Raw genomic sequence first — 55,673 nt, 5'->3', positions numbered from 1 at the left:
CCGGATCGGACCATCGACCGGGTCGCGGACGCCTCCGCGGGCGGACGAGGTGCGGCGGGATGCCGGGCGGCCGGCCGATCGCCGCGGCGTGCCGGACACCCGCTCGGGGCCGAGATCCGGTCCGGGCCGGACCTGGGCTGAACGTCGTCGCTCGCCTGGCGATGTCATCGGACGCCGGTAGAGTGACATCTTTCGATCGCCCAGTCAGGAGGCAACAGGTGGACGTCAAATCGGCCGTGCGCGGCTTCAATTCGGTGGTACTCACGCTCACGGAGGCGCCGGTTCTCGGCCCGCTGATGCGGAAGGGGTTCGTCGAGATCAGCTATGTCGGGCGAAAGTCGGGTAAGACGTTCAGCACACCGGTGAACTATCGGCGTTCCGGCGATTCCATCCTCATCGGCGTCGCTATGCCCGATCGCAAGAGCTGGTGGCGCAACTTCACCGGTGAGGGCGGCCCCATCACGCTGCATCTGGACGGTGGCGACCGGCGCGGCCACGCCGTGGCGACGCGTGACGAGAAGGGCCGGGTGCGGGTACAGGTGCAGCTGGACGACGACACCGCCGCGGGCTCGGACTGATCCGGACACTCTGCGGCGCAGAGGTTTTCGAGGGGAGTTGGTGCCCGCGCGGGCGGGCACCGGAGACGTGCGGGAGCCGCTAGGCCGGTATTCGAGCCGTGAGACTGCTTGCGCGAGTGTCGTATTCGGCACCGTCGAGTGCCGGTGCGGTGAATCTGTGCAGATCGAATTCGTGGGTCCGCACACCGTGGTGGAAGGCGTCGAGCTCGGCTCGATCGAAGACGAGCTCCACATCCGTTGCGCGACGGCCGGTTTCGGTGCGCAGCACATAGCGTCCGTCGGGGCGCCGCAACTGCGTGATCGGTAATCGCTCGGTGCGCCCGGCGCGGATACCCGCCTGGTATTTGTCGAACTGTTCGTCGGTGACCAGCAGCATCTCGGTGCTGCCCACGGCCGTGGCGGCGGTGGTGGCGGCAGTAGCGCACTTGTCGTCCCAGACGGCGGTCCATCCGTGTTTGCGTGCGACGCGCACGCAGTTCTGGTGCGGGGAACTGGCTGAGGCTTTTCGGAATTCACCTACGGTGAAGGTCGGTGGCCGCGTCATCGGATGCCCTTTCTACGGAGTAAAGCTGCCGGCGCACCGATGCGCGGACCGCCGCGCCGACCGTGCCGGCTAAGGCTTGTAGCCGACGGCCGCGAAATTACACGGCCGTGCCGGATCCGCTATGTCCACCGGTGCAGAGGGCCGCCAATCGGGGGCGTGCACGATCCCGGGATTCAGGAGTTCGAGGCCGTCGTAGAAGGCGGCGAAATCGTCACGGCGGCGCAGGGTCAACGGATCCGAGGTCTGCTTGTAGAGCTCTGCCGCCGCGGCCATTCCGCGTTGGACATCCTCGGACGCGTCGTCGAGACCGGCATGGCTCATCGCCACACAGCTGCCGCGCGGGAGCCGATCTCGCAGCTGGGCCATCAGCCGGTACGGGCGGTCGCTGTCCGGCACGAACGGCCAGACGCCGACGATGAGCAATCCGAGCGGCTGATCCGGATCGATGAGGCGCCGGGTCTCGGGATGGTCGAAAATATCGTCGGGACACCGCAGATCGGCATCGATGACCGCGGTGGTGGCGAGAGTGTCGGTACGGTGCAGCAGATCGTGCCAGCGCGCCACCGCCTCGGTGTTGTTGTCCACGTACACGACCCGGGTCCGCGACTCGTGGGCCCGCGCGATCTCGTGGGTGTTGCCCGCCGTCGGCAGGCCGGCGCCGATGTCGAGGAACTGCCGGATGCCGAGTGTGGCCATGAAATCGACTGCGCGGCACAGGAATTCGCGATTGTGCCGCGCCCAGGCATCGGCGTGGGGGAACAGCGCGAACACGCGCTCACCGAAGACCTTGTCGATGTCGAACAGCGCCTGTCCCGACAGATAGTAGTGGTACATGCGCGCCGCCGAGGGCCGGCTCGTGTCGATGTCGCGTGAGGGAAAGTCGTTGTCGCTCATAGCTGCCCGGCACTCCTTAGGCTTTGCAGATTACGGTCGGTGGGTCACGTCCCGGTGACGCTCTCGCGTCGGAACGAACGCGCGATCCGGTCGATGAACGCTCGCGACCGATCGGGATCCGCTGCGGCCGCGGATAATCGGTCCCAGACGGTCTCCCGGGCGCGTACCGCGGGCTTGTCGTCGATATAGCGAATGTCGCCCTGGCTCTCCACGATCGCCATGTCCAGGTCGCCCGCCGCGCCGGGGGAGGGGACCCGCACCAGCGTGAAGCGGTCCTCCATCCCCGCGCCGCGGGTGGGGACGGTGAACGGCAGCACCTGCAGGATGATGTTGGGCCGATGCGACAGTTCGAGCAGGTATTCCAGTTGTTCGGCCATCACCGCGCGGCCGCCGTATTCGCGGCGCAGGCACGATTCCGAGAGCACGGCGTGGAAACGCGGCGCGGCGGGACCGGTGAGGACGTCCTGGCGGGCCAGTCGCGCGCGTACGGAATCCTCCACGGTGACCGCACAGGGATCGGCGGACGCGGTCTGCGCGTCGTGCGGGGGTTCGTGCAGGGCCCGGATATAGGGCTCGCATTGGATCAGTCCGGGCACGATCTCGGCCTCGGTGACCCGCAGCAGACTGGCGTGGGCCTCGAGGTCCACCAGCAGACGCAATTCCTCGAGGTAGGCGCGGCGGTGACCGGTATTCCAGAAACCGCGTTTGTGGTTGTCCCGGCGTAACGCCTCGAGGCTGTCGAGATACCCGGGGTCGGTGAAACCCAATGCGACCGCGAGGCGTTCGAGATCGCCGACGGTGATCGAGCTGGCGCCGTTGATCAACATCGCGATCCGGCTCTGGCTGGTATCGATGATCCGTGCGGCCTCCGCCTGATTCACCCCCGCGGTGCTGATCATATGTTCGATCTCGCGGCCCAGCAGCAATTTTCGCGCGGTACGTAATCGGGCTCCCATGGGTGCCAGCGTATCGGCGCGGCGCGCGGCCCGGGAGGTCGACGAAACGAGGCACTGCTGCGTGATGATCATACGCCCGACGAAATCTCTTCCGCCCCAATCGCTTTCCTTCGCGTGATAATCACGCTAGCATGTATCACGTTCAGGCTATCACGGTTTCGGCGACAGCCGAGTGCGGCCGGAGTCGCGAATATCCGCGGATCTCCCGGAATCAGCCGACGGTTCTCGTATGCCGGACTGGGCCGTCCGAATTGCGGACGGATGACCCGAATTCGGGCGACGATTGGGAGATCTCACAACCGCGGACCCCTGTGGTTCGGATGTTTGGGCCAACCCGCGCCGACTGCTCGTAATCACCGCGCGTCACCGTTACCTTCGTCAGTGCGATGGGGATCGGGCGCACGGAAGGAGCGCGATGCCGGCCTACGACTCCTGGGATGCGGAATCCGCGGAGGGCGATGGATTCGATTCCGGAAATGCCAGGAGTGCAACGCATTCCGATCCCGCGATAGTCATGCGGATGGGATTCGAACTGGCGCTCATCCTGCTCGGCGATGCGCCCACCGGGGCGGCGCGGGCGCTGCGGCGACTCGAACACGCGGCGGCGGTGTGGGCGCGCGACGGCGTACCGATCGATATGGTGCAGCACGCGATTCACGACGGAGTGAAACTGACCCTTGATCGCATCGATCCGGCCGGTGGTAAAGGAACCACCGATCCGGTGGCCGATCGCAGCTTCCTGGTCGACATGCTGGATCTGCTGACCTGCACCGTCTCCCGCGCCTACGTCGCCGAAATACGCAGACACCCTGCCCACTGACCGCCGCTGCGGTGCGGCGACCGATGCCTCTTCCGGTAGGGCCTCATGCGGTGGTGTAGGTGCGGGCGACGAGTGCGGAGCGGAGGTACCAGAGTCCGCTGGCTTGGGTGGGGTCGAAGCCGGTGAGTTGGGCGATGCGTTTGAGGCGGTAGTCGACGGTGTTGGTGTGGACGTGGAGGAGTCGGGCGGTGCGTTGGCGGTTGAGGTTGTTGGCGATGTGGGTTTGGAGGGTGGTGAGGAGTTCGGGGTGGTGGTCGAGGGGGTTGAGGAGGGTGCCGAGGTGGTCGCGGCCGGGGCCGGGGCGGGTGAGTTGGTATTCGAGGGCGAGGTCGTCGAAGCGGTAGAGGCCGGGGATTGATCCGAGGCGGGTGACCATGTCGAGGAGTTGGTGGGTTTGGTCGGTGGCGGTGGGGATGTCGGTGGTGGGTGTGGTTGTGGTGGTGGCGGTGATGGGGACGCGGGCGGCGTGGGAGAGGTGGGTGATGAGGGTGTCGAGGTCGGTGGGTGTGGTGGTGGGGATGAGGAGGGTGCCGCCGTCGGTGGAGAGGAGGGAGAGGGTGGTGGTGTGGGTGGTGGTGGCGAGGGCGGCTTGGATGCGGCGGAGTTTGCGGCGGGCGATGATGGTGGGGTCGAGGTGGGGGTTGGCTTGGTCGGGGTGTGGGGGGATGTGGAGGGCGAGGATGTGGTAGTTGTCGGCGATTTCGATGCCGCATTCGCGGGCCATGGTGCTGGTGGGGTGGCCGCCGAGGAGGGCTGAGGTGAGGGTGTGGACGGCGTTGTGGTGTTCGGAGACGACGGCGCGGAGTTCGCGGACGTAGGCGTGGGAGACGGCGGTGGTCATGGTGTCGAGGATTTCGACGAGGAGTTTGGCGCCTTGGAGGAGGTTGGTGTAGTCGGTGTGGGTGAGGGTGAGTGTGGGTTCACCGTCACCGCCGTTGCTGCTGCCGGCACTGTTACTGCCACTGTTGCCGCCGCTGCCGTTGCTGTTGCTGGTGGTGGTGGGGCGGGTTTTGGTGGTGGCGTTGGTGACGACGAGGTCGAAGCCGATTTTGAAGCCTTCGTGGATGGCGTGGTGGATGGTGTCGATGGGGACGCCTTCGCGGGCCCAGGCGGCGGCGGCGTCTTTGAGGCGTTCGGTTTTTTCGGGGATGTCGCGGCCGTCGAGGAGGCTGATGGCGAGTTCGAGGCAGGTGCGGGTGATGGTGGTGATGTCGCCGTGGATGGCGTCGCCGGGCAGGGTGCCGCAGGGGGCGACGTTTTCGACGAAGTGGCCGACCATGTGCCGCGACAGCGACCACACATCCTTCAACGGCGACGACAGCAATTGACCGGACATGGTCAAACTGGGGCGCGTCGAGCCGGCGGTGGCCTCGCCGGAAGCGCCCGGTGCGGCGACGGGCCCCCGGGACGCGGTAGACCCTGGCGAGGCGGCAGAACCCGGCGTGGCAACAGACATTGGCGAAAACTTCCTTCCCCGCCCGTTTACTGCGCTGCCTTTATAACGTAACCGTAACGAGACCCCGATGGATGTATTTCGCTCATCCTCGTGACAAATGAGGATGTCACCCGGGTGCGCCCTGGTGAACGGTCACAACTCGGCCGCCGGTTGGAACGGACCGGTCAGGTCGGCGCTCCCGCCGATCAGCAGCCGCTTGAGCACCTTGCCGGTCTCACCGCGCGGCAGTGCCGACAGGAAGGTGACATCGCGCGGCACCGAGAACCTGCTCAGCCGGTTGCGGACGTAGGTGCGGATCATGTCCGGGTCCAGGCCCGAACCCTCGCGCTTGACGATGAACGCGGCCAGCCGCTGCCCGAATTCATGGTCCGGCACCCCGACCACGGCCACATCGGCGATCTGCGGCAGATGTGACAGCGCCTCCTCCACCGGCCGCGGGAAGACGTTCTCACCGCCCGAGATGATCATCTCGTCGTCGCGGCCGGCGATGAACAGCCGTCCGTCGGCATCCAGATACCCCAGGTCGCCGGTGTCGAGCATGCCGTCGGTCTCGTCCGGCGGCGCCGAATTGACGTATCCGTCGAACAGCATGTGATTGCCCACGTAGATGCGTCCGGTCGCGCCGACCGGCACGGGCGTGCGATCCGGGCCCAGCACAGCGATTTTGGTGCCGAGCGGTGGCAGCCCGGCGGTGGTCGGCGCGGCCCGCAGATCCTCGGGCGTGGCGATGGTCGCCCACGACACCTCGGTGGAGCCGTAGATGTTGTAGAGCACATCGCCGTAGTTGTCGGCGAACCGCAGCACGGTGGCACCGGCCAGCGGCGCCCCGCAACTCGCCGCGATCCGCAGGCTGGAGGTGTCGTAGCGGGCCCGCACATGGGTCGGCAGGTCCAGGATCCGCTGCACCATGGTCGGCACCAGAATCACCGTGCCGACCCGGTTTTCGGCTATCCTGCGCAGGGTGTCGCGGGCATCGAACTGCTCCGGCAGCACGACGGTGGCGCGCAGCGCCGTACTCAATTGCAGGGCGGCCAGCCCCCAGGTGTGGAACAGCGGTGCCGGGATGAGCATGGTGTCGTTCATGCGCAGCGGAATGCGCGACAGCAGCGCCGCCACCGTGGCGAAGCCCTTGGCGTGCGGGCGGCGCGCACCCTTCGGGGTGCCGCTGGTCCCGGAGGTCAGCACGATCAACCGGCCCGGCCGTGCGGGTTTGTCGAAACCGTTGTCGCCCTCGGTGATCAGATCCTCGATGGTGGTGCGCCCGGGTGTGCCGTCGTCGGTGGCGATGCGCACGATGTCGGAATGCAGGTAGTGGATCAGTTCTTCCAGCTCGGCGTCGACGAAGACGTGCGCCAGCCGGTGCCGCTGCACGATTTCCTCGATCCGCCGGGCCGACAGGCCCGCGTTGAGCAGGATCGTGTCCACGCCGAGTTTGCCTGCCGCGACCATGGTTTCGACCATGCCGGCGTGATTGCGAGCCAGCAGGCCGATCGCGTCGCCGGTGCGCAGGCCCAGGCCGGCCATGCCGCCCGCCAGTGCGGTGCTGCGCCGGTCGATGTCGGCGAAGGTGCGACTGCGCCGATCGTCGATGACGGCGATGCGGTGGGGGGAATGCGCGGCCGCGGCCGCGTAGCCGCCGGCGAGATTGAAACCCCACCGGGCGAGTCCGCGCAGCTGCCCGACACTGCGATCCGGCCGCGCCGTGTGCACCACGCCCGTTCCGAGGATGTGGCGAGCCACGTCCGCGCGCCGCCGCAGCGGAGAGTTCTCGCGGTTGATCACGACCGAAGTCGGTGCGGCCGTGACCAGTTGGCGCAGCCGCCGCAGTCCGGCGTCGAGCCAGGCCAGCGCGCCGGCGGTCGAGGCGCGCGCGGCGACCGGATGTATCCGGCCGGCGGCGAAACAGGTGATCACGGCCCGGGTGCCGCCCTCGATATCGCGCAGCCGCACGGAGGCGAAACTTCCGGTCGCCGCGCAGTACAACTCGAAGGCCTCCCCGCGCGGGCCCACCCGCACCGTCAGCGACAGCGTCCGGATCTCGGTGTCGGCGGTTCCGATGCGCAGCTGCCACAGCGGCGCGCCGGCGACGGCCTCGAGCCGTTCACAGGCGCCGATCCCGGTGAAGATGCGCGGATACAGCTGCGGGTCGATGAGCAGCTCCCAGACGGCGCTGCGCTCGACCGGCAGCTCGACGGCGGTGTCGAAAACCTCGGTAGCCAACTTCTTACACTTCTCGCGGGCCGGTTCTTCGAGCACACCGGCGGGAACTCCTTTGTAACCGGGATTGATTTCGCGCAGAAGATGCCTTGTGACAATTCCCGGAGCGCCCGGGGGCACGGTTGTGAGTTGGCCGCCGATCGTCCGATGCGTGATGTGCGTCGCAGTCCGGAACGGAACGTCGTCCACCGCCCCGATCGTTGAGCCAGCGGCTGTCCCGCGTCACAACGGTGCCGGACCCCGCCGGAAAAGGATGTGTGAGCTGGATGAGCAGGCGATTCGGGTCACGGTACCGGCGCCCGGCGGTGCTGTGCCTGGCGCTGGCGGCCGTGGTGGCGCTGTCGAGCGGCGTCGCCGCGGCGACCGACGGATCGGCGTCTGCGGACGGATCCCGGATCGACCGGATCATCGATATCGACGCCCGCCACGCCACGCTCGTCGTGTACTCGGCGGCCATGGACCGCACGATCAGCATGCGGGTACTGCGCCCGGTCGACACCTCGCGGCCGGCTCCGGTGCTGTATCTGCTCGACGGCGCGGAGGACGGCATCGGGACCGGCGGCATCGAAACCTCGTGGGAAACCCGCACCGACATCGACGCTTTCACCGCCGACAAGGACGTCACCGTGGTGAACATCCTCGACGGCCGCTACACGTACTACACCGATTGGCTCGCCGACGATCCGGTGCTGGGCCGCAACGAATGGACGACCTTCCTGACGCGGGAACTGCCGCCGCTCGTCGACGCCGCGCTGCGCACCTCGGGCCGCAATGCGATTGCGGGGGTGTCGATGTCGGCGACCTCGGTCCTCGCGCTGGCGCAGGCTGCTCCCGGACTGTACGCCGCGGTGGGGTCGTTCAGCGGATGCGCCCAGACCGGAACCGATCCGGGCCGGCGCTTCGTGCAGGCGGTGGTGGCCTCCGGCGGCGGAAATCCGTGGAACATGTGGGGCCCGGACGGTTCGCCCGGCTGGAACGACGCCGATCCCAGCACCGCGGCGAATCTGGAAAAGCTCCGGGGGACAGAGCTTTTCGTGACCGCGGGGGTGCCGCGCCCCGGCGGTGCGACGAACGGCCCGGCTGTCGCCGATCCCGCCGGAGGCGGTGCGCTGGAATCGGTGGTCGCGCAGTGCACCCGGCGGCTGCAGGACGCGACCGAGGCTCTCGGAATTCCCGCCACCTACCGCTACACGCCGGGCGGGCTGCACGACTGGCCGTACTGGGAGCGGTCCCTGCACGAGGCGTGGCCGATGATCGCACGGGCGCTCGCCGATTAGCAGCCCGGATCAGGGCTTGCGGGCCACACCCGCATAGCCGTCGAGGGGCCGGACCTCCGGCAGGGGCTCGTCCGGATCCGGTCGCCACCGGGCCAGATATTCCAGGCCGGGTTCGACCAGGACCAGATCGCCGAGCAGTTCCATGATCTCGGCGCGGGTGCGCAGCCGATCGCCCCGGCCGGTGACGCGTTCGGTCACCGCGAGCATGCGGTCCATCTGCTCGGGCGGTCCCTCGCTGGTCAGATGCGACAGCGCCAGATAACTTCCGGAGGCGATGGTGTCGCGCAGTCGTTCGAATACCGTCGCGGCCAGCGCGTCGTCGGCGACGAAATGCAGCATCGATACGAGCAGGACGGCGACCGGCCGGTCGAAATCCAGCAGCTCCCGGACCTGCGGATGCTCCAGTACCCCATCGATATCGGTGAAATCGCCGTGCACCGCGGTGGCGTTCGGATTGTCGGCCAGCAGCTTGCGGCTCATGGTCACCGCGACCGGATCGATATCGACATAGACCACTCGCGCGCCCGGCACGACGCGCTGCGCGATCTCGTGCACGTTGCCCGCGGTCGGAATTCCGGAGCCCAGATCGAGGAATTGGTCGATACCCGCCTCGGCGAGAAAACCCACCGCACGCTGCAAAAACGCGCGGTTGGCGCGGGCCGTGCGCGGGACTTCGGGAATGACCTCGATCATTTGCGCGGCGACCGCCCGATCCACCTCGAAATTGGCGAATCCTCCGAGCAGATAGTCGTAAACTCGCGCCGGGCTGGGAATCCTGGGGTCGATGTCGTCGGCCGCCCAGTCGGGTAACAGAGGTTGCACGCAGCTCATCCTAGGCCGCGCACCCGGGCGGCGACATCGGTCGCATGAAGGACCCAGCGGTTGCGTCCGCTGGCCTTCGCGCGATAGAGTCCGGCGTCGGCGGCATCGAGCAGCCGCTCGGCGTCGGTGCCGGTGACGGGGGTGACGATCGCGCCGATACAGGCCGAGATCATCAGGTCGTGGTTGTCGACGGGGATGGGGTCGGCCAGCGCGTCGAGCAGGCGCTGCGCGACCGTGGCGATGTGCTCGGTATCGCAGGTCGGCCGCACCAGCCCGACGAATTCGTCGCCGCCCACCCGGGCCAGCAGGATCGCCGGGACGGCCGCCGAGAGCCGGTCCGCGACGGCGACCAGCAGGCGATCGCCCACCCCGTGGCCGTAGGTGTCGTTGACCGATTTGAATCCGTCGAGGTCGATGAAACACAAGCCGATGCAGTCCTCGGTCTCGGCGTCGGTGATGATGGCCGAGAGCACTTCCACCAGTTGCCGCCGATTGGGCAGGCCGGTGAGCGGATCCAGGCGGGCCTGGCGATGTAATTCGGCCTGCAATTCCCGCCGCTGTGTGGTGTCTTCGCCGACCACCAGCAGATAGGCCGCGCGCCCGCCGGTCGCCGGCACCAGGGTGATCGCCCAGGTGGCCCACCCGTCGACACCTTCGGGCCGGGGATAGCGCAATTCCATCCGGACCGTGCCCGAGCCGGCGTGCAAAAGTTCGCCCAGCACGCGGCGCCGCAATTCCACTCGATCGTCCGGATGGATCAGATCGGTGACCCCGCGTTCGAGCAGATACTCGCGGCTCACGCCCAGCATCGCGGCCATGGCCGGATTCACGTCGACCACCCGGCCTTCGGCGTCACCGATGCCGATGGCGATGGCGGCATTGTCGAATACCACCCGGAATCGCGCCTCGGCGGCATTGCGGGCATCGGCCATCGCCGAGTGCAACATTTCCTGATGCCGTGCCCGGGTGGCGAGTAACTCCTCGGTATATCCGCGGGCCATCTCACCCAGTACGGCGAGCACCCGATCGCCCGGGGGGAAGGCGGTGGTGGCCAGCGGCGTCAGCGCGCGGGCGGAGCGCGGCATGACCTGCGGATCGGTGAGGTTGGCGCGCACCAGCGCGGCGCCGATCGCGGCCGCGGGCGCCGCGTCGAACGGTTCCGCCCGCACGATGGTGACGAGCTGCTGGAGCAACCCCAGCAGCAGGTGCTCGAGCTCGCGCATGGACATGGGAACGAAACCGGTGTCGGCGATCGCGATACGCCATCGCCGAGCCAGTTCACCGACCCCGGTTTCCCCTGTCATGCACACCAACCCCGCCTCGGAACTACTCCCAGCGACTTGTGAGTACGGCGCGGCGCCGAACCAGAGAACCAGATTACCGCGCCGAGCGGGCCCGCAAGATCACGGCTGTGGCGTGATGCTGCGGGCCCGCTCGGTATGTACGGTGTGCGATCTCGGTGGAAAGATCGGATGCCGGCTACTTGCTCGCTTTGTGATAGGCGGCGACAACCTCGGAGGAAATGCGGCCGCGCGCGGAGACGTTATAGCCGTGTTTCTTGGCCCATTCCCGGATCGCCACCGTCTGCTCGCGGTCGGCCGCGGACTTCGTGCGGGTGCCGCCGCCGGACTTCAAGCGGCCGACCTTGCGGGCCTTTTCCGTCCAGGGTTCGAGTGCCCCGCGCAGCTTCCCGGCATTCAATGTCGACAGGTCGATTTCATACGCCACACCGTCGATCGAGAACTGCACGGTCTCATCCGCTTTGGACTTCCCGTCGTAATCATCGATGAGTGTGACGGTGACTTTCTTGGCCATGATCGAGCCCTTTCGCACTGACACGGAGCAACTGGGATTGTGTATACCGTACCGTAGTGCGACCGGCCGTAGTGAATCCGGTGCTATTCGGGCGTTTTCGATCGTGAATGTTCCCGGAATGCGAAAAGAATCGGCGGGACGCATTTAGTGCGGGCGCGGCAAAAGTTATCGGAATGCTCGCGGTCTTCGGACACTACTCGGGAGTTCGGATCGCGCGGTTCGGATAAAGGATGCGGTGCGCGGGTACCCGGCTGCCGGGCCTCGGGGCGCGGAGCAGGGGATATTGCACACATAGCGATGTATGCATATGATGACGAGCGAAGCGACGGAGAGGAGTTTCGGGCATGGGCGCCGGACATACACACGGCTCGGGCCACGGGCATGCGCACAGTCATGCGCACGCCACTCCCGACAGCGATCGGCGCTGGCTCGCCGGGGCGCTCGCGGTCATCGTGGTCTTCCTCCTCGGCGAGGTGGTCGTCGGTGTGGTGGCCGGATCACTGGCCCTGCTGTCGGATGCCGCGCACATGCTCACCGACGCCGCTTCGATCGCGTTGGCGCTGTGGGCAATTCGTCTCGCGGCGCGACCACCGGCCGGGCGGATGACCTTCGGCTGGAAGCGGGTCGAAATCCTGTCCGCGCAAGCCAACGGCCTGACGCTGCTGGTGTTGTCGGCCTGGCTGTTCTACGAGGCGATCCGCCGCCTGATCCAGCCGCCGTCGGTCACCGGGGAGCTCGTCCTCGCCACAGCGCTCGTGGGTGTGGTCGTGAATCTCGCCGCCACCTGGATGATTTCCCGGGCCAATCGCAGCAGCCTGAATGTCGAGGGCGCGTTCCAGCACATCCTCACCGATCTCTACGCCTTCCTCGCGACCGCGGTGGCCGGAGTGATCATCATGGTCACCGGATTCGAACGCGCCGACGCGATAGCGACGCTGGTGGTGGTCGCGCTGATGGTCAAGGCGGGCGTCGGCCTGGTCCGCGCGTCGAGCCGGATATTCCTCGAGGCCGCCCCGGCCGATATCGACCCGGCTGCGGTGGGTGTGGGCATGGCCGCCCGTGACGGGGTGGTCGAGGTGCACGACCTGCACATCTGGGAAATCACCTCGGGGTCTCCGGCGCTCTCGGCGCACGTGCTGGTCGAGCCCGGCCGCGACTGTCATGCGGTGCGTCAGGATCTGGCGCAGTGGCTGGCCGCCGACCATCACATCGAGCACGCCACGCTGCAGGTGGATCACGCACAGCCCGAACTGATCGAACTCGGGGCCGGTTCGAGTGGCCACTGTGCTGAGTCGCACGGCCCCGCGCACCGGCCGCAGGGTGTCGCGCACGCCCACGAATCCGGTAATCGGAACTAACCGGACACCCCGCCGGACCGGCGCAAACGCCCCGGGACGCCGGGTGGATACTGGCTGCCGTGGGATGGATAGACACGCCGCTGACCGTGCAGTCCGTCATCGAGGAATGGCGCTGGGACACCTCGACCATCGTGGTGACCGCGGCGTTGGGGCTCGGCTACGGCCTGGCTCGCCGGCGCGCCGATCGGCGCGGTAGCACGGAGTCGGCGGGACGCAGCTGGGCGTTCGGCGCGGTCGGCCTCGGAGTGTGGTTGCTGACCGGCATCAGCGTGATCGGCGTGTATTCCGGGACCCTCTTCTGGATGCGGGCACTGCAGATCCTGCTGCTGCTCTACGTGGTTCCGTTCGGCCTGGCGACCGGGCGGCCGCTGACCGTGGTGCGGGATTCGCTGGGCGCGGCCGGACGAGCGAGGATGGAACGCGTGCTGGCCTCGGCGCCGGCGCGGGTGGTGACCTATCCGCTGGTCTCCTCGATCGCCATCCTGGCCACTCCCTGGCTGCTGATCCTGACCCCGTGGTACGAAGCCGTCCTGCGGCACGGCGTGGTCGATGCGCTCACCCGAATGCTGCTGGTGGCCGTCGGCTTCCTGTACTTCTATTCGCGGCTGCAGACCGATCCGGTGCCGCACCGCTATTCGCAGGCTCTCTCGTTGTTGATCACGGTTTTCGAGTCGCTGGCAGACGGGGTGCTGGGGTTGGTGCTGTGGTTCGGGCCGCTGGTCGCGGTGGACTACTACACCGAGGTGGGCCGGACGTGGGGCCCCGATCTACGCATGGATCAGATCATCGGCGCGGGCATCATCTGGGTGCTCGGCGACGTGCTCGGCCTGCCCTACCTGCTGACGCTGATGCGATCGTGGGCGGCCGACGAACGACGCAACGCCGCGAAAATGGACGCCGAACTCGATGCGGCCGAAGAGCTTTCGGCGCCACCGGCCGACGCGGACGGGCGGACCTCGCCCGCGCCCGCCGCGGCGACGGCGAGCGCGGAGGCACCGGTCCAGAGCGGCCTGTGGTGGGAAAATGATCCCGTGCTGCGCGACCGCTTCCGGCGCTGACGGAATGCGCCCGTCCGGACGGCCACCGCTTCCTGCCGCCGGCCGGGCTGTCGCACCCGGATCTCGCGCACTCAGATCTTGTGCACTCAGATCTTGCGGATCACCGTGACGACCTTGCCCAGGATCTGGGCGTCGTTACCGTCGATCGGATCGAACAGCGGGTTGTGCGGAATCAGCCAGACCTGGTCGCCGGTGCGTTTGAACGTCTTGACCGTCGCCTCGCCCTCGATCATCGCCGCGACGATATCGCCGTTGTCGGCGACATTCTGCTGGCGGACGACCACCCAGTCGCCGTCGCAGATCGCCGCGTCGACCATCGATTCGCCGACGACCTTCAGCAGGAACAGCGAACCCTCGCCGACCAGTTCGCGCGGCAGCGGGAACACGTCCTCGACGGCCTGTTCCGCGAGGATCGGCCCACCGGCGGCGATGCGGCCCAGCACCGGCACATAGGTGGGCGCCGGGGTCGCGTCGGAGGTTTCGGTCGCCACCGCGCGCAGCACCGGCGCGGCACCGGCCGCGCGCACGGCGGTCTCGTCCAGGCCGCGGACGTCGACCGCACGGGGACGGTTGGGATCGCGGCGCAGATACCCCTTGCGCTCGAGTGCCCGGAGCTGATGCGCGACCGAGGAGGTGGAGGTGAGTCCGACCGCATCTCCGATCTCGCGGATGCTCGGGGGATAGCCGCGTTCGTTCACCGAGGTCCGGATGACCTCGAGTACCTTGCGCTGGCGGACGGTGAGATCCGCTCCGTTGCCGGGGGTTTCGGTGTCACCGGCCGGCGCCGGGGCGCCGTCGGGGGAGACCGTGCCGCTTCCGGCCGCCTCCTCGTGTCCGACCACCGTACGTTCGCTCACGCTCGCCGTCCTCCATTCGTCTGTCTGCCGGGGCGTGTGTCTGCCGGGTTCTGCCGGCGCCGGGTTCTGCCGGCGCCGCCGGATCGCGTGTTTCGAATGTAGTCCGCCCGCGGCCAGGTTTCAAACATCTGTTCGACGCATGTCGGCGTGGCTGGTGACTTTGTCGGTCCGGCGTGGTAAGAATTCGAACATCAGTTCGTCGAACAGATGAGCGAATACGCCACCACTCTCATATCCCTGTGATCCATCAGCCCAGCACTCGTCACAGCATTCATGGAGGTCGTCAGATGCGTACCGCGGTCGATGAATTCAGCACGATCGGCACCCGGACCGGTTCGGCCGGCGGTGCCCCCGTCCGCACCGTGCGGCCGGTCCGGCGCCACGGCCGGGCCGACCTGCGGCGTCCCCGCGGCCCGTATCGCCCGCACGCCGTGGCGGGCTACGACCGAGTGCCGGCCGCCGCGCCGGCCCGCGGGCCCCATCCGCTCCAGCGGGTGGAACAAGCCCGAATCGGACTCGCGACCCTCGCGGCGACCGCCCTGCTCACCGCGGCAGCGGTCTGTGGATTGATGGGGGTGGCGCAGCTGCGCGACGCGGGTGGCCCGGCGTCCACACAGACCGTCCAGGTGCAGCCCGGTGAGTCGCTGGCCGACCTCGCGCAGCGGGTGGCGCCGGGAGATCCGGTGCGCGACACGGTGGCCCGCATCGTGGAGTTGAACGGATTACGCGGCGCCGAGGTGGCCGCCGGACGCACTCTCGTGGTTCCGGCATCGCGATAAAGCCGTGGTCGGAGGCCTGGATGACTGCGAATCCGCGTGGCCGGATTTATTGATCCAGAACTGAAACCTGTTGCTACTCTGCTCGGAATGTGATCGGGGCTACATTCGCCGCCAACAAATTTCGAGGACGAGGCATCATGGCGCACACCCTCCAGCGGGCGCTGCCGCGACTGTTCGCACACGCGGCCGCACTGCTCATCTGTTTCGTCATCGCCGGTGCCGCGGCGCCGGCGGTACACGCGGAGGCGGGATACACCGCATATCTGGACATTCCCGTGGTGAACGGGGCGGGGGAGAGCGCCGGTGGCCTGAATCCCGAGCTGCCGCTGGACATTTCGACGCTGCGCGCGGCGCTGGACCAGGCCCGCGCCGACGGAGTCGCACCGTCGCGGTATGCGGCACTGCTACATCAGTATTGGCTCACGGTGGCGACCGCCGGTGCCGATATCGACCTGGCCGCGTGGGATCCGATCCGGGGAGTTGCCGCCAATTCGCGCACCTTCACCCAGGTCTACGTGAACTACCTGCGGCTGACGACCGCCCACCCCGAGTTCTACTGGACCGGGCTGGCCGGACTGGCGGGTGGCTCGTTCGCCTCCGGCTTCTTCGACATGAGCGACGTGGCAACAATTCTCAGCGTGCCGGGTATTCATCAGCTCGGTGGCGCGGTCGCGGATCTGCTGCGAGCCACACCGCCGCAGCTCGTCGCGGCGCTACCCGCCGACATCCGGCTCCTGGCGAGCGAGGGGCCCCGGCTCACCGCCGAGGATCTGGCATGGTTCCAGACCCGGCTGATGATCATGCAGAAGCACATCTTCCTCGACCAGGTGCCGATGCACGAGGCCTATGTCGCGGGAGGGTTGCCCGCGATCGAGGAGATGTACGCCGCCGGCGTGCTCGACGACAATGCCGTCCAGGCCTGGCGCTCGCTCGCCACCGGCACGGTCACCGGATACAACGACGCGCTGATGCGGATGACCGATCGCGAACAGAATCAGATCATCGCCGATCAATGGGATGTGACATCGCAGGGGCGGGGCGCGATGGGCCGGGTGATGACCTACGTCAGCACCGTGGCGGCAAAGCCGGCGGTACCCGGCGTGCGCGCACCCGGTGTGTTCGCACCGACCACCGTCTCGGCGGAGGTCGACGGTCGCACGATGACGCTGCGCACCCCGTTGCCCGACTTCAACTGGGCCGACCGCGACCCGCGCTGGACTTACATCACCGGCGACCTGGTGCCGTGCTACGAACGGATGCAGGCCACTCCGGGTCTGGCCCGCCAGGTGCTGTCGGTGCCGTTCGCCGGTGATCTCGCCGCCGGACGATTGCTGAATCGCCTGCCGGATCTGCTCACCGACCTGACGAGCCAGTGGCAACTGACGGCGTGAGCGGCCCCGGTCGCGGGTCCGCATGGGCCGTGCCGAACACCGTCCGGGTATCCTGAAAGACGCTCAGGACATACGTGGTGAGTGCGGCTGTATCGGCGGAACAAGGTCGAGGGCAGGCAGCTCGTCGCGAACCGACGCAGGCATCGACGAAGGATCCCGGATGCATTGCCCGTACTGTCGGCACCCGGATTCGCGGGTGGTCGACTCGCGTGAGGCCGAGGAAGGCAGCGCGATCAGGCGCCGCCGCGCGTGTCCGCAGTGCGGTCGCCGCTTCACCACGGTCGAGACCGCGATCCTCTCGGTGGTCAAACGCAGCGGTGTCACCGAACCGTTCAGCCGCGAGAAGGTGATCCGTGGTGTCCGCCGCGCCTGCCAGGGGCGCGAGGTCGACGACGATGCCCTGAACCTGCTCGCCCAGCAGGTCGAGGATGCGGTGCGGGCGAAGGGCTCTCCGGAGGTGCCGAGCCACGAAGTCGGTCTGGCCATCCTCGGGCCGTTGCGCGATCTCGACGAGGTCGCCTATCTGCGTTTCGCGTCGGTCTACCGGTCCTTCAGCTCCGCCGACGATTTCGAACGCGAGATCGCCGACCTGCGCCGCCATCGCGCCGAACGATCGGTGAGCGCCGGCGCCGACTGATCAACGCGCCAGGTGATCAGCGGGACCGGTGGTCAGCGGGATCGCGCGCCGGCGGGCGCCGCGCCGATGCCGTCGATGGCCTTGACGATTCGTTTGGCGGACACCGGATACGGTGTGCCCAGCTGCTGGGCGAACAGGCTCACCCGCAGTTCCTCGATCATCCACCAGATCTCGGTGACGTCGGCGGCCGTGCGACGCGCCTCCGGGAGGCGGTCGAGCAACCGCGCGTAGGCGGTGTGCACCCGATCCAGTTCGGCCGCGCCGAGGCGATCGCGGTCGGCCGAGGCCGGCAACGCGAGCAGTCGTGCCTCGGCGGCGTGCAGATACCGCGGGATCTCGCGCAGCCGGGCACTGCCGAATTCGCTGACGAAACCGGCGAAGACCAGGTCGTCGAGCTGCCCGGCGACATCGTCGGCGACATCGCGATCGGTGGTGTCGGCCAGGGCGGTGCGCACCCGGTGCGCGGCCGCCAGCACCGGAACCACCAGCGCGAGGATGCGCGCGACCGCACCGGCGAACTGCGGTCGAACCTGCTCGACGAGCCGAGTGAACTGCTCCGGGCTGCGCACCGGGCCACCGTGTGCGGCGATCAGTTCGTCGGCGGCGCAGGCGCGGCAGTCGTCGAGCAGTGCCTCCAGCGATCCGTACGGGTTCTGGCTCAACGCGAGGCGATCGGCGGCCGACAGCCCCGAGGTGACCGAGCGTTGCGCGGCCGGCATCTCGCGCAGCAGCAGCGCGCGGGTTCCGGTGCGCATCGCGGCACGCTGTGCCGCCGGTGAGGACAACACTCGCACCGCCACCCCGTCGCCCTCGCGGACCAGCGCGGGATAGCCGGTAATGGTCTGGCCGCCGACCTCACGCCGAACGGTCTGCGGCACGGTGCCCAGCGTCTGCGCCGTCCACACCGTCGCCGGCGCCTTCTCGGCAGCACTCGTCGCCTTCGCCACCGACTGTGAAATCTGCTGGGAGAGCTGAGTTTTCAAGGTAGCGAGGCTCTTGCCACGGGCGAGGTGCGCGCCGTCGGGACCGGCGACGGCGAACGTCATCCGCAGATGATCGGGCAGCGCGGCGGGGTCGAGGTCGGCCGGTGCGATCGAGGTCGACGCCAGTGCCGACAATTCGCGGGCCAGTCCGCTGCGCAATGGTTCCGCGCGCGGAGTCAGCCGCGCCAACGCGGCCTTCGCGAAGTCCGGCGCGGGAACGACACTGCGGCGCAGCTGTTTCGGCAGGGTCTTGATCAGTGCGGCGGCGAGTTCCTCGCGCATGCCGGGAACCAGCCAGTCGAAGCCCACGGCACGAACGTGGGCGAGCTGGGCGACCGGGATGTGCACGGTCACGCCGTCGTCGGCCTGTCCTGGCTCGAACTGGTAGGTGAGCGGGAAAGTCAGCTCGCCCTGCCGCCAGCTGTCCGGGTAGGCGGCCGGATCCAGCTGGGCCGCTTGCGCATTGACCACGGTGGCGGTCGAGAAGTCCAGCAGATGCGGATCCTCGCGCTCGGCCTTGCGCCACCAGCTGTCGAAATGCCGCACCGACACCACGTCGGCGGGAATGCGCTGCTCGTAGAAATCGAACAGCACCTGGTCGTCGACGAGGATGTCGCGCCGCCGTGCCCGATGCTCCAGATCGGCCACATCGTCGAGCAGCTCGCGGTTGCGGTGGAAGAACCGGTGCCGGGTCTGCCATTCGCCCTGGACCAGTGCGTGCCGGATGAACAGCTCCCGCGACAGCTGGGCATCGATGCGGCCGAAGTCGACGCGGCGCTGGGTGACCAGCGGAATGCCGTAGAGGGTGACCCGCTCGTAGGCCATCGCCGCGCCGCGCCGGGATGACCAGTGCGGTTCGGAGTAGTTGCGTCTGACCAGATCGCCGGCGAGCCGTTCGGCCCATTCGGGCTCGATCCGTGCGGCCATCCGGCCCCACAGTCGCGAGGTTTCCACCAGTTCGGCCGCCATCACCCAGCGCGGCGGCTTCTTCGCCAGCGCCGAACCGGGGAAGATCATGAACTTCGCGCCGCGCGCACCGAGGAACTCCCGCGATTCGGCCTCGCGCACCCCGATATGCGACAGCATGCCCGCCAGCAGCGCGCGATGGATCGAGTCCCCGTCCCACGGCAGGGCTTCCGGATTCTGTTGCGGCGCGATCGATTCCGCGGCCGACCAGCCGAGGCTTTTCGTGATGGTGCGCAGCTGCCCTTGCAGATCCTGCCATTCCCGGATGCGCAGGTAGTGCAGGAACTCGTCGCGGCACAGTCGCCGGAACTGATTGGACGACAACGACTTCCGCTGTCCGCGCAGATAGTCCCACAACCGCAGATAGGCGAGGAAATCCGAGCCCTCGACGGTGAAGCGGGCGTGTTTGGTGTCGGCGGCCTGCTGGAATTCGGCCGGCCGTTCCCGCACGTCCTGGATCGACAGCGCCGCGACGATGACCAGCACCTCGGACAGGCATCCGTTCGCCTCGGCGGCGACGAGCATGCGCGCCATCCGTGGATCGACCGGAAGTTGGGCCATCTGCCGTCCCACCGCGGTGAGTGCCAGCTCGTCCCCGCCCTCCGGCGCGCGCACATGGCCCCCGGTGGCGCCTTCGCTGCCGCGTCCGCGGCGACGGCGCGCACCGCGAGCCGGCACGGGCGCCTCGGCAGGGCGCCCGAGAGCGCCGAGTTCCACTAGCAGCGCGATACCGTCGCGGATCGCCCGCCGGTCCGGGGCCTCGACGAATGGAAAGCTCTCGATGTCGCCGAGCCCCAGTGCGGTCATCTGCAGAATGACCGCGGCCAGGTTCGTGCGCAGAATCTCCGGTTCGGTGAACGCGGGGCGCGCCTCGAAGTCCTCCTCGGAGTAGAGCCGGATGCAGATGCCGTCGGCCACGCGTCCGCAGCGCCCGGAACGCTGCCGTGCGGAGGCCTGGGAGATCGGCTCGATCGGCAGGCGCTGCACCTTGGTGCGCATCGAATAGCGGGAGATGCGCGCGGTGCCCGGATCCACCACGTAGCGGATACCCGGCACCGTGAGCGAGGTCTCGGCGACGTTGGTGGCCAGCACCACACGACGGCCGGTGTGCGGCTGGAAGACTCGATGCTGTTCGGCCGCCGACAAGCGTGCGTACAGCGGAACGATCTCGGTGCGCGGCAGTTTCAGATCGCGCAGCGTGTCGGCGGTATCGCGGATCTCGCGCTCACCGGACAGGAATACCAGCACGTCGCCGTCGCCCCCGGCGAGCAGTTCGCGGACCGCGTCGCCGATGGCATCGGTCTGGTCGCGAGCGTCCTCGGCGCTGCCGCGTCCGCTCTGCCGGGCGCGACGCGGCGCCGGCTCCTCCTCGAAGTCGTCCTCGTCGTCGGTGCCGGCCATGTCCGGAGCCAGCGGGCGATACCGGATTTCGACCGGATAGGACCGCCCCGAGACCTCGACGATCGGCGCGGGCTCCCCGGAGTCGGCATCGGCGAAATGACGGGCGAACAGTTCCGGGTCGATGGTCGCCGAGGTGATGATCACCTTGAGATCCGGACGCTTCGGCAACAGCGACTTCAGATAGCCGAGCAGGAAGTCGATATTGAGGCTGCGCTCGTGCGCCTCGTCGATGATGATCGTGTCGTAGCGACGCAGCAGCCGGTCGCGCTGAATTTCGGCCAGCAGGATGCCGTCGGTCATCAGTTTGATCAGGGTGCGATCGGAGGCCTGATCGGTGAAGCGCACGGTGTAGCCGACCACGTCGCCGAGCTCGGTATCGAGTTCGGAGGCAATGCGTTCGGCCACCGTGCGGGCCGCGAGCCGCCGCGGCTGGGTGTGGCCGATGGTGCCGCGGATCCCGCGCCCGAGTTCGAGGCAGATCTTCGGGATCTGCGTGGTCTTACCCGACCCCGTCTCACCCGCGATCACGACGACCTGATGGGCGGCGATCGCCGCGGCGATATCGTCGCGATGGGCCGAGACCGGCAGTTGTTCGGGATAGCGAATCGCCGGGACCGCGCCGCGGCGGGTGTCGATGCGAGCCTGCGCGGCGGCGATCTCACGCTCCAGCCGCTCGATCTCGCCGTCGTTGCCGTGTGCCTTGTCCAGTTGTCGGCGCAGCCGGTGTTCGTCGCGGAGAGAGAGGTCGGCCAGGCGAGCGCGCAGCTCGCGGGTGGTGGCAGTCGAGGTCATTGCATCGACCAGCGTAGCGAAACCGGCCGTCCGGCCCGTTCCCGCGCTGGCCGAGGCGCCGGACGATGAAGATAACCGAATCGTTGCTATCGGATGATCTTGGTACCCGGCGGGGGCCGGTTGTGTCACCATCGGATCATGACTGCTGGTTCCGGAACGCCGATGTGGGTCCGTGGACTGCGCGTGGCATCGGTGCTGCTGGGCATCGCCGCTCTGGTCCGCGACGGGGTGCGCGCGGTCGCGACGACCGCGTCGAACACGCTGCGCCGGCCGGTGGCAGCCGAGCCCGCGACGAGGCAGCGTACGTCGCCGGTCGGATCCGCCTAGACCCGGAAGACCTTCCGTGCCGCCGGATTACGCCGGCGGCAGGGTTCGTCGTCTGCCGGTGGCCGGGGCGCCGGTGGTGAAATCGCCTGGCGGGCCGACCGGTATGCGAGGATCGTACGATGATCGCCCGTGCGGGAACGCCGATGTGGATCCGGATCCTGCGGATCGCGTTCGGTGTGCTGGGAATTGTTGCGCTGCTGTGGATTCCGCTCCATGCGTGGGGATCGCCCGGATTCTCGCTCGGCAACTACGTGAGCTACTTCACCATCGAATCCAATATCGCCGGTGTGCTGGTTCTGCTGATCGGGGGACTGCTGGATCCGGCGGCGCGGCGCTGGCAGGTGGTGCGCGGCGCGGCCACGCTGTATCTGCTGATCACCGGGGTGATCTACGCGGTGCTGCTGGCGAACATCGATGTGATGCTCACCGCCAAGTGGATCAACGACACATTGCATCGGGTGCTGCCGATCGTGCTGGTCGCCGACTGGATTCTGGTGCCGGCGCGGCTGCGGGTCTCGGCGGCGCTGATCGGCGGGTGGCTGATCTACCCGCTCGCCTTCTGCGCCTACAGCCTGGTCCGCGGCGAGATCGTGGACTGGTATCCGTATCCGTTCCTGGACCCCCGAGTGCAGGGGTATGTCTCGCTCCTGATCGGGGTGGTGATGCTGGCTGCGGTGATCGCGCTGCTGGCGATCGCGGTGGCGCGGCTGGGGTCGTTGCACAACCGTCGCGAGGCCCCCGTTCCGGTCTGACCCTGCGGTTGCCGGTCGATTGCGCGGGCCGGACGACCCGGCCTCGTCGGGCGTAGCGCGGGTAGTCTGGCGGCGCGGGCGATCGGGTATGCCCATCGCCACTGGACGACGGGCAGAGGAGCCGAGCATGGGTGCGCTGTGGCACGGATTCGCGGATATGGGCGCGGTGGAGCGCGACGGCGCCTTCGTGGTCGCCCGCGGTGAGGGCGCCTACATCTGGGACGAGGCCGGGCGACGGTATCTCGATGCGACGGCGGGGCTGTGGTTCACCAATGTCGGTCACGGCCGCCGCGAGATCGCCGACGCGGTCGCGGCGCAATTGTCGACGCTCGCACACTATTCGAACTTCGGCGATCTGACCGCGCCGGTGACGCAGCGGCTGGCCGAGCGGTTGTCGGAGCTGGCGCCGGTGCCCGGCAGCAAGATCATGTTCACCTCCGGTGGATCCGATTCGGTTGACACCGCCGCCAAACTCGCCCGCCGGTTCTGGCGCGAGCAGGGCCGTCCGGACAAGACGCTGCTCGTCGGCCGCCGGCTGGCCTATCACGGAATGCACGTCGCCGGAACGGCGCTGGCCGGCATCGAGGGCAATCACGAGGGATACGGCGAGCTGATGGCCGATACCCGCACGGTGGAATTCGATCAGGCGCAGGCGCTGCGGGCGCTGATCGACGAGGTGGGTGCCGATCGGATCGCGGCGTTCTTCTGCGAGCCGATCATCGGGGCGGGCGGGGTGTATCTGCCACCGGAGGGTTATCTCTCCGAGGTTCGCCGCCTCTGCCGCGACAACGACATCCTGTTCGTCGCCGACGAGGTCGTCACCGGCTTCGGGCGGATCGGCGGATCGTGGTTCGCCTCCACTCGTTTCGGGCTCGAACCGGACCTGATGACCACCGCGAAGGGCCTGACGTCCGGCTATCTGCCGATGGGCGCGGTCTTCGTGGCACCGCGAGTGGCCGAACCGTTCTTCGGTGGCGGAGTGTGGTTCCGGCACGGCTACACCTACGGCGGCCACGCCGGATCGGCCGCCGCGGCGATGGCCAATCTCGACATCATCGAACGCGAGCATCTGCTCGACGCCAGCAAGAACATCGAATCGCTGCTGCACGACCACCTCGCGCCGCTGGCCGGACATCCGCGCGTGGCGGAGGTTCGCAGTGGGCTGGGCGCGGTGGCCGGGGTGCAGCTCGCCGATCCGTCCGAGGGACCGGCCATGGTGAAAGCGCTACGCGCCGAAGGCGTTTCCACCCGGTCCGCCGGCCAGGGCGCGTTGCAGATCTCGCCGGCGTTCGTCATGACCGACGAGCAGATCGGCGAGCTCGCGGCGGCGATCGGTCGCGCGCTGGGCTGAGCGCACGGTCTGCCCCACGGCTGCCTCTTCAGTGCCTCCGGGCCGCCGGATGGGCGGTGCCCATCGTCGCGCCGTGCGAGCATGGATGCGAAGGCGAACGCGCCGCGGCGGAAGGTGGTGGGGTGTGGGGTCTTTCGTGACCGAGCACGAGGTGTTGCGCTGGGGCGTCGTCACGGCGTTCGTCGCCGCGGCGGGCATCGTTCTGGTACGGCATGTGGCGGTGCCGGTGACGCCGGGACACGCGAGCGACCAGCGGCCGGGAACCTGGCCGAGCGAGGTCGACGCGCACGAATCCGATGCGGCCCATCTCGTGATGTGCCTGGTCATGCTCGCGATGCTGCTGTTCCCGGTGGCTGCCGCGCCCGATGCGATCCGCGGGGTGCTCATCGCCATGATCGTCGTGTACGCGGGCCTGTCGATCGTGCGAATCGCGCACTGGCGCACGGCATCCGGCGGCGACGGCGCCGAATTCCGGCTCCCGGCGGTGGTCTACCACCTGGTCGCGGCCGCGGCGATGCTGTGGGTGATGGCCGGACATCATCACGGTATGGGGCACCCGGATATGAGCGGTGCGGATGGCCCGCCGGTCGTACCCGTCTCGATCGTGGCCGCGCTGTTCGCGCTCGACGGCCTACTGCTGCTGTTCCCGCGTACGAGAACCGCACTGCGGCACAGTATTTCGCATCCGTCCGGCACACCGGGCGCCCTCGGCGCCGTTCCGCACGTCGTGATGGATCTCGGGACCGCCTATATGTTGATCGCCGCCGTCGCCTGATCAGAGGAGTATGGGGTGATCGGCCACGACACGTCCGCCCAGACGCACCCAGCCGTCGGAATCCCATTCGGTGAACAGCTGTGAACCCGCGCCCTGGGTGATGATCAGGCTGCGGCGCAATTTCGCGGTGAGTGCGATCGCGGCCGCGCCCGTCGCCTCGTCCTCGGCGATTCCCAAGGCGGGAGCGAACATTCGCGCGTGCACGGCGCCGCGCGCCTCGTTCGTCCAAGCCCACACGTAATGCTGGCCGTCGGTGAAGTGGCGCGGGTCGACCGTGTCTAGGAAGGCGGCGTCGGAGAATTCGTCGAAGGTGAATTCGGGCGCCCATTCGGCGCGGGCGCGAATCCAGACCAGGCCGTCGTCGAGCATCTGGATTTCGACGGGACCGGCGGGCACGTCGATGATCTTCACGGGATGCCCCTGATCGGCCAGCCACCATGCCGCGCCGACCGTCGGATGTCCCGCGAACGGCAGCTCCCGTGCGGGGGTGTAGATGCGCATCCGGGCGCGCCCGGCCACCGGATCGTCGACGACCACCGTCTCACTGTGGCCGATTCGCGCCGCCAGCAACTGGTGATCGATCGCGGCCACGGCCCCCGCGCGCACGATGCCCAGTGGGTTACCGAGCCGGCCGGTGACGTCGGTGAAGACCCGAACCACCTCGACCTGTGTGCCGTCGCTTTCCCATTGGCTCATGCTGCCCCAGCGTACCCGGAGCAACACGCGCGATGCCCCGCCCCGATGGACGGGGCGGGGCATCCGGTGGAATGCGTCTCGACGGTGCCTCAGACCGTCGCGGCGGCCAGCGTCTCGCTGGCCTGCACGGCTTGGCCGACGCCCGCCACGATCGCGGCGACGCGCAGCGCCTCGAAGATCACCTCGCGCGAGACACCGGCCTCACGCAGGGTGTGCTCGTGGGCCTCCAGGCAGTGCTGGCAGCCGTTGATCGACGACACCGCGAACGACCACAGCTCGAAATCGGCCTTCTCGACGCCCGGATTGCCGATGATCTGCATGCGCAGCCCGGCGCGCAGATCATCGTAACGACCCTCCAAAAACGCCCGGCCCCGGTAGAACACGTTGTTCATACCCATGATCGAGGCGGCGCCCAGTGCCGCGTTGTAGGCCTCCGCGGACAGGGTGTCGGCGGCCTCCTCGCCGATCTCGCGCAGGGTGGTGGCCGACCGGGTGGCGGCCGCCGCGGCGAGCAGGGTGCCCCACAGCTGCTGTTCGTTCAGCACGGTCGACCGTGCGATGGACGACAGGTTGAGCTTGAGGTCCTTGGCGTATTCGGGAAGCGAATTCTTCAGGTTTTCAACAGACACGGGCAGGAACTTCCTTTTCGGTGATCAGACGCTCGCGGACAGCAGCTCACCCGCGTCGATGGTCGGGTCGCCCTTCTTCCAGTTGCAGGCGCACAGCTCGTCGGACTGCAGCGCGTCGAGCACGCGCAGCACCTCGTCGACGTTGCGGCCGACCGAACCGGCGGTCACCGAGACGAACTGGACCTCGTTGTTCGGGTCGACGATGAAGGTCGCGCGGTCGGCGACACCGTCGGCGTTGAGCACGCCGGTCGCAGTGACGAGCTCACGCTTGAGGTCGCTCAGCATCGGGAAGGGGAGGGTCTTGAGATCCTCGTGCTGGGCGCGCCACTGGAAGTGCACGAACTCGTTGTCGACCGACACACCCAGGACCTGGGCGTCGCGGTCGGCGAACTCCTCGTTCAGCTTGCCGAAGGCGGCGATTTCGGTCGGGCACACGAAGGTGAAGTCCTTCGGCCAGAAGAAGACGATGCGCCACTTGCCGGCGTAGTCGTCACTGGAGACCTGGGTGAAGTAGTCGTCGGGCTGCTGCGCGTTCACCTTCGACAGGTCACCGCCGATGACCGCCGTCAGGTTGTAGGCGGGGAACTGGTCGCCGATGGTCAGCAGAGCCATGTTGTCTCCTTCGTCGTAGTGGGGCACGGGTGACGGGTCGCCCTGGTGCGGGACACCGTCGAAGCTTTCGCTGTCGATCATGCCCAAAAACCAATAAAAGGTAAAGGTGATCAGTTGCACTATACTGATAGGCGTGACTGATCAGACTTATCAGCCCACCCTGTCACAGCTGCGTGCGTTCGTGGCGATTGCGGAATACCGCCACTTCGGGACCGCCGCGGCTCATCTGAATGTGAGCCAACCCACGTTATCGCAGGCACTGGCATCACTGGAAAACGGTTTGGGCCTGCAGCTGATCGAGCGCAGCACCCGCCGGGTGCTGGTGACCGCCGCGGGCAAAAGGTTGCTGCCGCAGGCGATGGCGACGCTCGAGGCCGCCGACCGCTTCGTCGCCACCGCGGCCGGCGACGGTCTCGGCGGCACCCTGCGCATGGGCATCATCCCCACCGTCGCGCCCTATGTGCTGCCCGCGTTGCTGCCGGAACTGCGCCGCCGGTTGCCGGCTCTGGTGCCGCATGTCATCGAGGATCAGACCGCCCGGCTGCTCGACGGATTGCGCAGCGGCGTCCTCGACGTCGCGATGATGGCACTGCCGTCCGAGGCCACCGGCATGGTCGAAATCCCGCTCTACACCGAGGAATTCGTCCTGGTCACGCCCCTCGGCCACGAATTGGCCGGGCGGAGCGACATCGAGCCCGCGGCCCTGGACGAGTTGCCGCTGCTGTTGCTCGACGAGGGGCACTGCCTGCGTGACCAGACGCTGGATCTGTGCCGGTCGCAGGACGTGCGCCCGGGGCCGGTCGGCGATACTCGCGCGGCCTCGCTGACGACGGTGGTGCAGTGCGTGGGCGGAGGGCTCGGGGTGACGCTGATTCCCGAGATGGCCGTGGCGGCCGAAACCTCCCGTGGCACATTGGATATCGCTCGGTTCGCCGCGCCCGCGCCGGGGCGCACCATCGGCCTGGTCTTCCGGGGTTCGACCGCACGCGTGGAGGACTACGAACAGCTGGCGGAAATCATTCGGGCACAACGCCCGATATGAGAAATTCCATGGTCTCCCATCCCGATTGACCGGCCGGTGGGCGTCTGGAACGCTCGTCGCGTGCGGATTCATCACCTCAACTGCGGCACCATGGCCATGGGCATGGTGGACCACTGCCTGCTCATCGAGACCAGGACCGGGTTGGTGCTGGTGGATACCGGATTCGGGCTCGACTGTGTGCGCGATCCCGGCCGCTTCGTCGGCCCCGGCCGCTTTCTGCTCGGCATCCGGCCCGCCGAGCACCACACCGCAATCCGGCAGATCCAGGCGCTGGGCTACGACCCCGCCGATGTGCGCCACATCATCCTCACGCACCTCGACCTCGACCACTCCGCCGGACTGGCGGATTTCCCCGAGGCGACAATTCACGTGCACGGGCCCGAATTCCGCGCGGCGACCGCGGGGCGGACGCTGTCGGAGCGACTGCGCTACCGGGCGGCGCAGTGGTCGCACGGGCCGCGCTGGATGGTCAACGAACTCGACGGCACCGACGAGTGGTTCGGTTTCCGCGCGGTGCGCGATTTGCCGGGCGTGCCGCCGGAAATCCTGGTCGTCCCGCTGCCCGGCCACACGCGCGGTCACGTCGGGGTCGCCGTCGACACGGGGTCGGGCTGGCTGCTGCACGCCGGTGACGCGTTCTACGTCGCGAGCGAGATCGACCCGGCCGGGCCGAAGACACCGCTGTTCTGGTGGTCGTTCGAACTGGGCTCGATCGTGCGCGGGGCTTATCTGGAGAACCGGCGGCGACTGGTGGAACTGGGCCGCGCCCACGGCAATGCGATCACCATCGTCAACTCGCACGACCCTGATCTGTTCGCCCGGGTCACCGGGAATTCTGTGCGGCCCGTCGGATAGCGCGAGGGCTACCGCGCGCATCCCGCGGAAGGAGGGTTTCCCGGTCTGGCGACTTCTCGGCAACCCGTGACCAGCGACGACGTAACCTGTGATGTAGGTCACGTTTACCCGGTGTGATGCGCCGCTCGCCCATTCGGCACAGTGGAGGGATGCGATACGGGTGTGCGAGTAGGAACGGATGGTTCGACGTAACGACGGATAGGTGCGCGGAGGGCGCCGGAGATGCCGGAGGGGTGATCCGGTGACCGCGGCGAAGAAGCCCGCGCCGCAACGCCGCGCGCGTCCCGACGATCCCGGCCCGGACCTGTTCGCCTACGGCACCCTGCAATTCGGTCCCGTGCTCGATGTGCTGCTGGGCCGCACGCCCGAGATGGATGTCGCGGTCGCGCGGGGCTGGCGGGTCGCGGCCCTGCCGCAGCGGCTCTACCCGGGGCTGGTGGCCGAACCCGGGCGAATGGCGGGCGGGCTGGTCCTGCGCGGGCTGACCGCGGCCGACTGGCGGACCATCGAAGCCTTCGAGGATCCGGAATACGATCTGCGCCCGATCGAGCTGATCGGTTACGAGCAACCCGTGCGGACCTTCGTCTGGTCGTCGGCGGTCACGGGCAACGACTGGCTGCCCGAAGTGTTCGTCTCCCACCACCTCGACCGCTACGTCGAGCGCACGGCCCAGTGGCGGCAGGAGCGCGCCTGAGCGTCGGTGGACGGCCATAGACCGCGAGGCAGGTGTGCGGCAGGTTCGTGACGACGGCTGTCGAAAAGGACCGCCCGGGACTGTCGTCCCGGGCGGTCCTTCTCGTATTCGATTGTCAGGCAAGCCGATCCACGATCGCCGGCCGTATCATGCCCGAGCGGCGATCTCCCGCAGTGCGTACGGTTCGATGGCGCCGCGCACCAGCGCGCGTTCGTCGACCGTCTCCGCATGGTAGGGCAGCTTCGGCAGCTTCTCGCACATCGCCGCGACCGGGTCGTCGATGCGCTCGGCGACACCGAACAGGAACGTCCACTCGTGCTCGTCGCTGCCGTAGGGCACCACGGTGGCGAACAGATCGGTGAACCGCTGCCACGAACGCTTCAGCGTCTCGTTGCGCCACATGGTCGGGCAACCGGCCTGAGCGGCCAGAACGCCGCCCTCGGCCAGCAGCGCCTTACCTCGGGTGAGGAATTCCTCCTCGTAGAGGCGGTTGTGCTGGGCGTCCTCGACCCGCTCGTCGGGGAGGTCGATGACGATCACGTCGTAGCGCACACCGGCGGCTTCGGCCTCGGCCAGGAAGTCCCAGCCGTCGGCGTAGTGCATCCGGATCGCGCCGTCACCGCGGACCGCGGCCTCCAGATCGGCGGGAGTGTATCCGTAGGGCAGATGCCGGGCGCACAGCTCGACCTCCATCCGGTCGATATCGACATGGTCGACGCGGGTCGCGCCCGCGGCCACCGACATCTGGCTGGCCACGCCCTCCCCGGAACCGATGATGAGCACGTTGTCGAGCTTGGCCGCCAGCGCGTAGGCCGGGACCAGCATCGCCTCGTGATAGGTCAGCTGGGAGAACTCGGTGGACTGCCGGTCGTCGTCGGAGAACAGCGACACGCCCTGCGCCGTGCGCGCGATCACCATGTGCTGGAACGGAGTTCGCGCATCCACGATCACCTCCGACAGATCCCAGACGCGGGTCAGGCCGTCGCCGACCGGCTCGTGCACCCGGCGCGCGTGATGCCCGCGCTGCACGACCTCCATATGCACCGATTCCGGCTGCAGCGCTTCCTGCAGCAACTCGACCGCCTTGGTGGCGCCGGCGCCGATGCTGCCGCATGTGAACACGTCGACGAAGATGTCGCCGGATTCCGGATAGGTGTGGATCGACGCGTGCGATTCCGACAGCAGCGCCAGCACCGTCACGCCGTGGGGCTCGAACTTCTTGTGCACCACCTCGCAGATCGTCACTCCCGCGGCGAGCAACGATTGTCGAAGCGCTGTTTCGAGTCGTTCGAGATCGTCGCAGAGGGCTACGTCGACACCACCGAACTCGGCCAGCACGTGCCAGCCGGTGAATTCTGCCGTCATGGGCAAACTCACTCTCGCTCAGCGCCGATGACATGCACAGTCAAAGGCGGAAAACCGTTGAAGGACACCGACGAATAGCTCGCCGTATAAGCGCCGGTATCGAGGATCCGAACGGGATCACCGGCTCGCAGCGTGGTCGGCAGAAGGACTCGCGTGCGTTGATACAGTACATCGTCTCCGTCGCAGGTCGGGCCCGCGATCACCGCCTCGTCGACGGGGTCGCCGTCGCGGTCGGTGTCGATCCGGTAGGCGATGTACTCGTTCTCGGTCTCGGCCATACCGTTGTAGCGGCCGATGTCGAGATACACCCAGCGCCGCCCGTCCGGCGCGATGCGCACGTTCACGACCTCGGCGTGGATCACGCCGGCATTGCCCACCAGGGCACGGCCGGGTTCCACCACCAGGTCGGTGTGCTCGGGAAGGTGCCGCGTCGCCGACTCGGCGATCACGGCGCTCAGTTCGGACAGCTCCGGCGCCGGGTCGGCGTACGAAATCGGCAGGCCCCCACCGATATTCACCGACGTCACCGGGATGTCCTTGACCGCCAGCGCCTCCGTGATGGCAGCGGCCTGCTCGATGCCGATCTGCCACGCCACCGGATCCAGTTGCTGGGACCCCACGTGGAAATAGGGGCCCGCCACCCGCAGGCCCAGGTCGCCGGCGCGCACCAGCAGCCGCACCGCCTCACCGGGTGCGCAGCCGAATTTGGTGCCGAACGGGGTCTGCGACTGCGGCGCGGAGGCGAGGAACCGGCACTCCACCTCCGAGCCCGGCGCGAGTTCGGCGATCCGCTCCAGGTCGTCCTCGGTGTCGAAGGCGAACCGGCGCACGCCCGCGGCGTAGGCGGCGGCGATGTGGGCGGCCTTCTTGATCGGATTGCCGTAGCAGAGCACTGCCGGGTCGACCCCCAGCGCCACACACATCTCGATCTCGCCGATGCTGGCGACGTCGAATTCGGCGCCCTCGGAATCGAGCAGCCGGATGATCTCCGGCATCGGAGATGCTTTGACAGCGAAGCGAATTCGTGCCGACGGGAAGGCCGCACGGAAAGCGTGGAAGTTGCCGCGCACCCGATCGAGGTCGATGACGAGACAGGGCGACTCGGGCGCGTTTGTACCGGTCAATCTAAGGGAACTCTCTTTCTTCTGGGCAGCCTCCCGCTGCAGGCAGCGAGCGAGAGAGTATCAGCGCGGGGGCACGGGAAACGAACCGGAACGAGGGTCGGCTTGATCACGCTCGGGTCAGCGCGGCCCGCACCGGGGGACGGCGGCCGGATCAGATCAGCGCGTCGGCACCGGGTTTTCGGCGGCGTACGAGCGTCGTGGCCGGATCGCGACGGAGGCCGAGAACGATCGTGCTCATCCCGCACGCACCGTCATCGCGTCGAAGACCACCTCGCCGGCGGCATCGGATTCGGCCAGATCCACGACGGCCTCGAGCGCCCAGCCGTGATCACCGGCGGGGTCGTCGAGCACCTGGCGCACCCGCCAGAAACCCGGTTCGGTCTCCACGGCGAACAGCGCCGGGCCGCGGGCGTCCGGGCCGGTGCCGATCGCGCCGTACTCGTCGAAGTACGCGGCCAGATCGTTCGCCCAGTCCGGACCGTCGTCGAATTCGGCGAGTTCGTCCCAGCGCTGCCGGCCGGCCAGCTCGACCCGGCGAAACATGCTGTTGCGCACCATGACCCGGAACGCACGTTCGTTCGCGGTGATCGGCCGCACGGTGTCGGCGCCGAAGGCGAGTTGATCGTCGTCGGTCTCGGCGCCCGGATTGGTGAGTTGCTCCCATTCGTCGAGCAGACTCGAATCGACTTGGCGGACAAGCTCACCGAGCCATTCGGTGATGTCCTCGAGTTCCTCGGTGCGCGCGGATTCGGGGACGGTCCGGCGCAGCGCGCGATAGGCGTCGGCGAGGTAGCGCAGCACCAGGCCCTCCGAGCGCGCCAGCTCGTACTGGGAGACCAGTTCGGCGAAAGTCAGTGAGCGCTCGATCATTTCGCGCACCACGGATTTGGGGGAGGGGCTGAATTCCGAGACCCACGGATGGCCGGCGCGATAGGTTTCGAAGGCCGGTTCGATCAACTCGGCCAGCGGTTTCGGCCAGGTGATCTCCTCGATCAGCTCCATGCGTTCGTCGTACTCGATGCCGTCGGCCTTCATTTCGGCGATCGCCGCACCCCGCGCCCGGTGCTGCTGGGCGAGCAGCAACTGGCGCGGATCCTCCAGTGTGGATTCGATGATCGACACCACATCCAGTGTGTAGCTGGGAGCGGAGTTGTCAAGCAGCTCCAGCGCTGCCAGCGCGAACGGCGACAGCGGCTGGTCGAGCGCGAAGTCGCGCTGCAGATCGACGGTGAGCCGCGCCCGACGACCGGTGGCGTCGGGTTCGTCGAGTTGCTGGACCACGCCCGCATCGCGCAGCGCACGGTAGAGCCGGATCGCTTTCAGGATGTGTTTGCGCTGCGCAGGCCGTGGTTCGTGATTGTCCTCGAGCAGATGGCGCATCGCGTCGAAACAGTTGCCCGGCCGGGCGATGACGTTGAGCAGCATCGAATTGGTGACACGGAAGCGAGACACCATCGGTTCCGGCTGCGCGGTGACGAGCCGGTCGAAGGTGTCCTCCGACCAGGACACGAAACCCTCCGGCGGTTTACGCCGCTGGATTTTGCGCAGCTTCTTCGGATCGTCGCCGGCCTTGGCGACCAGCCTGGCGTTCTCTACCTCGTGCTCGGGTGCCTGCACCACCACCGTGCCGACGGTGTCGTATCCGGCGCGCCCGGCCCGGCCCGCGATCTGATGGAATTCGCGCGCCTTCAAACGCCGCGTGCGCACCCCGTCGAATTTCGTCAATCCGGTGAGCAGCACCGTGCGGATCGGCACGTTGATGCCCACACCGAGGGTGTCGGTACCGCAGACGACCTTCAGCAGCCCGTCCTGGGCCAGCCGTTCCACCAGCCGCCGATACTTCGGCAACATCCCGGCGTGGTGCACGCCGATGCCGTGGCGGATCAGCCGCGACAGTGTCTTGCCGAATCCGGTCGCGAACCGGAATCCGCCCAGCGCCTGGGCAATTGCGTCCTTTTCCGCCTTGGACGCGAAATTCACACTCGTCAGCGCCTGAGCGCGCTCGAGTGCGGCGGCCTGGGTGAAGTGCACGACGTAGACCGGGGCCTGGCTGGTGGTCACCAGATCTTCCAGGGTCTCCGTGATGGGAGTGCGGACATAGGAGAACAGCAGCGGCACCGGGCGCTCGGAGCCGGTGACGACGGCGGTGGAGCGGCCGGTGCGGCGTTCCAGATCCCGGGCGAAATGGTCCACCTCACCCAAAGTGGCCGACATCAGCAGGAATTGGGCGCGCGGCAGTTCCAGCAGCGGCACTTGCCAGGCCCAGCCGCGATCGGGATCTGCGTAGAAATGGAATTCGTCCATCACCACCTGGCCGATATCGGCGTCCGCGCCTTCCCGCAGCGCGAGATTGGCGAGGATTTCGGCGGTGGCGCAGATGATGGGGGCGGTCGGATTCACCGCGGCGTCGCCGGTGACCATGCCGACCTTGTCGGCTCCGAACACCTCGCACAGCGCGAAGAACTTCTCGCTGACCAGCGCTTTGATCGGCGCGGTGTAGTAGCTGCGCTCACCGCGGTTCAGCGCGGCGAAGTGGGCGCCGACGGCGACCATCGATTTGCCGGAGCCGGTGGGGGTGGCGAGGATGACGTTCGCGCCGGTCATCAGCTCGAGCAGCGCCTCTTCCTGCGCCGGATACAGCGTCAGCCCCTGGGCGGAAGTCCATTCGGCGAAGGTTTCGTACAGCCAGTCGGCATCCACGTCGGGCACGGCACGGTCGGGAACCAGTTCGGACAGCTGCACGTGCGTCCACGTTACCGACGAACCGCCGCGGGTACCGCATCGCCCGGCGGCACGGCGGTGAACCGTGCGCGCCGGGCGATGTGGTGTGGGTCAGTCCCGGGGGTCGTCGCCGTCGCCGAATTCGGTCTGCTCGGCGAGGAAGCGCTCGAACTCCGCGCCCAGTTCCTCGCCCGTCGGCAGGTCGGCCTCGCCGGCGAGCAGGCTGGAGCGGCGCTCTTGGGCGGTGACGAAGCTGTCGTACTGGCGCTCGAGCGCCTGTACCACCGTCTCCACCTCGGCATTTCCGGCGATGTGCTCGTTGACCTGTTCGCGCACGCGGGCCGCTGCCTCGCCGAGTGCGGCCAGCGGAAGTTCCAGCCCGGCGTTGTCGGCGACGTTCTCCAGCAGTGTCTGCGCGGCTTCCGGGTACGCGGTCTGCGCCAGATAGTGCGGGACGTGCACCGAGAATCCGATGGATTCGTGGCCGTGCTGTCCCATGCGGTACTCCAGCAGCGACGACGCGCTACCAGGAACCTGCAGTTCTCCGGGCCAGCGCTGATGCTCACCGATCAGATCGCGGTCGCTGGCGTGTGCGGTGACACCCAGCGGCCGGGTGTGCGGAATCGCCATCGGGATCGCGCTCAGGCCGATGCTGCGACGCACGCCGAGCTGTTCGGCCAGCAGGCGCACCGCCGTCACGAACTTTTCCCAGCGCAGGTCGGGTTCGATGCCCGACAGCAGCAGGAAGGGGGTGCCGGCGGTATCGCGCAGCGCCCACAGGTTCAGTTCCGGATCGGCGTAGTCCGAGAAGTGATCGGTCTTGAACGTCATCAACGGCCGCCGCGAGCGATAGTCGAGCAATTCGTCGACGTCGAACGAGGCGACGAGCTCCGACTCGAGGCTTTCGCGCAGATGGGTCGTTGCCAGCCGTACCGCGTGACCCGCGTCGGTGAAACCTTCCAGGCCGTGCACCAGCACCGGACCCTCGCCGTCGGCCGAGGACAGCTGCGGAGCGGGGAACTCCAGCTCGTACATACTGCTCATTTGCCAAACTCCCTGGTCAAGCCCTGTCCGCCTCAGTCGTTTTCAGTGGTGGCCCGGTGCCGGATCTCGCCACCTCTCCACCGTCCAGGGTACGCGCGCGGGGGTCGCGTACCGGTCGGCGTGCGGGTGGTGACATCCGACGGAAACCGCCGGTCCACCGGGGGATGTAACCCTGCAGAGTAGCGGTCGCGGAGCGTACCCGGCGGAGGTAGGCCACGCTCTGCCCTACCGGAGAAGACAACTCCGGATCGGCGGGCCGTATTCCCGCGGGGTCGGCGTGGCAGATCCGCGGGGGCGGCGGTATCGGCCATAGTGGGGGAGTGAGCGTCCCGGATCCGCCGGCCTCGCGGAGGCGCCGCGGGTTCGGCCGCACCGTCGGGTACGCGGCATTGAGTTGTCTGCTCGCCGCGTGCGGTTCCACGGTGTCCGGGCATCCGGCCGCGATGCGCCAGAGTGTGGTCACCCGGCATATCGACGGTGATCTGACGGCGATGCTGCCCGGCCAGGACCGATTCCCGACGGGCTATACGACCGTCGTCGCCTCCGGTGATCGCGCCGCGGCGGCGGCCGCGGACCTCACCGCGATTCCGCCGGGGGCACAAATCGACCCGCCGGACTGCGCACCCGATCCGCCCGATCCCGGCCGGATCGCCGTCGTGGTCGGCACGGACGACCGGACGCGAGCCACGATCACCGTCGTGCTCAGCCGTACGAACGAGCCGTTGTCCCGTCTGGGGGATCAGCTTTCGCGCTGCGCCACGGTGCATGCCCGGCACGCGGCGATCGATCGCACGATCACCACGCGGCTGCTGCCGCCTCCGCCGGTCGATGCCGACGACTCTCTGGCCTTCGGCCGGACGGTGACCGGCGCGCCGCCCGGCAGCTCCGCCGATCCGGCCTTGCGCACACTGCTCGCGCAGGTCGGTGACATCCGAATCGAAACCACGGCAATGACTTTCGGTGCCGACGCACCGGATACGACCGGCCTGGACCAGGTCTTCACGGCCGCGGTCGCCAAGGTCCGCACCCGCTAACACCTCGGGCGGATGTGCTCTCCCCGGCGCAACCGTAACAGCAGGCACCGACATCTCCGCCTGGTTCCACCGCGTGTCGCCGCCGCGATCCCCAGGTCTCGAGGGGCTCCCCAGACGAAATGAAAGCCCAGCTCAGCCACGCGGGCCGGCGGTGACGCCCGGGCAGTGTGAATGTCATGACCACACACACCGACCCCAGCCGGCCCCGCACCGACCGCCCCGACGCCGTGCGGACGCCCTCGCCCTCGAACACTGCGTCGCATCCCGACGCGGCCTCGCCGGAGGCGGACACGATACGAGTCGTGACCGGACCCGGCACCCCGCCGCTGCCCGAGTCGACGGCGCAGGCGGGCGTGCCGGGCCGAGAGGGCTGCTCGACGACCGCGGGTCATGCCCGGAAGGCAGGCCACGGCGGGTCGGAGGGCACCTCGGCCGCCGCGGGTCATGCGCGGAAGGTCATGGACGCCTCGGGGGCCACGAAGGCCGCGGAGGACGAAGCCGCTACCGATAGTGAGCGCGACGCGGCGTCGCCGCCTTTCTCACCGCGCATCGCCCCACACGCCCACCGGATCTGTCGCTCGCAGGACGGAGTCACCCGCACGACGGGCGGGAGGACGGGCGGGTCGACCGCCGAGACGGCACCAGTTCCGTTGTACTGCAACACTGTTCGCGGGAGCGCACGTGTGGACACCCCGCGAGACGCGTGTGCCGGCACCCGATGCGCGGCCGTGCGCGAATGCGCCGGCGCCGGAGACGGCTGTGGCGACTCGAGGGAGCCGAAGCGGCGTTGGCGGTGTGAGGCCGACCAGGTGTTGCGGCCGCGTGCGGATATCTGCGGAAGCGACAGCGGTGACGAGGAATACGGTGCTGTGCACAACGCGGACGACATGGTGGACGCCGGTGGTGATACGGCGAAACCGCTGCCGTCACAGGGTGATACGCCGCCGGAACCGGCGGGGAGCGTGGCGGACACGCCTCTCGCCGGACCGGGTTCGACACCGCCCGGCGGGGATGGGCACGACGGTGAGGCCGAACCGGGTTTGTCCGGCCGGGGCGACGGTGGGACGTCCGGGAACCTGGCCCAAGACGCGATGGAACAGCACACGCGAGCAGAAGGCGTCGAACAGCTGTGGACGGCGACGGCGCTGACCATGAACGAACCGGCGGAGTTCATCGCGGCCGTGCCCGCGCTGCTGGGATTTCGACCGCAGCGCTCGCTGGTGGCCTGTCTGCTGCTGCGGTCGCAGAAGTACCCGGGGGCGGTCTATCTCGGAGCGGTGGCCCGCCACGATCTCGACGTAGCGGGCTGCGGGGCCTGGGTGCGACTGGCCGGCCAGCTGGCCGCCCTCTGTGGTCAGGAGCAGGCCGTCGGTGTGGTGACGCTGATCGTCGACGATCGTGCTACGGCACCGCGGGCGGGGCGGGCCGGGCGGCGCGCGGCCCGGCATCGCGACTTGGTGCGGGTGCTCGACGGCGCGCTGCGGAGCCAGGACGTACTCCTCGCCGAAGCATGGGCCGTGGGCGAGATCACCCCGGGTGCCGACTGGTGGAGTGTGCTCGATCCGGACAGTGCCGGGACACAAGCGGATCCGGCGGCCTCGCCGGTCGCGCTCGCCCAGGTGCTCGACGGCCGTCCCATCCGCGGCTCGCGCACCGAGCTCACGGCCGCGGTGGCAGAGGATATGCCGCTGCGTGTCGAGATCGACGCGGTGATCGGCAGCGCCGCGGAGGCCGCCAGGCTGCGGTTCCGGCGCGCACTGCGTGCCGGCGAGCCACGCTCCTACAGCCGCGCGGCCCTGGACATGGTGCTGTGGCAGATCAGCACCGTCGAATCGGGCGACGAACTCGACCCACGCGAACTCGCGGATCTGGCCGTCGCCGTGCGCGACACCGCGGTGCGCGATTCCCTGTTCGCGGTGGCGCTGGGTGCCCATGCCGCCGCGGCCGAAGCGCTGTGGTCCCGTGCCTGCCGCGGCCTCACCGGCCCCGACCGCGCCGAACTGGCCACCCTGTTCGGCTACAGCGCCTACACCCGCGGCGACGGACCGCTGGCGGGTGTGGCGTTCGAGGCGGCACTGCAGGCCGATCCGGCGCATCGCATCGCACGACTGCTGGATGCGGCGCTACGCACCGGCATGCGCCCCGGTGATGTGCGCAAACTCGCCGTCAGCGGCCGCGATATCGCCGCCGGGCTGGGTGTCGACCTGGCCGTCGCCGACATCGGCGAACCGCCAACCGACGCGGAGTCGCGGTGACACCCGCCCGGTCACGGTCGCGGGGACCGCGCGTATCAGCGAGCGCTGTGGGCGCGGTCGCCGAGCGAGGTGAGGAAATCCCACGCGTCGGAGACGATTTCGTCGAGATCGTTGTGTTCGGGCTGCCAGCCGAGTTCGTCGATCGCCTTCGCGCTCGAGGCGATCAGCACCGCCGGATCACCGGCGCGCCGCGGCGCGTCCACCGCCGGAATGGGCCGGCCGACCACACGCTCACAGGCCGAGATCACTTCGCGCACCGAGAAACCCGTACCGCTGCCGAGGTTGAAGATGCGATGTTCGCCCGGCCGCGACTGCGCCAGCGCCAGCACATGGGCGCGGGCGAGGTCACGAATGTGGATGTAGTCGCGCACCGCGGTGCCGTCCGGCGTCGGGTAGTCGGTGCCGAAGACCGAAATCGAATCCCGATGCCCCAGAGCCGTTTGCAGGATCAGCGGGATGAGATGGGTTTCCACCACACGGTTCTCACCGAGCCCGCCGTAGGCGCCGGCGACGTTGAAATACCGCAGGCTCGTCGCGGCCAGACCGTGGGCGACGGCGTAGGAGGTGATCGCGTGGTCGATCGCGAGTTTCGACGCCCCGTAGGGATTGGTCGGCCGGGTCGGGGCGGACTCGAGAATCGGAACCTGTTCCGGCTCACCGTAGACCGCCGCGGTCGAGGAGAACACCAGCCGCGGGGTCTGCGTGCGGCGGATCGCCTCCAGCAGCGCCAGCGTCTTCACCACATTGCCGTACCAGTACTTCTCGGGCTGCTGCACCGATTCGCCGACCAGCGACTGTGCCGCGAAATGCAGGACGCCGTCGAAGGATTCGGATTCGATCAGTTCGACGCCGGTGGTCGCGATATCTCCGTCGACGAATTTCGCCCCGGCCGGCACGCCCTCGGCGTTGCCGGTGGACAGATCGTCGACCACCACGACCTCGTGGCCGTCCTGAACCAGTACCTGGGCGCATACTCCGCCGACATACCCGGCACCGCCGGTTACCAGGAGTTTCATTCGTCAGGCCAGCCTGACCTGGACCGCGTGGGCCATCTCGTCGGACAGTTCGAAACCGACGTGCCCGGGCACCGAGATGATCACCACACCCGGCTTGGTCTCCACGGTCACGCGGGCGTCGGGGACCACCCCCGCCTCCCGCAGCTGACCGATCACATCCGGATCGGCCTGGATATGTTCCGACAACCGCCGCACGACGACCGCCGACACCTGTCCGGGCGGCAGATCGGAGAGCCGGACCAGCGTCTCCTCACCGGAATGGATGGAGTTGACGCCGAGTTCGTCCAGGCCGGGGATGGGGTTGCCGTACGGGGAGGTGGTGGGATGGTTGAGCACCTCGAGCAGACGCATTTCCACCTCCTCGCTCATCACGTGCTCCCAGCGGCAGGCTTCGGCGTGCACGTTCTGCCAGTCCAGCCCGATCACGTCGACCAGCAATCGTTCGGCCAGCCGGTGCTTGCGCATGACCGCCACGGCCATCGCACGGCCCTTGTCGGTGAGTTCGAGGTGCCGGTCGCCGGCGACCATCAGCAGACCGTCGCGCTCCATCCGCGCGACCGTCTGACTCACCGTCGGGCCGCTCTGCTCGAGGCGCTCGGCGATACGCGCCCGCAACGGCACCACGCCCTCCTCCTCGAGGTCGTAGATGGTACGGAGATACATCTCCGTGGTGTCGACCAGATCCTTCACCTGTTACCCCTTCGTCGGCACGAATTCTACCCACGCCCGGCTGCGCAATCGGCCTCAGCATATTTCGCACGTCCTGCACGAACTCCGCCGATACCTGCGCGCGCGACCGGATGCGCGCGGGCGACAGGCGCGCCCGGTGTCGTCTTGCATTTCTACTGCATGACAACGACAACTCGGGTGGTCTGCTTCCCGTGTCCCCGGCCGTGCGAGCAACGCCACGGCGACGGGCCGCGGTGGGCTAGCGTGACGGTATGGCAGACGACGCCGCCGTGGTGTGGACCGACCGCTTCCTGGACTACACCTGGACCCCGGAGCACCCGATGAAACCGGCCCGGCTCCGATTCACGATGGCACTCGCGCGCAGTCTCGGATTGCTCGACGGCATCGAAACCCTCGCGCCCGGTCCCGCCGGCGACGGTGAGCTGCTGCGCATCCACACCGCCGCCTATCTCGACGCGGTGCGTCACGCCGTTCCCGCACCGCCGGGCACCACACCGCCGGCCGTGCCCCCGCACGGGCTGGGGTCGATGGACAATCCCGTCTTCCCTCATATGCACGAGGCGGCCTCGGTGATCGTCGGCGGAACCCTTGCCGCCGCCCGGGAAATCGCGGCCGGCCGCACCCGGCGGGCGGTGAGCATCGGGGGTGGTATGCATCACGCGATGCCCGACGCGGCATCGGGGTTCTGCGTCTACAACGATGTGGCGGTGGCCATTTCGTGGCTGCTGGACAACGGATTCGACCGCATCGCCTACGTCGACGTCGACGTGCACCACGGCGACGGCGTGCAGCGCGCCTTCTACGACGACCCTCGCGTGCTGACAATTTCGCTGCATCAGCATCCGGCGACGCTGTGGCCCAACACGGGCTGGCCCGAGGAGATCGGCGCGGGCCCGGCCGAAGGCACCGCGATCAACCTCGCCGTCCTGCCCGGCACCCGGGATGCGCAGTGGCTGCGCGGATTTCACGCCGTGGTGCCCGGAGCGCTGGCCGCGTTCCGGCCGCAGCTGGTGGTCAGTCAGTGCGGAGTCGACAGCCATCGCGAAGACCCCCTCGCCGACCTCGAACTCACCGTCGACGGCCAGCGCGCGGCGTTTCGCGCCATGCGTGAACTCGCGGACCGTTATGCCGAAGGGCGCTGGCTGGCCGTGGGCGGCGGCGGTTACGGGGTCGTCCGGGTGGTGCCGCGAGCGTGGACCCATCTGCTGGCGATAGCGCTGGATCGCGAGATCGATCCGGAGACCGTCATCCCCGAGGAGTGGCGTGAGCTGGTGCGCGCCTATGCCCCGACCGTGCCGGCGCCGGTCACGATGGGCGACGGTGGCGACACCGCGTTCACCCCGTGGGAGGGGCCGGGCGGTGTGCTCGACACCGGCGACGCCCGTATCGACCGCGTGCAGCGCGCGATCGACACCTCGGTGCTCGCCACCCGCCGCGCGACCTACGGATTGCTGGGCCTGGACCCGGAGGACCCCCGTGACTGAATCATCCGCCACCACACCGGACGCCGAGAACACTCCCGCCGATCCGCCGCCGCCTCCGCAGCATTGGTTCGCCGACGTGCTCGCCGCCGACGGCGGTGTGGTCCGGCTGCGCCCGATCACCCCCGCCGATGCGGAGCCGATGCAGGCCTTCCACGCGGCGTTGTCCGATCGCACCCGCTATCTGCGTTATTTCGGTCCCTATCCGCGGATGACACCGAAGGATCTGTACCGCACCACCCACGTGGACTACCACAATCGGGTGGGGCTGGTCGTCGAGCTGGGGTCGGTGATCATCGCGGTCGGCCGCTACGAACTGCTCACCGATCGCGAAGGCCCTCGCGCGGCGGAGGTGGCGTTCGTCGTCGCCGACGAGCATCAGGGCCGCGGGCTGGGGTCGATTCTGCTCGAGCATCTGGCCGGTGCGGCCGCCGAGAACGACATCGAGACCTTCGTCGCCGAGGTGCTCGCAGAGAACCACACCATGGTCACGGTTTTCCGGGAGGCCGGATACCAGGTGCAGCGCAGTCGCGACGGGTCGGTGTTGCACCTCGAATTCGCCATCGACCCTACCGAAGCGCTGCTGTCGGTGCGGGATTCGCGGGAGCGGGCATCGGAGGCGCGCAGTGTCGGCAATCTGCTGGCCCCGCGGTCGATCGCGGTCATCGGCGCCACCCCGGCGGCGAGCCGGGTCGGCGGGGCGGTGCTGGCGAATCTGCTGTCCGGCGTGTTCCAGGGCCCGGTGTACCCGGTGAATCCGAACCGGAACTCCGTCCGCGGTGTGCGCGCCTACCCGACCGTGCACGACATCCCCGACGAACTGGATCTGGCGGTGGTCGCCGTACCGGCCGAGGAGATCAAATCCGTCCTCGACGACTGTATGGCCAAGGGGGTCAAAGGCCTGGTCGTGCTGACCGCCGGATTCTCCGAAACCGGGCCGGCCGGCTATCACGCCGAACGCGATCTGGTCGATGCCGCGCGCGGCCACGGCATGCGAGTGGTGGGCCCGAGTGCGCTCGGTATCGCCAACACCGATCCGGCGGTCTCGCTGAACGCGACGCTGGCGCCGGTCCTGCCGGGTCGCGGCCGAGTCGGATTCTTCTGCCAGTCCGGGCCGCTGGGTGCGGCCATCCTGGGTGAGGCGGCCGCGCGCAAGCTCGGCCTGTCGACCTTCGTCTCGGCGGGCAATCGCGCCGATGTATCCGGCAACGACCTGCTGCAGTACTGGGACACCGATCCCGACACCGACGTCGTACTGCTGTATCTGGAGACGTTCGGCAATCCGCGCAAGTTCTCCCGCATCGCGCGCCGGGTGGCCCGCACCAAGCCGGTGGTGGCGGTGAGTAGCGGCCGCAACGCCGCCAACGTGCCGGTCAGCGGTCTGGAACGGTCGGTGGAACGCGATCTGTTCGCTCAGGCCGGAATCGTGCAGGTCGATACGATCGCCGAACTGTTCGACTGCGCCATGCTGCTGGCGTATCAGCCGCTGCCCGGCGGTCCGCGGCTCGCGGTGATCGGCAACAGCGCGGCTCTGGGCTGGTTGGCGGTGGATGCGGCGCGCGGGGAGGGACTGGAGGTGGGGGAGCCGACCGATCTGGGGCCGCAGGCAGAACCCGCCGACTACCTGACTGCCGTCGCGAGTGCGATGGATTCCGCCGAGGTCGACGCCGTCATCGTCATCTTCGCGCCGCCGGTACCGGCGGCGGTCACCGCCTTCGCCGAGGCGATCCGGGCCGGCGCGCAGGATGCGGTCAAACCCGTGCTCACCACGTTCGTCGCCGATCACGGAATGCCGAACCTGCTCACCGTGCGCGGTGCCGGCGGCATCGTCGACCGCGGTTCCATTCCGTCCTACCCGGATCCGGAACGCGCGGCGCGGGCGCTGGCCCGGGTGCGGCGGTACGCGGCGTGGCGGACGCGTCCGGCCTCCCTGGTGGTACGGCCGGACGGTCTCGAGGTCGTGCGGGCGCGAGAGCTGGTGGAGCAGTGGATGTCTCGCAGTCCCGACGGGGAGTGGCTCGGTGACCTGGAGGCCGCGGAACTGCTCGCCTGCTACGGCATTCGCGTGGTGGAATTCCGGGAAGCCCACGATCCCGAGGCCGCGGTCGCGGCGGCCGCGGAATTGGGATATCCCGTCGCCGCCAAGGCCACCGGCGAAATGTGGCGCAGCCGGCCCGATTTCACCGGTGTCCGCCTCGATCTGTGGCGCGACACCGCGGTCCGGCGTGCTTATACCGATCTGGCGGAGCTGACCGGCAACGCGGTCGTCCACATTCAGAAGATGGCGACCAAGGGGGTGGGGTGCGTGCTGCGGGTCCAGGACGATCCCTCGTTCGGATCCGTCATCGGATTCGGCCTCTCGGGAACCATCATCGACCTGCTCGGCGACCGCGCCTATCGGGCGCTGCCGCTGACCGAGGCCGAGGCGGTGGAACTGATCGACGCGCCGCGCGCCGCCCCGCTGCTCGACGGGCAGGCCGGATCGGGTCGCACGATCGGCGAACCGGTGGACAAGAAGGCGTTGGCCGCACTGGCACAACGCATTTCGGCGCTGTGCGACGATCTGCCGGAGGTGCGGGAATTGTCGGTGGAACCGGTGCTGGCCTCACCGGAGGGCGCCGCGATCCTGTACGCGCGGGTGCGGATCGGGCCGGAGCCGAGCCGCTTCGACAACGGGCCGCGCCGCCTGGTGTGAGCCGTCGCGTGCCCGGTCCGCCATACCGCCGTGACCAGCGCCACCGCGGCCGGTCGGGCGCCATGGTCGATACTGGCCGTATGCGCGAAGATCAGATCGAGAGCGCTACGGCGCCCCTGCGGGACGATATTCGGTTTCTCGGCGCGATCCTGGGCGAGACCATTCACGACCACGAAGGCCCCGAGGTGTTCGACCTCGTCGAACGGGTGCGGGTCGAGGCCTTCAGGGTGCGGCGGTCGGAAGTGGAACGGAGCGCGGTCGCGGAGATGCTGCGCGATACCGAGTTGCGGGTGGCGATCCCGCTGATCCGGGCGTTCAGCCATTTCCTGCTGCTGGCGAATCTCGCCGAGGACCTGCAGCGCGACCGCCGCCGCGCGGTCCACGTCGCCGCCGGTGAGCCACCGCAGGAATCCAGCCTGGCCGCGACCTATCGGGCTCTCGACCACGCCCGCGTCGACGGCGCGGTCGCCGCGGAGGTGCTCGACGACGCGCTGGTCTCGCCGGTGATCACCGCTCATCCCACCGAAACGCGGCGCCGTACCGTCTTCGACGTCCAGGCCCGCATCACCGAACTGATGCGGCGGCGGGCGCGCTATCGCGAGGACGAACCCGAATACGCGGCGATCGACCACGACATCCGCCGCCAGATCCTCACCCTGTGGCGCACCGCGCTGATCCGCCTCGCGCGGTTGCGGATCTCCGACGAGATCGAGGTCGGATTGCGCTACTACGACCTCACCCTGCTCGAGGTGATTCCGCGCATCAACGCCGGGGTGCGCGAGGCGCTGCGGGCGCGGTGGCCCGGATACGATCTGCTCGCCCGGCCGATCCTGCGGCCCGGTTCCTGGATCGGCGGCGACCGCGACGGCAACCCGAACGTGACGGGCGAGGTGGTGGAACGCGCCACCCGCCGGGCCGCCACGGTGATCTTCGGCCACTATCTGAAAGAGCTTGTCGCGCTGGAGAAGTCGCTGTCGCAGTCGATTCGGCTGGTCGCGATCACCCCGGAGCTGGCCCGGCTGGCCGATGCCGCGGGCGACGATTCACCGCAGCGCGCCGACGAACCGTATCGTCGCGCGATCCGCGGCATCCGGCTTCGGGTGGCCGCGACCGCGCAGCGCGCCCTCGGCTCGGCGGCCGAATTCCCCTCGGTACTCGAACTGCCGGGTGAGCAGCTCGCCCGCGTCGCTCCGTACGAGGGCCCGGCGCAGCTGCTGGACGAGCTGAACACCATCGACGCCTCCATGCGCGAATCCGGTGACGGCCTGCTGGCCGACGACCGCTTGGCCGCACTGCGCGGAGCGGTGGAGACGTTCGGATTCCACCTGCAGGGCTTGGACATGCGCCAGAACTCGGAGGTGCACGAGCAGGTCGTGGCCGAACTGCTGGCGTGGTCGGGAGTGCACCCGGATTACGGCAGCCTCTCCGAACCGGAGCGTGTCGAGCTGCTGGCACAGGAATTGAGTACGCGCCGCCCGCTGCTGGGCCCGCACGCCCGGCTCAGCGAACTCGCCACCAAGGAATTGGGTGTGGTTCGTGCGGCCCGGGCCGCGATCGACGCGCTGGGGCCCGATACCGTGCCCAACTACATCATCAGTATGTGCACCTCGGTCAGCGACATGCTCGAGGCGGCGCTGCTGTTGAAAGAGGCGGGAATTCTCGACCCCGGCGACGAACAGACTCCACCCCACTCCCCGGTCGGGGTGGTTCCGCTGTTCGAGACGATCGACGATCTGCGCGGTGGTGCGGCGACTTTGGCCGCGGCACTGGAGGTTCCGGCGTACCGCCGGCTGGTCGCCGCCCGCGCGATGGCGCAGGAGGTGATGCTCGGCTATTCCGACTCCAACAAGGACGGTGGATATCTGGCGGCGAACTGGGCGTTGTACCGCGCCGAACTGGATCTGGTGGAAACCGCGCGCAAGACCGGAATTCGGTTGCGGCTGTTCCACGGCCGGGGCGGGACTGTCGGCCGCGGCGGCGGCCGCAGCTACGACGCGATCCTCGCCCAGCCGGTGGGCGCGGTGCGTGGTTCGCTGCGCCTGACCGAACAGGGTGAGGTGATCTCCACCAAATACGCCGAATCCGGTTCGGCCCACCGCAATCTGGAATCGCTGGTCGCCGGAACGCTGGAATCGTCACTGCTGGATGTCGAGGGGTTGGGGTCCGGCGCCGAGGCGGCCTACGAAGTCTTCGAGGAGCTCGCGGACGCGGCGCGCGAGGTCTACGCGCGGCTGGTGCACCGGACGCCCGGCTTCGTCGACTACTTCCGGGCTTCCACGCCGATCGCGGAGGTCGCCGACCTCAATCTCGGCAGCCGGCCGGCCTCGCGCAAGCCCACCAATTCGGTGTCGGACCTGCGGGCCATTCCCTGGGTGATGGCGTGGAGCCAGTCGCGGGTGATGCTGCCGGGCTGGTACGGCACCGGCAGCGCGATCCAGGAGTGGGCCGGTACGGATTCCGGGCGCTGGGATACCCTGCGCGATCTGTATCGGCGGTGGCCGTTCTTCCGCACCGTGATGTCCAATCTGGCGCAGGTGATGGCCAAGGCGGATATGGATATCGCCGCCAGCTACGCGGAACTGGTCGAGGATGCGACGTTGCGCGCCACCATCTTCGGCATGATCCGCGACGAGTTCGACCGCACCGTGCAGGTGCACGCGGCGATCACCGGCAGCGATCAGTTGCTCTCGGACAATCCCGCGCTGGCCGAATCCATTCGTAATCGCTTCCCGTATCTGGAACCGCTGAACCAGATGCAGGTGGATCTGCTGCGGCGCAGGCGCGCCGGGGACGAATCGGAATTGGTCGAGCGCGGCATCCTGCTCACCATGAACGGCCTGGCCACCGCCCTGCGCAATTCGGGATAACCGGCCGATTCGCCCGCGGCCGCAAGGGGATTCGCACACAGAGTCAGGGCGGATCGATACAGCACGCCGGCCGACGGATGTGCCCCGGAGGGGGAAAGGGCACACCGGCGTCGGCCGGCGCAGCGGAGGTGACCACGCTATCCGGTCACCGGGATGGTGCTGGGCCGGATTCCGGGCGGCCCAGCGTCTGTGTGACCTAGCTGGCGTAGGCGCGCAGGCGGTCCGCCCGCTCACCCTTGCGGAGCTTGGCCATGACTTCGCGCTCGATCTGGCGCACGCGCTCACGCGAGAGACCGAACAGTTTGCCGATCTGGTCGAGAGTGCGCGGCTGGCCGTCGTCGAGGCCGAAGCGCAGCCGGATGACCTGCTGTTCGCGCTCGTCCAGGGTGGCCAGCACACTGCGCACGTCGCGGTGCATGAGCCCGGCGATGACGGCGCTCTCCGCGGAGGTCGCCTCCGAATCCTCGATGAAGTCGCCCAGCGGGGCTTCCTCGTCGTTGCCGACCGGCATGTCCAGGCTCACCGGGTCGCGGCTGTGGTCGAGCAGATCGGCGATCTTCTCCACCGGAATACCCGACTCGGCCGACAGTTCCTCGTCACTGGCCTCGCGGCCGAGCTGCTGATGCAGTTCCCGCTTGATCCGGGCGAGCTTGTTGACCTGTTCCACCAGATGCACGGGGAGGCGGATGGTGCGGCTCTGATCGGCCATACCGCGGGTGATGGCCTGACGGATCCACCAGGTGGCGTAGGTGGAGAACTTGAATCCCTTGGCGTAGTCGAACTTCTCCATCGCGCGGATCAGTCCCAGGTTGCCTTCCTGGATCAGGTCCAGCAGCGGCATGCCGCGGCCGGTGTAGCGCTTGGCCAGCGATACGACCAGGCGGAGGTTGGCCTCCAGCAGATGCTGGCGGGCGGCCTGGCCGTCGCGGACCAGGATCGCCAGATCCCGCTTGCGGGTCGCCGAGAGCCGCTTGCCGGTCTCCAACAGGTGTTGGGCATAGAGGCCCGCCTCGATGCGCTTGGCCAATTCGACCTCGTCGGCGGCCGTGAGCAGCGCGGTCTTACCGATCCCGTTCAGGTACACGCGTACCAGGTCGGCTGCGGGGCTCTGGGCGTCGAGGTCCGAATCGATGGCGCGCACTCCAGTGGTGGCGGGGCTTGTCATGACTTGCCTCCTGTCGGTGGTGTCTCACTCCGAACAACGGACCCGGCACTGGGAAAGTTCCCCGCCTTGGCGCCGATAAACCGTGCTGAGCTGCGGCTTTCACATCCTCCGTCTGAGAAGTTCTTAAGAAGGGAACTCCGGGAACAGGGGGGAGGACGCGGGCGCGCGCCCGGCGTCGGTTGCGGTCGCGTCGAGTTCTTCCGGTGTGATCAGTCCGTGCCGGACCAGTCCGGTGACCGCCGACAACGCGTCGGCTCGGAATTGCGGTGTTGCGGTGTCGCCGGTGTGGCCGATCGCGAGCAATTCGACCAGTTCTTCCAACGGCAGTCCGCCGGGCCGCATTCCCGCGAGCAGCGCCGCCAGAGTGTCGTCGATCTCGTGCTGCCAGCGCGGACCGTCACCCCGATGCAGCCGGACCACGCGCTCCTGCCAGCCCTCGGCGCCCGGCAGCAGGACGCGTTCGAGCGCCGTCGCGGCGTCGACGGTGAATCGCGCACGCCAGGCGACATCGTTGTCCGCCAGGACCGTGCGCAGCCACGCCGAGCGGCGGAAGTAGGCCGGTGCCTCCGCGCCGAGCGGGTCGTCGAAACCATGGGTGAGATCCTCGGCGAGCACTTCGGTCGGCCCGTCGATCGCGCGCAGATAGACGAAGCCGAAACCGATACCCTCCACCTTCGCCGCATCGAAGGCGGCCAGCCACTGTTCGGCCCGCTGCTGGGCCTCGGGATCGCGCGGATCGAGGCCGGCATCGCGCAGCCACGTGCCGACATACAGCGCCGGATCGGCCACATCGCGCTGCACGATCCAGGCGTCGACCCCGTGGTCGGGCAGCCAGCTCGCCACCCGGGTCCGCCAGTCGGCACCGCCGGCGTGCACCCAGGAGGCGAGCATCGCCGCGGTGCCGCCCGGATTCAGCATCCCGGGCGCCTGGGAGACGACCAGTTCGCTGGCGCCGTCCAGGGCCAGCCCCGAATCGCGGTAGGTGTGCTCGATCCGGGCCGGCCCGACCACGAACGGAGGATTGGCCACCACCTGATCGAAGCGGCGCCCGGCCACCGGCTCGAACCACGAGCCTTCGGCGAATTCGATCTCCAGGTCGTTGAGCGCGGCGGTCGCCTCGGCCAGCCACAGCGCCCGGCTGCTGACATCGGTGCCGGTCACCGTCTTCGCATAGCCCGCGGCGTGCACCGCCTGCACACCGCAGCCGGTGCCGAGATCCAGGACCGATCCGACGGGTTCGGTCGGTGTGGCGCGTAGCAGCGACAGCGACGCCTGTCCCACGCCCAGGACGTGGTCGGCGCTGAGTGTGCGGCGCCGCATCGAGTCGTCGAGATCCGACAGCACCCAGCGGGTGCCCGATCCCAGGTCAAGTGGGCGCAGGTCCAGGGCGGCGCGGATCGAGTCACCGTCGCGCTCGAGCAGACCGGCGGCGACGGCTCGGCCGAGGTCGAGCGGCGCGAAGGCCGCGGCCACCTCCCGTTCGGGCAGGGCGTCACCGAGCAGCAGCAGCCGGATCAGCGTGCCGAGTTCACCGGCCTCGCGCGCGGCCCGGCGCACCGGTACCGGTTCGGAGCGCCCCAGAGCGGTGTGGGCGTCGGCGCCGATGGCCTCGAGCACGGTGTCGGCGTCGTAGCGGACCCGGGTCAGCGCGGTGCGCAGCGCGGGTGCGAGGGCGGTGAGCAGGGAGGCGGTGGTCCGGTCGGCAGGCACACGAGAACTCTGCCACCTGGTACGGGGTGCCGTACTCGCCGGGTCCGGGCAGGTCGCCCGCGTCGTTCAGCCGTCGATGGACCGATGCTGTCCCGATTCGAGCGCTTTCGCCGCCCGGCGCTCGTCCCAGCGGCTGGGCTCGTCCTTGCTGCGCGGCGGCCGGTCGTTCGCGATGAGGACGGCGATCCAGGGCAGCGGGATGGAGACGCCGATGATGGCCAGGGAGATCAGCGCGTTGCTCCACAGGCCGTAGGCCGCCGCCGCCAGCACCAGGCAGGGAATGCGGAAGCCCATCAGGATCATGTAGCGCTTGACGCGGGCGCGGTGCTGCTGCTCCAGGGAGGGCGCGGCCTCGGTGATCAACACCGGATGCTTGTCCTCCCCGGGGAAATATCCGGTCGAGGCGCGGGTGGGCCGGGGGATCGAACCGGGAGGCCGGCGCTCGAACGTCGCGCCCGATGGCCGCGGATCGTCCGCCGGCACCGAAACCTCCGGGCCCTCGGCGGCGTTCGCGGAGCCGCTGGGCTCGGCCGCGCGTGCGTCCTCGCGCTCCGAACCGACCCGTCCGGGGCCCGACGTCCGGGACTCGGGCGGTAGGTCGGAGGAGTCGCCGTCACGCTGCATACGTCGAGTCTTCCACTCCGCATGATCGAATGCACACGCGCCTTCGGCCGCGCGAGCACCGCCGGGCCGCGGGGTATTCGATGAGGTTGGCGACACCCGCTCACCACCCTCGCGTGGCGATGGCAGAATCGATGGGGTGAGCACCGACACCCTGGTTCGTCCGGATACGACCACCGACGAGACGACCGACAGCGATACTCCGAAATTCTTCCACTACGTGAAGAAGGACAAGATCGCCGAAAGTGCCGTCATGGGTACCCATGTGGTGGCGCTGTGCGGCGAAGTGTTCCCGGTGACGCGCTCGGCCAAGCCCGGCTCGCCGGTCTGCCCGGACTGCAAGCGCATCTACGAAATGATGAAGAAGGACTGAGCCGCAGCACCGACCGAGCGGCCGCTTGCGGCTGTCTCCTCCGTCTGCGCCCACGCCCGTCCCGCTTGTGTGATCATTGTTCTCTCTGACGAGAACAATGTTTTCCGCGAGGTGGGCACTACATGAAAATCGCGACGTCCCGGTGGTTGCGCACCGTCTCCTGCCTCGTGGCGGCACTCGTGACTGCTGCCGCCTTCTCGACCGCGACCACCGCCCACGCCGGCGAACCTGCGAACGTCGCGGCGCGGCCGTCGCCGGGATGTTCGGCGCCGCATCCCACCGGCACGTCGAACGAGAGTTTCGCGGCGGCCGGGAAATCCGGGACCTACCTTCTCGACGTCCCCGCCGCCACCACACCGCTGCCGCTGGTCGTCGATCTGCACGGCTATCTGGAACCGGCCGCACTCGAGTACGCCGGCACCGGCCTGGGTTCCTTCGGCATGGCGAACGGGTTCGCGACGGTCACGCCGCAGCTGGACGAATCCGGTGTGCCGCGATGGGATTTCGGTGAGCACAGCGCCGATATCGCCTACCTGTCCGAATTGCTGACCCACGTCGAGGCCACCCGGTGCGTGGACGAACGCCGCGTCTATGTGACCGGGCTGTCGATGGGGGCCTTCACCACCTCGTCGCTGGCATGTCAGCTCGCGGATCGCATCGCCGCGGTGGCGCCGGTGGCCGGACTGCAGGACTTCGCGTGGTGCGATCCGGTTCGGGCCGTCCCGGTGGTCGCCTTCCACGGCACCGAGGATCCGATCGTCGCCTATACAGGCGGTGTCGGGCCCAATGCGAAATATCTGCCCTCGGCCGACGGAACCGGGTCGGCTCAGCGCGGCGATACGCGGCCGAGCGGTGTCGATGGACCCGGACCGGCGAGCATCCCCGATCAGGCGGCGGCGTGGGCGCGGCGCGAAGGATGCGGAACGCAACCGGACCGGCAGCAGGTCACCCCCGACGTCGTGCGCTACACCTATCCGTGCCCGGAGCAGACGGCCGTGCAGTTGTACGCGGTACTAGGCGGCGGGCACACGTGGCCGGGCACCGCGTCGGTGATCTCGCCGGAACCGCTGGTCGGCCGTACTACGACGGCGATCAGCGCGAACCGGATCATCTGGGACTTCTTCCGCGACCACCCGTTGCCCGGCGCCGGGAAGTAGGCGACGCGTCGAACGGCACCCAGCGAGCGGGCCGGCTGCCGGCATCCGTCGACGGCTCGATCATCTCCGGTGCGGTTAGCCGGCGGGGCGGATCCGGCCGCGATCGAGGGCGGTCGGTGGGCGGGTGTCGGCGCGGTGGGCGGAACCACCGGCGGGGTCGTCGGACTGCCCGGTCGTCGGCGGGCCCTCCGAATGCTGCGCGTGTTGCGGCTTCGCGGTTCCCGGGTCATCGGGCTGCGTCCACGGCAGATCGGCGGGTGGCTCGGCGTCGCCGCGCACGGTCTCGTTCTCGTCGTGGTGTCCGTCGTGCCGGTGCTTGCGCCGGGCCCACCACTGTTTGAACTGTTCGAACCGGGTCGCGCGGGCCGGCCAGAACTCCTGGACGGTGGCGTTGAATTCCGCGCCCAGGATCACCGCGAAGGCCAGGAAGAACGTGAAGAGCAGGAAGGCGATCGGCGTCGCGAGGGCCCCGTAACTGACGCCGGCGCGCGCCGCGTAGGTCAGGTAGCGGCGCAGGATGTCGCTGGCCGCCATGAAGAAGATGCCGGCCACCAGCGCTCCCCCGAAGAGCCGGTGCCACGGCAGCGACCGGTGCAGGGCCAGCTTGTACAACGTCGTCAGGCCGACGATGAGCAGCAGTCCGGCCGCCGGATAGTAGAAGGTGTCGATCAGTCGTAATCCGGGTTCGCGCCAGTCCGGCGGCAGCGTGCGGCCGATCAGGGTCGGGCCCAACGCCACCAGCGGCAGCACGAACACGGCCGCCACCAGGAACAGCAGATACAACCCGAGCGCGAAGATGCGCTGCCAGACCGGATGGCGGGCATCGGCCTGCCCGTGTGCGGCGACGATGGAATCGACGAAGGTCGCCATGGCCGAGGACCCCGCCCACAGCGACAGCACGAATCCCACCGAGACCACCGCCCCGCGGCCACGCTGCAGTACGTCGCGCACGGTCGGCGCGATCATCTCGTCGACGACGTTGGCGCTGAACAGATTGCGGCTGAAGCTGACGATCTTGCCCTCGACGATGTGGACGGTGTCGGGGCCGAACAGGCCGCCGACGTAACCGATACAACCCAGCAGTCCGAGCAGCAGCGGCGCCAGCGACAGGGTCTGCCAGAACGCGGCGGCGGCCGATTTGGCGAAGATCGAATCGCTCCACGCCTTGTCGGCGACCCGTGCGATCACCTGCCAGATGCGCCGGAGCACGGCCATGACTCGGCCGCGCAGCCGCTGCCAGGAGCGCGCCGCGCCGGAGGTCGAGGCCGGTCGGTCGGAACACATCGTGAGTACAGCATTGCCCACCGGTGGCCCGACGGCAGCAACAGGAGGTGAACGTGTCGTAAGTGTTCTGCCGCACAGGCCCGCGGTGATCTGCGAGGTGAGCCGGGCCGCCGCCGGATTCGTGGCGGATGAGGTGGTGTCGAATTGGCTAGGTGTCGGTGCCGGTCGCTACTGTCTGTCGAGTGACTTCGGGTGGTGGCGGTTCGTTACGAGCATGGCAGCGCAGGGCACTCACCAGATATCTGACGACCAAACCACGTGACTTCCTGGCCGTGGCCACGCCCGGGGCGGGTAAGACCACGTTCGCGCTGCGGCTGGCGACCGAACTGCTCACCGACCGCACCGTCGACCAGGTCACCGTGGTCGCGCCGACCGAACATCTCAAGCACCAGTGGTCGGCGGCGGCGGCGCGGATCGGCATCCAGCTGGATTCGAACTTCTCCAACAGCACCGGAGGCACCTCCGGCGATTTCCACGGCGTCGTGGTCACCTACGCCCAGGTCGCCTCGCATCCGTTCAAGCATCGGGTGCGGACCGAGAATCGCCGGACGCTGGTGATTCTCGACGAGATCCACCATGCGGGTGACGCCAAGAGCTGGGGTGATGCGGTAGCCGAGGCGTTCGGCGACGCCACCCGCCGCCTGGCGCTGACCGGTACCCCCTTCCGCAGTGACGATTCGCAGATTCCGTTCGTCAACTACGAACCGGACGAATCCGGATTTCCGCGGTCGAGTGCCGACTACACCTACGGCTATTCCGAGGCCCTGGCCGACGGCGTCGTGCGGCCGGTGGTCTTTCTCGCCTATTCCGGTGAGGCGCAATGGCGCGACAGCGCGGGGGAGGAGTACTCCGCCCGGCTGGGCGAGCCGCTGAGCGCCGAACAGACCGCGCGCGCCTGGCGCACGGCCCTCGATCCGGCCGGCGACTGGATGTCGAAGGTGCTGACCGCCGCCGACACCCGGCTGCGGCAGCTGCGCGCCACCGGCATGCCCGACGCGGGCGGCCTGGTGATCGCGACCGATCAGGAGAAGGCCCGCGATTACGCCGAACTGCTGGAACATATTTCGGGCAGCAAACCGGCGGTGGTCCTTTCCGACGACCCCACCTCCTCCCAGCGCATCGGGGAGTTCAGCAACACCACCGACCCGTGGATGGTCGCGGTGCGCATGGTGTCCGAAGGTGTGGACGTGCCGCGCCTGGCCGTCGGCGTCTACGCCACCAGCGCCTCGACTCCGCTGTATTTCGCCCAGGCGATCGGCCGTTTCGTGCGTGCGCGCCGGACCGGGGAGACTGCGAGCGTCTTCCTGCCGTCGGTGCCGGTGCTGCTCGATCTGGCCGCCCAGCTCGAGGTGCAGCGCGACCACGTCATCGGCAAACCGCATCGGGAGAAGGACGCCCTCGACGACGAACTGCTGATCGACGCCAACAAGCAGAAGGACGAACCGGGCGAGGAGGAACGCGCCTTCGTCGCGCTGGCGGCCGATGCCGAACTGGATCAGGTGATCTACGACGGCGACTCGTTCGGCACCGCGACGTTCTCCGGTAGCGACGAGGAGGCCGACTACCTCGGCATTCCGGGCCTGCTGGACGCCGATCAGATGCGCGCGCTGCTGCGCGACCGCCAGACCCGCCAGATCCGCGAACGCAGCGCCGCTGTCTCGGTGGCCGAGGCGCCCGATGCCGGCCCGTCCGCGGCGGCCGCGGCCGAACGCGTCGCGACCGCCGATCGGCTGGGGG

Annotated in this window: 46 protein-coding genes; 23 read left to right on the top strand and 23 right to left on the bottom strand. The window is 68.6% G+C overall.

What is annotated here, in order from left to right; genetic code table 11:
- Window positions 1–218 precede the first annotated feature (218 nt).
- The gene (locus NN2_RS25820; RefSeq protein ID WP_063016669.1) at window positions 219–578 is read left to right on the top strand and encodes a PNPOx family protein; all 360 of its coding nucleotides are present in this window, start codon (window positions 219–221) and stop codon (window positions 576–578) included.
- Window positions 579–657: 79 nt separating this feature from the next.
- On the opposite strand, the gene NN2_RS25815 is transcribed toward NN2_RS25820, so the two are convergent.
- The 3 genes from NN2_RS25815 to NN2_RS25805 form a co-directional block, all read right to left on the bottom strand.
- Window positions 658–1,050 (bottom strand): hypothetical protein, encoded by a 393-nt coding sequence (locus tag NN2_RS25815; protein WP_063016667.1) that lies wholly within the window; start codon window positions 1,048–1,050, stop codon window positions 658–660.
- Between the two features lie 141 nt (window positions 1,051–1,191).
- Complete coding sequence (locus tag NN2_RS25810; RefSeq protein ID WP_063016665.1) at window positions 1,192–2,016, bottom strand: SAM-dependent methyltransferase; 825 nt, start codon at window positions 2,014–2,016, stop codon at window positions 1,192–1,194.
- 44 nt (window positions 2,017–2,060) lie between these two features.
- The gene (locus tag NN2_RS25805) at window positions 2,061–3,044 is read right to left on the bottom strand and encodes a helix-turn-helix domain-containing protein (protein ID WP_227462858.1); all 984 of its coding nucleotides are present in this window, start codon (window positions 3,042–3,044) and stop codon (window positions 2,061–2,063) included.
- Window positions 3,045–3,387: 343 nt separating this feature from the next.
- Between NN2_RS25805 and NN2_RS25800 the strand changes: the two genes are divergently transcribed.
- Window positions 3,388–3,792, top strand: coding sequence for an RsbRD N-terminal domain-containing protein (locus NN2_RS25800; protein WP_063016663.1), 405 nt, complete (start codon window positions 3,388–3,390; stop codon window positions 3,790–3,792).
- A 43-nt stretch (window positions 3,793–3,835) separates the two neighbouring features.
- Here the strand turns inward: NN2_RS25800 and NN2_RS25795 are convergent, their stop codons facing one another.
- Together NN2_RS25795 and NN2_RS25790 are read right to left on the bottom strand one after the other, a co-directional pair.
- On the bottom strand, window positions 3,836–5,128 hold the full coding sequence (locus NN2_RS25795) for a PucR family transcriptional regulator (RefSeq protein WP_063016661.1): 1,293 nt from the start codon (window positions 5,126–5,128) through the stop codon (window positions 3,836–3,838).
- A gap of 252 nt (window positions 5,129–5,380) precedes the next feature.
- A complete protein-coding gene (locus tag NN2_RS25790; protein ID WP_439955866.1) occupies window positions 5,381–7,504 on the bottom strand; it encodes an AMP-binding protein in 2,124 nt (707 codons plus the stop codon).
- Between the two features lie 227 nt (window positions 7,505–7,731).
- Between NN2_RS25790 and NN2_RS25785 the strand changes: the two genes are divergently transcribed.
- Window positions 7,732–8,742 carry an alpha/beta hydrolase gene (locus tag NN2_RS25785; RefSeq protein WP_063016659.1) on the top strand — a complete coding sequence of 337 codons (1,011 nt, stop codon included), beginning with the start codon at window positions 7,732–7,734 and terminating at the stop codon, window positions 8,740–8,742.
- Window positions 8,743–8,751: 9 nt separating this feature from the next.
- On the opposite strand, the gene NN2_RS25780 is transcribed toward NN2_RS25785, so the two are convergent.
- The 3 genes from NN2_RS25780 to NN2_RS25770 all read right to left on the bottom strand — a co-directional run bounded on the left by NN2_RS25780 (window position 8,752) and on the right by NN2_RS25770 (window position 11,379).
- Entirely contained in the window at window positions 8,752–9,564 is an 813-nt protein-coding gene (locus tag NN2_RS25780) for an SAM-dependent methyltransferase (protein WP_169812447.1), read from the bottom strand.
- Between the two features lie 5 nt (window positions 9,565–9,569).
- Window positions 9,570–10,868 carry a diguanylate cyclase domain-containing protein gene (locus tag NN2_RS25775; protein ID WP_063016655.1) on the bottom strand — a complete coding sequence of 433 codons (1,299 nt, stop codon included), beginning with the start codon at window positions 10,866–10,868 and terminating at the stop codon, window positions 9,570–9,572.
- A gap of 175 nt (window positions 10,869–11,043) precedes the next feature.
- Window positions 11,044–11,379: a histone-like nucleoid-structuring protein Lsr2 gene (locus NN2_RS25770; protein ID WP_030517270.1), complete on the bottom strand. Its 336-nt coding sequence runs from the start codon at window positions 11,377–11,379 to the stop codon at window positions 11,044–11,046.
- Between the two features lie 344 nt (window positions 11,380–11,723).
- On the opposite strand from NN2_RS25770, the gene NN2_RS25765 reads away from it, so the two are divergent.
- Together NN2_RS25765 and NN2_RS25760 are read left to right on the top strand one after the other, a co-directional pair.
- Complete coding sequence (locus tag NN2_RS25765; protein WP_063016653.1) at window positions 11,724–12,737, top strand: cation diffusion facilitator family transporter; 1,014 nt, start codon at window positions 11,724–11,726, stop codon at window positions 12,735–12,737.
- Between the two features lie 68 nt (window positions 12,738–12,805).
- A complete protein-coding gene (locus tag NN2_RS25760; RefSeq protein WP_063016674.1) occupies window positions 12,806–13,795 on the top strand; it encodes a cytochrome c oxidase assembly protein in 990 nt (329 codons plus the stop codon).
- 86 nt (window positions 13,796–13,881) lie between these two features.
- Here NN2_RS25760 and lexA read toward each other — a convergent pair whose 3' ends face one another.
- On the bottom strand, window positions 13,882–14,652 hold the full coding sequence (lexA, locus tag NN2_RS25755) for a transcriptional repressor LexA (RefSeq protein ID WP_030517267.1): 771 nt from the start codon (window positions 14,650–14,652) through the stop codon (window positions 13,882–13,884).
- Between the two features lie 287 nt (window positions 14,653–14,939).
- On the opposite strand from lexA, the gene NN2_RS25750 reads away from it, so the two are divergent.
- The 3 genes from NN2_RS25750 (at window position 14,940) to nrdR (ending at window position 17,459) form a co-directional block, all read left to right on the top strand.
- Window positions 14,940–15,431 carry a LysM peptidoglycan-binding domain-containing protein gene (locus NN2_RS25750; RefSeq protein ID WP_063016651.1) on the top strand — a complete coding sequence of 164 codons (492 nt, stop codon included), beginning with the start codon at window positions 14,940–14,942 and terminating at the stop codon, window positions 15,429–15,431.
- Between the two features lie 137 nt (window positions 15,432–15,568).
- Entirely contained in the window at window positions 15,569–16,822 is a 1,254-nt protein-coding gene (locus NN2_RS25745) for a hypothetical protein (protein ID WP_063016649.1), read from the top strand.
- A gap of 160 nt (window positions 16,823–16,982) precedes the next feature.
- Entirely contained in the window at window positions 16,983–17,459 is a 477-nt protein-coding gene (gene nrdR / locus NN2_RS25740; protein WP_063016647.1) for a transcriptional regulator NrdR, read from the top strand.
- 32 nt (window positions 17,460–17,491) lie between these two features.
- Here the strand turns inward: nrdR and hrpA are convergent, their stop codons facing one another.
- A complete protein-coding gene (gene hrpA / locus NN2_RS25735; protein ID WP_063016645.1) occupies window positions 17,492–21,601 on the bottom strand; it encodes an ATP-dependent RNA helicase HrpA in 4,110 nt (1,369 codons plus the stop codon).
- A 138-nt stretch (window positions 21,602–21,739) separates the two neighbouring features.
- Between hrpA and NN2_RS37420 the strand changes: the two genes are divergently transcribed.
- From NN2_RS37420 to NN2_RS25720, 4 genes are all read left to right on the top strand, one after another.
- Entirely contained in the window at window positions 21,740–21,928 is a 189-nt protein-coding gene (locus tag NN2_RS37420) for a hypothetical protein (protein WP_156511469.1), read from the top strand.
- Between the two features lie 119 nt (window positions 21,929–22,047).
- Complete coding sequence (locus NN2_RS25730) at window positions 22,048–22,680, top strand: Pr6Pr family membrane protein (RefSeq protein ID WP_063016643.1); 633 nt, start codon at window positions 22,048–22,050, stop codon at window positions 22,678–22,680.
- A 127-nt stretch (window positions 22,681–22,807) separates the two neighbouring features.
- Window positions 22,808–24,031, top strand: coding sequence for an aminotransferase family protein (locus NN2_RS25725; protein WP_063016641.1), 1,224 nt, complete (start codon window positions 22,808–22,810; stop codon window positions 24,029–24,031).
- A 124-nt stretch (window positions 24,032–24,155) separates the two neighbouring features.
- Window positions 24,156–24,806, top strand: a complete 651-nt coding sequence (locus NN2_RS25720; RefSeq protein WP_063016639.1) for a DUF5134 domain-containing protein — start codon at window positions 24,156–24,158, stop codon at window positions 24,804–24,806.
- Here the strand turns inward: NN2_RS25720 and NN2_RS25715 are convergent, their stop codons facing one another.
- The 3 genes from NN2_RS25715 to NN2_RS25705 all read right to left on the bottom strand — a co-directional run bounded on the left by NN2_RS25715 (window position 24,807) and on the right by NN2_RS25705 (window position 26,743).
- The gene (locus tag NN2_RS25715) at window positions 24,807–25,502 is read right to left on the bottom strand and encodes a PhzF family phenazine biosynthesis protein (protein ID WP_030517259.1); all 696 of its coding nucleotides are present in this window, start codon (window positions 25,500–25,502) and stop codon (window positions 24,807–24,809) included. It lies immediately after the preceding gene.
- Window positions 25,503–25,591: 89 nt separating this feature from the next.
- Window positions 25,592–26,131, bottom strand: coding sequence for an alkylhydroperoxidase, AhpD family (ahpD, locus tag NN2_RS25710; protein WP_063016636.1), 540 nt, complete (start codon window positions 26,129–26,131; stop codon window positions 25,592–25,594).
- A 24-nt stretch (window positions 26,132–26,155) separates the two neighbouring features.
- Window positions 26,156–26,743 carry a peroxiredoxin gene (locus tag NN2_RS25705; protein WP_030517257.1) on the bottom strand — a complete coding sequence of 196 codons (588 nt, stop codon included), beginning with the start codon at window positions 26,741–26,743 and terminating at the stop codon, window positions 26,156–26,158.
- Between the two features lie 133 nt (window positions 26,744–26,876).
- Here NN2_RS25705 and NN2_RS25700 point away from each other — a divergent pair, with 133 nt between their 5' ends.
- From NN2_RS25700 to NN2_RS25690, 3 genes are all read left to right on the top strand, one after another.
- Complete coding sequence (locus tag NN2_RS25700; protein WP_063016634.1) at window positions 26,877–27,785, top strand: hydrogen peroxide-inducible genes activator; 909 nt, start codon at window positions 26,877–26,879, stop codon at window positions 27,783–27,785.
- Between the two features lie 60 nt (window positions 27,786–27,845).
- Window positions 27,846–28,640: an MBL fold metallo-hydrolase gene (locus NN2_RS25695; RefSeq protein ID WP_030517255.1), complete on the top strand. Its 795-nt coding sequence runs from the start codon at window positions 27,846–27,848 to the stop codon at window positions 28,638–28,640.
- Window positions 28,641–28,881: 241 nt separating this feature from the next.
- Complete coding sequence (locus tag NN2_RS25690) at window positions 28,882–29,334, top strand: gamma-glutamylcyclotransferase family protein (protein ID WP_063016633.1); 453 nt, start codon at window positions 28,882–28,884, stop codon at window positions 29,332–29,334.
- Window positions 29,335–29,481: 147 nt separating this feature from the next.
- Here the strand turns inward: NN2_RS25690 and speD are convergent, their stop codons facing one another.
- From speD to NN2_RS25670, 4 genes are all read right to left on the bottom strand, one after another.
- Window positions 29,482–30,699 carry an adenosylmethionine decarboxylase gene (gene speD, locus NN2_RS25685; protein ID WP_063016631.1) on the bottom strand — a complete coding sequence of 406 codons (1,218 nt, stop codon included), beginning with the start codon at window positions 30,697–30,699 and terminating at the stop codon, window positions 29,482–29,484.
- An 8-nt stretch (window positions 30,700–30,707) separates the two neighbouring features.
- A complete protein-coding gene (locus NN2_RS25680; RefSeq protein ID WP_104364459.1) occupies window positions 30,708–31,823 on the bottom strand; it encodes a type III PLP-dependent enzyme in 1,116 nt (371 codons plus the stop codon).
- 234 nt (window positions 31,824–32,057) lie between these two features.
- Entirely contained in the window at window positions 32,058–34,565 is a 2,508-nt protein-coding gene (locus NN2_RS25675; protein WP_063016627.1) for a DEAD/DEAH box helicase, read from the bottom strand.
- A 90-nt stretch (window positions 34,566–34,655) separates the two neighbouring features.
- Window positions 34,656–35,588 (bottom strand): proteasome assembly chaperone family protein, encoded by a 933-nt coding sequence (locus NN2_RS25670; RefSeq protein ID WP_062962321.1) that lies wholly within the window; start codon window positions 35,586–35,588, stop codon window positions 34,656–34,658.
- A 320-nt stretch (window positions 35,589–35,908) separates the two neighbouring features.
- Here NN2_RS25670 and NN2_RS25665 point away from each other — a divergent pair, with 320 nt between their 5' ends.
- Both NN2_RS25665 and NN2_RS36580 read left to right on the top strand, forming a co-directional pair.
- Window positions 35,909–36,622 (top strand): DUF5642 family protein, encoded by a 714-nt coding sequence (locus NN2_RS25665; RefSeq protein WP_063016624.1) that lies wholly within the window; start codon window positions 35,909–35,911, stop codon window positions 36,620–36,622.
- 869 nt (window positions 36,623–37,491) lie between these two features.
- Window positions 37,492–38,877 carry a DUF4192 domain-containing protein gene (locus tag NN2_RS36580; protein WP_169812446.1) on the top strand — a complete coding sequence of 462 codons (1,386 nt, stop codon included), beginning with the start codon at window positions 37,492–37,494 and terminating at the stop codon, window positions 38,875–38,877.
- Window positions 38,878–38,912: 35 nt separating this feature from the next.
- On the opposite strand, the gene galE is transcribed toward NN2_RS36580, so the two are convergent.
- Window positions 38,913–39,893 (bottom strand): UDP-glucose 4-epimerase GalE, encoded by a 981-nt coding sequence (gene galE / locus NN2_RS25655; protein WP_063016620.1) that lies wholly within the window; start codon window positions 39,891–39,893, stop codon window positions 38,913–38,915.
- Between the two features lie 3 nt (window positions 39,894–39,896).
- The gene (locus NN2_RS25650) at window positions 39,897–40,583 is read right to left on the bottom strand and encodes an iron-dependent transcriptional repressor DtxR (RefSeq protein WP_030517246.1); all 687 of its coding nucleotides are present in this window, start codon (window positions 40,581–40,583) and stop codon (window positions 39,897–39,899) included.
- A 251-nt stretch (window positions 40,584–40,834) separates the two neighbouring features.
- Between NN2_RS25650 and NN2_RS25645 the strand changes: the two genes are divergently transcribed.
- The 3 genes from NN2_RS25645 (at window position 40,835) to ppc (ending at window position 47,626) form a co-directional block, all read left to right on the top strand.
- Window positions 40,835–42,067 carry an acetoin utilization protein AcuC gene (locus NN2_RS25645; protein ID WP_063016617.1) on the top strand — a complete coding sequence of 411 codons (1,233 nt, stop codon included), beginning with the start codon at window positions 40,835–40,837 and terminating at the stop codon, window positions 42,065–42,067.
- The gene (locus tag NN2_RS25640; protein ID WP_063016615.1) at window positions 42,060–44,759 is read left to right on the top strand and encodes a bifunctional acetate--CoA ligase family protein/GNAT family N-acetyltransferase; all 2,700 of its coding nucleotides are present in this window, start codon (window positions 42,060–42,062) and stop codon (window positions 44,757–44,759) included. Before NN2_RS25645 ends, NN2_RS25640 begins: the two co-directional genes overlap by 8 nt.
- A gap of 80 nt (window positions 44,760–44,839) precedes the next feature.
- Window positions 44,840–47,626, top strand: a complete 2,787-nt coding sequence (gene ppc / locus NN2_RS25635; RefSeq protein ID WP_063016613.1) for a phosphoenolpyruvate carboxylase — start codon at window positions 44,840–44,842, stop codon at window positions 47,624–47,626.
- A gap of 196 nt (window positions 47,627–47,822) precedes the next feature.
- Here ppc and NN2_RS25630 read toward each other — a convergent pair whose 3' ends face one another.
- From NN2_RS25630 to NN2_RS38730, 3 genes are all read right to left on the bottom strand, one after another.
- Entirely contained in the window at window positions 47,823–48,791 is a 969-nt protein-coding gene (locus NN2_RS25630; protein WP_030517242.1) for a sigma-70 family RNA polymerase sigma factor, read from the bottom strand.
- Between the two features lie 123 nt (window positions 48,792–48,914).
- Window positions 48,915–50,501 (bottom strand): DUF7782 domain-containing protein, encoded by a 1,587-nt coding sequence (locus tag NN2_RS25625; RefSeq protein ID WP_082857255.1) that lies wholly within the window; start codon window positions 50,499–50,501, stop codon window positions 48,915–48,917.
- Between the two features lie 66 nt (window positions 50,502–50,567).
- Window positions 50,568–50,924, bottom strand: a complete 357-nt coding sequence (locus NN2_RS38730; protein ID WP_051756799.1) for a DUF3099 domain-containing protein — start codon at window positions 50,922–50,924, stop codon at window positions 50,568–50,570.
- A 337-nt stretch (window positions 50,925–51,261) separates the two neighbouring features.
- On the opposite strand from NN2_RS38730, the gene NN2_RS25615 reads away from it, so the two are divergent.
- Complete coding sequence (locus tag NN2_RS25615; protein ID WP_030517239.1) at window positions 51,262–51,495, top strand: DUF3039 domain-containing protein; 234 nt, start codon at window positions 51,262–51,264, stop codon at window positions 51,493–51,495.
- 122 nt (window positions 51,496–51,617) lie between these two features.
- Window positions 51,618–52,652 carry a CE1 family esterase gene (locus tag NN2_RS25610; protein ID WP_063016611.1) on the top strand — a complete coding sequence of 345 codons (1,035 nt, stop codon included), beginning with the start codon at window positions 51,618–51,620 and terminating at the stop codon, window positions 52,650–52,652.
- Window positions 52,653–52,727: 75 nt separating this feature from the next.
- Here NN2_RS25610 and NN2_RS25605 read toward each other — a convergent pair whose 3' ends face one another.
- A complete protein-coding gene (locus tag NN2_RS25605) occupies window positions 52,728–53,867 on the bottom strand; it encodes a YihY/virulence factor BrkB family protein (protein ID WP_082857259.1) in 1,140 nt (379 codons plus the stop codon).
- A gap of 251 nt (window positions 53,868–54,118) precedes the next feature.
- Between NN2_RS25605 and NN2_RS25600 the strand changes: the two genes are divergently transcribed.
- Window positions 54,119–55,673, top strand: a 1,555-nt coding sequence (locus NN2_RS25600; protein WP_245658851.1) for a DEAD/DEAH box helicase, incomplete at its 3' end; no start/stop codon positions are given.

This window comes from Nocardia nova NBRC 15556, from assembly GCF_001613005.1.
Lineage (GTDB): Bacteria > Actinomycetota > Actinomycetes > Mycobacteriales > Mycobacteriaceae > Nocardia > Nocardia nova.
The sequence above is the reverse complement of the archived record's forward strand: the minus strand, read 5'-3'. Positions and strand labels throughout refer to the sequence as shown.

What these genes read in the sequence shown, in the direction of transcription:
- NN2_RS25810 (WP_063016665.1), bottom strand. Translation starts at nt 2,016, where the DNA reads ATGAGCGACAACGACTTTCCCTCACGCGACATCGACACGAGCCGGCCC.
- NN2_RS25805 (WP_227462858.1), bottom strand. Translation starts at nt 3,044, where the DNA reads ATGATCATCACGCAGCAGTGCCTCGTTTCGTCGACCTCCCGGGCCGCG.
- NN2_RS25800 (WP_063016663.1), top strand. Translation starts at nt 3,388, where the DNA reads ATGCCGGCCTACGACTCCTGGGATGCGGAATCCGCGGAGGGCGATGGA.
- NN2_RS25795 (WP_063016661.1), bottom strand. Translation starts at nt 5,128, where the DNA reads ATGTCCGGTCAATTGCTGTCGTCGCCGTTGAAGGATGTGTGGTCGCTG.
- NN2_RS25785 (WP_063016659.1), top strand. Translation starts at nt 7,732, where the DNA reads ATGAGCAGGCGATTCGGGTCACGGTACCGGCGCCCGGCGGTGCTGTGC.
- NN2_RS25775 (WP_063016655.1), bottom strand. Translation starts at nt 10,868, where the DNA reads ATGACAGGGGAAACCGGGGTCGGTGAACTGGCTCGGCGATGGCGTATC.
- NN2_RS25770 (WP_030517270.1), bottom strand. Translation starts at nt 11,379, where the DNA reads ATGGCCAAGAAAGTCACCGTCACACTCATCGATGATTACGACGGGAAG.
- NN2_RS25765 (WP_063016653.1), top strand. Translation starts at nt 11,724, where the DNA reads ATGGGCGCCGGACATACACACGGCTCGGGCCACGGGCATGCGCACAGT.
- NN2_RS25750 (WP_063016651.1), top strand. Translation starts at nt 14,940, where the DNA reads ATGCGTACCGCGGTCGATGAATTCAGCACGATCGGCACCCGGACCGGT.
- NN2_RS25745 (WP_063016649.1), top strand. Translation starts at nt 15,569, where the DNA reads ATGGCGCACACCCTCCAGCGGGCGCTGCCGCGACTGTTCGCACACGCG.
- nrdR (WP_063016647.1), top strand. Translation starts at nt 16,983, where the DNA reads ATGCATTGCCCGTACTGTCGGCACCCGGATTCGCGGGTGGTCGACTCG.
- hrpA (WP_063016645.1), bottom strand. Translation starts at nt 21,601, where the DNA reads ATGACCTCGACTGCCACCACCCGCGAGCTGCGCGCTCGCCTGGCCGAC.
- NN2_RS37420 (WP_156511469.1), top strand. Translation starts at nt 21,740, where the DNA reads ATGACTGCTGGTTCCGGAACGCCGATGTGGGTCCGTGGACTGCGCGTG.
- NN2_RS25730 (WP_063016643.1), top strand. Translation starts at nt 22,048, where the DNA reads ATGATCGCCCGTGCGGGAACGCCGATGTGGATCCGGATCCTGCGGATC.
- NN2_RS25725 (WP_063016641.1), top strand. Translation starts at nt 22,808, where the DNA reads ATGGGTGCGCTGTGGCACGGATTCGCGGATATGGGCGCGGTGGAGCGC.
- NN2_RS25715 (WP_030517259.1), bottom strand. Translation starts at nt 25,502, where the DNA reads ATGAGCCAATGGGAAAGCGACGGCACACAGGTCGAGGTGGTTCGGGTC.
- NN2_RS25705 (WP_030517257.1), bottom strand. Translation starts at nt 26,743, where the DNA reads ATGGCTCTGCTGACCATCGGCGACCAGTTCCCCGCCTACAACCTGACG.
- speD (WP_063016631.1), bottom strand. Translation starts at nt 30,699, where the DNA reads ATGACGGCAGAATTCACCGGCTGGCACGTGCTGGCCGAGTTCGGTGGT.
- NN2_RS25670 (WP_062962321.1), bottom strand. Translation starts at nt 35,588, where the DNA reads ATGAGCAGTATGTACGAGCTGGAGTTCCCCGCTCCGCAGCTGTCCTCG.
- galE (WP_063016620.1), bottom strand. Translation starts at nt 39,893, where the DNA reads ATGAAACTCCTGGTAACCGGCGGTGCCGGGTATGTCGGCGGAGTATGC.
- NN2_RS25645 (WP_063016617.1), top strand. Translation starts at nt 40,835, where the DNA reads ATGGCAGACGACGCCGCCGTGGTGTGGACCGACCGCTTCCTGGACTAC.
- ppc (WP_063016613.1), top strand. Translation starts at nt 44,840, where the DNA reads ATGCGCGAAGATCAGATCGAGAGCGCTACGGCGCCCCTGCGGGACGAT.
- NN2_RS25630 (WP_030517242.1), bottom strand. Translation starts at nt 48,791, where the DNA reads ATGACAAGCCCCGCCACCACTGGAGTGCGCGCCATCGATTCGGACCTC.
- NN2_RS25610 (WP_063016611.1), top strand. Translation starts at nt 51,618, where the DNA reads ATGAAAATCGCGACGTCCCGGTGGTTGCGCACCGTCTCCTGCCTCGTG.
- NN2_RS25605 (WP_082857259.1), bottom strand. Translation starts at nt 53,867, where the DNA reads ATGGCCGTGCTCCGGCGCATCTGGCAGGTGATCGCACGGGTCGCCGAC.